Source organism: Actinomadura chokoriensis (assembly GCF_039529475.1).
GTDB lineage: Bacteria > Actinomycetota > Actinomycetes > Streptosporangiales > Streptosporangiaceae > Spirillospora > Spirillospora bangladeshensis.
The window spans coordinates 734,316-789,437 of the sequence record NZ_BAAAMW010000002.1; the positions used below are offsets into that span (position 1 = coordinate 734,316).

At 72.0% G+C, this 55,122-nt stretch carries 56 protein-coding genes (2 of these 56 running past the window's edge); 24 read left to right on the forward strand and 32 right to left on the reverse strand.

What is annotated here, in order from left to right; translation table 11 throughout:
- Positions 1-210 carry the 5' end (the start) of an ArsR/SmtB family transcription factor gene (locus ABFX46_RS07550; RefSeq protein WP_346040604.1) on the reverse strand. Its footprint begins 768 nt before the window's first position, so only the first 210 of its 978 coding nucleotides appear in the window; it begins with the start codon at positions 208-210; its stop codon lies beyond the left edge, outside the window.
- Positions 211-269: 59 nt separating this feature from the next.
- On the opposite strand from ABFX46_RS07550, the gene ABFX46_RS07555 reads away from it, so the two are divergent.
- Entirely contained in the window at positions 270-1,460 is a 1,191-nt protein-coding gene (locus ABFX46_RS07555) for an MFS transporter (protein ID WP_346040605.1), read from the forward strand.
- Positions 1,461-1,538: 78 nt separating this feature from the next.
- On the opposite strand, the gene ABFX46_RS07560 is transcribed toward ABFX46_RS07555, so the two are convergent.
- Positions 1,539-2,855: a KamA family radical SAM protein gene (locus tag ABFX46_RS07560; RefSeq protein ID WP_346040606.1), complete on the reverse strand. Its 1,317-nt coding sequence runs from the start codon at positions 2,853-2,855 to the stop codon at positions 1,539-1,541.
- A 406-nt stretch (positions 2,856-3,261) separates the two neighbouring features.
- On the opposite strand from ABFX46_RS07560, the gene ABFX46_RS07565 reads away from it, so the two are divergent.
- The 6 genes from ABFX46_RS07565 (at position 3,262) to argS (ending at position 8,874) form a co-directional block, all read left to right on the forward strand.
- Positions 3,262-3,987, forward strand: a complete 726-nt coding sequence (locus tag ABFX46_RS07565) for a DUF998 domain-containing protein (RefSeq protein ID WP_346040607.1) — start codon at positions 3,262-3,264, stop codon at positions 3,985-3,987.
- Positions 3,984-4,886 carry an alpha/beta fold hydrolase gene (locus tag ABFX46_RS07570; protein WP_346040608.1) on the forward strand — a complete coding sequence of 301 codons (903 nt, stop codon included), beginning with the start codon at positions 3,984-3,986 and terminating at the stop codon, positions 4,884-4,886. The genes ABFX46_RS07565 and ABFX46_RS07570 overlap by 4 nt, the downstream gene beginning before the upstream one ends.
- Complete coding sequence (locus tag ABFX46_RS07575; RefSeq protein ID WP_346040609.1) at positions 4,883-5,254, forward strand: hypothetical protein; 372 nt, start codon at positions 4,883-4,885, stop codon at positions 5,252-5,254. The genes ABFX46_RS07570 and ABFX46_RS07575 overlap by 4 nt, the downstream gene beginning before the upstream one ends.
- A gap of 87 nt (positions 5,255-5,341) precedes the next feature.
- Positions 5,342-5,752 (forward strand): hypothetical protein, encoded by a 411-nt coding sequence (locus ABFX46_RS07580; RefSeq protein ID WP_346040610.1) that lies wholly within the window; start codon positions 5,342-5,344, stop codon positions 5,750-5,752.
- A 113-nt stretch (positions 5,753-5,865) separates the two neighbouring features.
- Positions 5,866-7,077, forward strand: a complete 1,212-nt coding sequence (gene plsX / locus ABFX46_RS07585; RefSeq protein WP_428831217.1) for a phosphate acyltransferase PlsX — start codon at positions 5,866-5,868, stop codon at positions 7,075-7,077.
- Positions 7,078-7,128: 51 nt separating this feature from the next.
- Complete coding sequence (gene argS, locus ABFX46_RS07590; protein ID WP_346040611.1) at positions 7,129-8,874, forward strand: arginine--tRNA ligase; 1,746 nt, start codon at positions 7,129-7,131, stop codon at positions 8,872-8,874.
- Between the two features lie 115 nt (positions 8,875-8,989).
- On the opposite strand, the gene ABFX46_RS07595 is transcribed toward argS, so the two are convergent.
- On the reverse strand, positions 8,990-9,937 hold the full coding sequence (locus ABFX46_RS07595; RefSeq protein WP_346040612.1) for an LLM class flavin-dependent oxidoreductase: 948 nt from the start codon (positions 9,935-9,937) through the stop codon (positions 8,990-8,992).
- Positions 9,934-10,182, reverse strand: coding sequence for a DUF2630 family protein (locus ABFX46_RS07600; RefSeq protein WP_346040613.1), 249 nt, complete (start codon positions 10,180-10,182; stop codon positions 9,934-9,936). The genes ABFX46_RS07595 and ABFX46_RS07600 overlap by 4 nt, the downstream gene beginning before the upstream one ends.
- A 31-nt stretch (positions 10,183-10,213) precedes the next feature.
- Here ABFX46_RS07600 and ABFX46_RS07605 point away from each other — a divergent pair, with 31 nt between their 5' ends.
- Positions 10,214-10,891, forward strand: coding sequence for a hypothetical protein (locus ABFX46_RS07605; protein ID WP_346040614.1), 678 nt, complete (start codon positions 10,214-10,216; stop codon positions 10,889-10,891).
- A 372-nt stretch (positions 10,892-11,263) separates the two neighbouring features.
- On the opposite strand, the gene ABFX46_RS07610 is transcribed toward ABFX46_RS07605, so the two are convergent.
- The 5 genes from ABFX46_RS07610 to ABFX46_RS07630 are packed head-to-tail and all read right to left on the reverse strand — an operon-like array spanning position 11,264 to position 16,082.
- The gene (locus ABFX46_RS07610) at positions 11,264-12,118 is read right to left on the reverse strand and encodes an aldehyde dehydrogenase family protein (RefSeq protein ID WP_346040615.1); all 855 of its coding nucleotides are present in this window, start codon (positions 12,116-12,118) and stop codon (positions 11,264-11,266) included.
- The gene (locus ABFX46_RS07615) at positions 12,111-13,541 is read right to left on the reverse strand and encodes an aldehyde dehydrogenase family protein (RefSeq protein ID WP_346040616.1); all 1,431 of its coding nucleotides are present in this window, start codon (positions 13,539-13,541) and stop codon (positions 12,111-12,113) included. The genes ABFX46_RS07610 and ABFX46_RS07615 overlap by 8 nt, the downstream gene beginning before the upstream one ends.
- A gap of 5 nt (positions 13,542-13,546) precedes the next feature.
- The gene (deoC, locus tag ABFX46_RS07620; protein ID WP_346040617.1) at positions 13,547-14,476 is read right to left on the reverse strand and encodes a deoxyribose-phosphate aldolase; all 930 of its coding nucleotides are present in this window, start codon (positions 14,474-14,476) and stop codon (positions 13,547-13,549) included.
- Between the two features lie 44 nt (positions 14,477-14,520).
- On the reverse strand, positions 14,521-15,579 hold the full coding sequence (locus ABFX46_RS07625) for a hypothetical protein (RefSeq protein ID WP_346040618.1): 1,059 nt from the start codon (positions 15,577-15,579) through the stop codon (positions 14,521-14,523).
- Positions 15,576-16,082, reverse strand: a complete 507-nt coding sequence (locus tag ABFX46_RS07630; RefSeq protein WP_346040619.1) for a SigE family RNA polymerase sigma factor — start codon at positions 16,080-16,082, stop codon at positions 15,576-15,578. Before ABFX46_RS07630 ends, ABFX46_RS07625 begins: the two co-directional genes overlap by 4 nt.
- Positions 16,083-16,209: 127 nt before the next feature.
- Here ABFX46_RS07630 and ABFX46_RS07635 point away from each other — a divergent pair, with 127 nt between their 5' ends.
- Positions 16,210-18,114 carry a TerD family protein gene (locus ABFX46_RS07635; RefSeq protein ID WP_346040620.1) on the forward strand — a complete coding sequence of 635 codons (1,905 nt, stop codon included), beginning with the start codon at positions 16,210-16,212 and terminating at the stop codon, positions 18,112-18,114.
- A gap of 17 nt (positions 18,115-18,131) precedes the next feature.
- On the opposite strand, the gene ABFX46_RS07640 is transcribed toward ABFX46_RS07635, so the two are convergent.
- A complete protein-coding gene (locus ABFX46_RS07640; RefSeq protein WP_346040621.1) occupies positions 18,132-18,512 on the reverse strand; it encodes a hypothetical protein in 381 nt (126 codons plus the stop codon).
- Between ABFX46_RS07640 and ABFX46_RS07645 the strand changes: the two genes are divergently transcribed.
- Both ABFX46_RS07645 and ABFX46_RS07650 read left to right on the forward strand, forming a co-directional pair.
- On the forward strand, positions 18,444-19,124 hold the full coding sequence (locus ABFX46_RS07645) for a Scr1 family TA system antitoxin-like transcriptional regulator (protein WP_487046961.1): 681 nt from the start codon (positions 18,444-18,446) through the stop codon (positions 19,122-19,124). The two genes, ABFX46_RS07640 and ABFX46_RS07645, sit on opposite strands and share 69 nt — an antisense overlap.
- A gap of 127 nt (positions 19,125-19,251) precedes the next feature.
- Complete coding sequence (locus ABFX46_RS07650; protein ID WP_346040623.1) at positions 19,252-20,457, forward strand: alpha/beta hydrolase; 1,206 nt, start codon at positions 19,252-19,254, stop codon at positions 20,455-20,457.
- Positions 20,458-20,553: 96 nt separating this feature from the next.
- On the opposite strand, the gene ABFX46_RS07655 is transcribed toward ABFX46_RS07650, so the two are convergent.
- Both ABFX46_RS07655 and ABFX46_RS07660 read right to left on the reverse strand, forming a co-directional pair.
- Positions 20,554-20,925, reverse strand: coding sequence for a DUF2255 family protein (locus ABFX46_RS07655; RefSeq protein ID WP_346040624.1), 372 nt, complete (start codon positions 20,923-20,925; stop codon positions 20,554-20,556).
- A 90-nt stretch (positions 20,926-21,015) separates the two neighbouring features.
- Entirely contained in the window at positions 21,016-21,555 is a 540-nt protein-coding gene (locus ABFX46_RS07660; RefSeq protein WP_346040625.1) for a hypothetical protein, read from the reverse strand.
- A 35-nt stretch (positions 21,556-21,590) separates the two neighbouring features.
- On the opposite strand from ABFX46_RS07660, the gene ABFX46_RS07665 reads away from it, so the two are divergent.
- Positions 21,591-21,800, forward strand: coding sequence for a DUF4287 domain-containing protein (locus tag ABFX46_RS07665; RefSeq protein WP_346040626.1), 210 nt, complete (start codon positions 21,591-21,593; stop codon positions 21,798-21,800).
- Positions 21,801-21,803: 3 nt separating this feature from the next.
- Here ABFX46_RS07665 and ABFX46_RS07670 read toward each other — a convergent pair whose 3' ends face one another.
- Positions 21,804-22,562 (reverse strand): IclR family transcriptional regulator, encoded by a 759-nt coding sequence (locus ABFX46_RS07670; RefSeq protein WP_346040627.1) that lies wholly within the window; start codon positions 22,560-22,562, stop codon positions 21,804-21,806.
- 178 nt (positions 22,563-22,740) lie between these two features.
- Here ABFX46_RS07670 and ABFX46_RS07675 point away from each other — a divergent pair, with 178 nt between their 5' ends.
- Positions 22,741-24,675: an acyl-CoA dehydrogenase family protein gene (locus tag ABFX46_RS07675; RefSeq protein ID WP_346040628.1), complete on the forward strand. Its 1,935-nt coding sequence runs from the start codon at positions 22,741-22,743 to the stop codon at positions 24,673-24,675.
- Between the two features lie 197 nt (positions 24,676-24,872).
- Positions 24,873-25,694, forward strand: coding sequence for a class I SAM-dependent methyltransferase (locus ABFX46_RS07680; protein ID WP_346040629.1), 822 nt, complete (start codon positions 24,873-24,875; stop codon positions 25,692-25,694).
- A gap of 267 nt (positions 25,695-25,961) precedes the next feature.
- Here ABFX46_RS07680 and ABFX46_RS07685 read toward each other — a convergent pair whose 3' ends face one another.
- Positions 25,962-28,841: a helix-turn-helix transcriptional regulator gene (locus tag ABFX46_RS07685; RefSeq protein WP_346040630.1), complete on the reverse strand. Its 2,880-nt coding sequence runs from the start codon at positions 28,839-28,841 to the stop codon at positions 25,962-25,964.
- Between the two features lie 57 nt (positions 28,842-28,898).
- A complete protein-coding gene (locus tag ABFX46_RS07690; RefSeq protein ID WP_346040631.1) occupies positions 28,899-29,930 on the reverse strand; it encodes a CaiB/BaiF CoA transferase family protein in 1,032 nt (343 codons plus the stop codon).
- A gap of 163 nt (positions 29,931-30,093) precedes the next feature.
- Here ABFX46_RS07690 and ABFX46_RS07695 point away from each other — a divergent pair, with 163 nt between their 5' ends.
- Together ABFX46_RS07695 and ABFX46_RS07700 are read left to right on the forward strand one after the other, a co-directional pair.
- A complete protein-coding gene (locus ABFX46_RS07695; protein ID WP_346040632.1) occupies positions 30,094-31,779 on the forward strand; it encodes an LLM class flavin-dependent oxidoreductase in 1,686 nt (561 codons plus the stop codon).
- Between the two features lie 130 nt (positions 31,780-31,909).
- On the forward strand, positions 31,910-32,866 hold the full coding sequence (locus tag ABFX46_RS07700; protein ID WP_346040633.1) for a DUF1152 domain-containing protein: 957 nt from the start codon (positions 31,910-31,912) through the stop codon (positions 32,864-32,866).
- Here the strand turns inward: ABFX46_RS07700 and ABFX46_RS07705 are convergent.
- Positions 32,808-33,596: a hypothetical protein gene (locus ABFX46_RS07705; protein WP_346040634.1), complete on the reverse strand. Its 789-nt coding sequence runs from the start codon at positions 33,594-33,596 to the stop codon at positions 32,808-32,810. The genes ABFX46_RS07700 and ABFX46_RS07705 overlap by 59 nt on opposite strands.
- Before the next feature lie 30 nt (positions 33,597-33,626).
- Positions 33,627-34,082 carry an ATP-binding protein gene (locus ABFX46_RS07710; protein ID WP_346040635.1) on the reverse strand — a complete coding sequence of 152 codons (456 nt, stop codon included), beginning with the start codon at positions 34,080-34,082 and terminating at the stop codon, positions 33,627-33,629.
- A 168-nt stretch (positions 34,083-34,250) separates the two neighbouring features.
- Between ABFX46_RS07710 and ABFX46_RS07715 the strand changes: the two genes are divergently transcribed.
- The 5 genes from ABFX46_RS07715 to ABFX46_RS07735 all read left to right on the forward strand — a co-directional run bounded on the left by ABFX46_RS07715 (position 34,251) and on the right by ABFX46_RS07735 (position 36,358).
- Positions 34,251-35,060, forward strand: a complete 810-nt coding sequence (locus ABFX46_RS07715; protein ID WP_346040636.1) for a helix-turn-helix domain-containing protein — start codon at positions 34,251-34,253, stop codon at positions 35,058-35,060.
- Positions 35,057-35,257 carry a DUF397 domain-containing protein gene (locus ABFX46_RS07720; RefSeq protein ID WP_346040637.1) on the forward strand — a complete coding sequence of 67 codons (201 nt, stop codon included), beginning with the start codon at positions 35,057-35,059 and terminating at the stop codon, positions 35,255-35,257. The genes ABFX46_RS07715 and ABFX46_RS07720 overlap by 4 nt, the downstream gene beginning before the upstream one ends.
- A 144-nt stretch (positions 35,258-35,401) precedes the next feature.
- On the forward strand, positions 35,402-35,602 hold the full coding sequence (locus ABFX46_RS07725; RefSeq protein ID WP_346040638.1) for a DUF397 domain-containing protein: 201 nt from the start codon (positions 35,402-35,404) through the stop codon (positions 35,600-35,602).
- A 49-nt stretch (positions 35,603-35,651) separates the two neighbouring features.
- Complete coding sequence (locus ABFX46_RS07730; RefSeq protein ID WP_346040639.1) at positions 35,652-35,852, forward strand: DUF397 domain-containing protein; 201 nt, start codon at positions 35,652-35,654, stop codon at positions 35,850-35,852.
- Positions 35,853-35,881: 29 nt separating this feature from the next.
- Positions 35,882-36,358, forward strand: coding sequence for an HAD domain-containing protein (locus tag ABFX46_RS07735; protein WP_346040640.1), 477 nt, complete (start codon positions 35,882-35,884; stop codon positions 36,356-36,358).
- Between the two features lie 191 nt (positions 36,359-36,549).
- Here the strand turns inward: ABFX46_RS07735 and ABFX46_RS07740 are convergent, their stop codons facing one another.
- The 7 genes from ABFX46_RS07740 to ABFX46_RS07770 form a co-directional block, all read right to left on the reverse strand.
- On the reverse strand, positions 36,550-36,849 hold the full coding sequence (locus tag ABFX46_RS07740) for a helix-turn-helix domain-containing protein (protein ID WP_346040641.1): 300 nt from the start codon (positions 36,847-36,849) through the stop codon (positions 36,550-36,552).
- Positions 36,849-37,217 carry a type II toxin-antitoxin system RelE/ParE family toxin gene (locus ABFX46_RS07745; RefSeq protein ID WP_346040642.1) on the reverse strand — a complete coding sequence of 123 codons (369 nt, stop codon included), beginning with the start codon at positions 37,215-37,217 and terminating at the stop codon, positions 36,849-36,851. Before ABFX46_RS07745 ends, ABFX46_RS07740 begins: the two co-directional genes overlap by 1 nt.
- Positions 37,218-37,322: 105 nt before the next feature.
- On the reverse strand, positions 37,323-38,432 hold the full coding sequence (locus tag ABFX46_RS07750) for an ABC transporter substrate-binding protein (protein ID WP_346040643.1): 1,110 nt from the start codon (positions 38,430-38,432) through the stop codon (positions 37,323-37,325).
- Positions 38,433-38,737: 305 nt separating this feature from the next.
- Entirely contained in the window at positions 38,738-40,909 is a 2,172-nt protein-coding gene (locus ABFX46_RS07755) for a hypothetical protein (protein ID WP_346040644.1), read from the reverse strand.
- A gap of 10 nt (positions 40,910-40,919) precedes the next feature.
- On the reverse strand, positions 40,920-41,786 hold the full coding sequence (locus tag ABFX46_RS07760; protein WP_346040645.1) for a glutamate ABC transporter substrate-binding protein: 867 nt from the start codon (positions 41,784-41,786) through the stop codon (positions 40,920-40,922).
- A gap of 22 nt (positions 41,787-41,808) precedes the next feature.
- Positions 41,809-43,221, reverse strand: a complete 1,413-nt coding sequence (locus tag ABFX46_RS07765; protein WP_346040646.1) for a hypothetical protein — start codon at positions 43,219-43,221, stop codon at positions 41,809-41,811.
- A 100-nt stretch (positions 43,222-43,321) separates the two neighbouring features.
- Positions 43,322-44,116 carry an SDR family NAD(P)-dependent oxidoreductase gene (locus ABFX46_RS07770; protein ID WP_346040647.1) on the reverse strand — a complete coding sequence of 265 codons (795 nt, stop codon included), beginning with the start codon at positions 44,114-44,116 and terminating at the stop codon, positions 43,322-43,324.
- 109 nt (positions 44,117-44,225) lie between these two features.
- Between ABFX46_RS07770 and ABFX46_RS07775 the strand changes: the two genes are divergently transcribed.
- Positions 44,226-44,696, forward strand: coding sequence for a YcxB family protein (locus ABFX46_RS07775; protein ID WP_346040648.1), 471 nt, complete (start codon positions 44,226-44,228; stop codon positions 44,694-44,696).
- Here ABFX46_RS07775 and ABFX46_RS43430 read toward each other — a convergent pair.
- The 5 genes from ABFX46_RS43430 to ABFX46_RS07795 all read right to left on the reverse strand — a co-directional run bounded on the left by ABFX46_RS43430 (position 44,688) and on the right by ABFX46_RS07795 (position 49,545).
- Positions 44,688-44,762: a hypothetical protein gene (locus ABFX46_RS43430; protein WP_428831226.1), complete on the reverse strand. Its 75-nt coding sequence runs from the start codon at positions 44,760-44,762 to the stop codon at positions 44,688-44,690. The two genes, ABFX46_RS07775 and ABFX46_RS43430, sit on opposite strands and share 9 nt — an antisense overlap.
- Before the next feature lie 117 nt (positions 44,763-44,879).
- On the reverse strand, positions 44,880-45,674 hold the full coding sequence (locus ABFX46_RS07780) for an enoyl-CoA hydratase-related protein (RefSeq protein ID WP_346040649.1): 795 nt from the start codon (positions 45,672-45,674) through the stop codon (positions 44,880-44,882).
- A gap of 68 nt (positions 45,675-45,742) precedes the next feature.
- Positions 45,743-46,876, reverse strand: coding sequence for an acetyl-CoA C-acetyltransferase (locus ABFX46_RS07785; protein WP_346040650.1), 1,134 nt, complete (start codon positions 46,874-46,876; stop codon positions 45,743-45,745).
- 110 nt (positions 46,877-46,986) lie between these two features.
- Entirely contained in the window at positions 46,987-49,029 is a 2,043-nt protein-coding gene (locus ABFX46_RS07790) for a DHA2 family efflux MFS transporter permease subunit (RefSeq protein ID WP_346040651.1), read from the reverse strand.
- A 117-nt stretch (positions 49,030-49,146) separates the two neighbouring features.
- The gene (locus tag ABFX46_RS07795) at positions 49,147-49,545 is read right to left on the reverse strand and encodes a hypothetical protein (protein WP_338070964.1); all 399 of its coding nucleotides are present in this window, start codon (positions 49,543-49,545) and stop codon (positions 49,147-49,149) included.
- A gap of 108 nt (positions 49,546-49,653) precedes the next feature.
- On the opposite strand from ABFX46_RS07795, the gene ABFX46_RS07800 reads away from it, so the two are divergent.
- Complete coding sequence (locus tag ABFX46_RS07800) at positions 49,654-49,815, forward strand: hypothetical protein (RefSeq protein WP_165965296.1); 162 nt, start codon at positions 49,654-49,656, stop codon at positions 49,813-49,815.
- A gap of 161 nt (positions 49,816-49,976) precedes the next feature.
- Entirely contained in the window at positions 49,977-50,822 is an 846-nt protein-coding gene (locus ABFX46_RS07805; RefSeq protein ID WP_346040652.1) for a class I SAM-dependent methyltransferase, read from the forward strand.
- A gap of 107 nt (positions 50,823-50,929) precedes the next feature.
- On the opposite strand, the gene ABFX46_RS07810 is transcribed toward ABFX46_RS07805, so the two are convergent.
- The 3 genes from ABFX46_RS07810 to ABFX46_RS07820 form a co-directional block, all read right to left on the reverse strand.
- Positions 50,930-51,925, reverse strand: coding sequence for a zinc-dependent alcohol dehydrogenase family protein (locus tag ABFX46_RS07810; protein WP_346040653.1), 996 nt, complete (start codon positions 51,923-51,925; stop codon positions 50,930-50,932).
- A 2-nt stretch (positions 51,926-51,927) separates the two neighbouring features.
- On the reverse strand, positions 51,928-54,273 hold the full coding sequence (locus ABFX46_RS07815) for an ATP-binding SpoIIE family protein phosphatase (protein ID WP_346040654.1): 2,346 nt from the start codon (positions 54,271-54,273) through the stop codon (positions 51,928-51,930).
- Positions 54,274-54,480: 207 nt separating this feature from the next.
- Positions 54,481-55,122: the 3' portion of an iron-dependent transcriptional repressor DtxR gene (locus tag ABFX46_RS07820; RefSeq protein WP_131939910.1), read on the reverse strand. 60 nt of this gene lie beyond the right edge of the window; 642 of the gene's 702 nt are visible here — the last part of the coding sequence; the start codon falls outside the window, past its right edge; its stop codon occupies positions 54,481-54,483.

Here is a 55,122-nt window from a genome sequence, read left to right on the forward strand (position 1 = left end):
GTGCGGGCGGCGCAGGTGGGCCAGCGCGCGGACGGCGGGGTCGCCCGCGATCGCGCGGTAGGCGGGCCGGGCGCGGGCGACCCACGGGCCGAGCGGCCCGGCCGGCATCCGGCCGGAGACCAGGCCGAGCGCGCTGGCCACCTCGATCAGGGGCGCGATGCCGAACCGGCTCGCCGCGAGGTCGCCCGGTCCCACCACGATGCGGTACATGTTTCGTTCCTCCGCGAAACATTGTCCCGGACGGAGGGCGCCGCCGCACAGTCGGCGTCATGACAGCATCACTCGCAACGCCCGCGCGCTACCGCGACGCCTTCGGCGTCCCCGAGTTCCGGACGCTGTTCTCCCTGCAGACGCTGCAGGTGGGCGGGGACTCCGTCCGGACGATCGCACTCTCGGTCCAGACGTACCGGCTGACGGGGTCGTCCATGGCGGCGGCGCTCGTCTTCGCCGCCGGGATGCTCCCGTACGTGATCGGCGGCGCCCTGCTGCTGTCGCTCGCCGACCGGCTGCCGGCCCGGCGGCTGCTGACCGGCTACCACCTGCTGCGCTTCGCGGTCACGGCGGTGCTGGCCGCGGGCGGGCTGCCGCTGCCGGCGGTGCTGGGGCTGCTCGTCGCGGTGGGGCTGTTCGCGCCGGTCGGCGGCGCCACCGTCCAGGCGCGGCTGCCCGTCCTGCTGCCCGGGGACGGCTACGTGCTCGGGCGCTCCCTGTTCACGATGACCACCGCGGGCGCCCAGATCGCCGGGCAGGCGGCGGGCGGGCTGCTGCTGGCGGCGCTCAGCCCGGCCGGGGCGCTGTGGCTGGCGGCGGCGGGGGCGGCGCTGGCCGCGGTGCTGGCGCACGTCCGCCTGCCGGACGTCCCGCCGGCGGTGCACGCGTCGTCCGGGGTGGCGCGCGAAACGCTGCGGATCAACCGGCTGCTGCTGGGCCGCCGCACGACGCGCGGCCTGCTGCTCGCCGCGTGGCTGCCGATCTCGCTGTCGGTCGGCGCCGAGGGGCTGGCCGTCCCCTACGCGGCCGCCTCGGGGAGTCCGAACGCGGCGGGGGTGCTGCTGTCCGCCGCGGCGGCCGGGATGTTCGCGGGCAACGTCGCGGCGGGCCGCTGGATCCCGCCGGCGGCGCGGGAGCGGCTCACGCTGCCGCTGGCCATGCTGACCGGCGCTCCCCTGCTGCTGTTCGCGTTCGAGCCGGGACTGCCGGCGGCCTGCGCGCTCATGGCGGCGGGGACGTCCGGGCTGGGGTACGAGCTGACCGTCCAGCGGCGGCTGGTGGACGCGGTGCCGGCGGAGATCCGCGGGCAGGCGCTCGGCCTGTCCAACAGCGGGCTCATGACGGGCCAGGCCGCCGGCATCGGCGCCGCCGGCGCGCTGGGCGAGTTCCTCGCGCCCGGCCGCGTCATGGCGCTGTGCGGTGCCGCGACGCTCGCGGCGTGCCTCTTCCTGGTCCGCCACCTGCGGTGACGTGCGGCGTGTCCGCGGGAAGGCCCGGCGGACACGCCGCGACGACGCCCGTCACGGGGCGGTGCCCGTCTCAGATGCTCACTTCTGCCAGGGGAAGCGGTCGGCGAAGGCGGGCTTCAGGTCGTCCAGCCAGACCGCGTTCGGGTCGTACTGGGCGAAGAACGGCTTGCCGACCAGGTCGGCGTCGCGGCACTGGATGAAGTGCAGCGCGAAGACCTTCTGGTCGAGCAGGTCGACGACGCCGTCCACGCAGACCTTGCCGGGGGTCGCCGACATGGACGGGCCCCGGACGGTCCGGGAGAGGCCGGAGACGCTCTTGTAGGCGTCCCGGAAGACCTCGTACGCCTTGGCCAGCGGGACCGCGAAGTAGTCCTGCGGCCCGGTGTCCCGCTCGATGAACATGTAGTACGGGACGAGGCCCATCCGCGTCTGGACACGCCACATGGCCTCCCATGTCGCGGCGTCGTCGTTGATCGTGCGGATCAGCGGGGCCTGGGTGCGGATGATCGCGCCGGTGTCGCGGATGCGCCGGCACGCCTCGGTGACCATCAGCGGCTCGAGCTCGCGCGGGTGCGAGAAGTGCGCCATGAACGCGAGGTTCTTGCCCGACTCCACGACCTGCTCGAACAGGCGGAGCATGTCGTCGGCGTCCGGGTCGGTGACGAACTTCTGCGGCCAGTAGGCCAGCGACTTGGTCCCGATCCGGATGGACTCGAGCTGCTCCAGGTCGAGCAGCGGCTCGACGTAGCGGCGCAGCACCGGCTCGCCCATGATCATGGCGTCGCCGCCGGTGAACAGGACGCTGGTCACCTCCGGGTGGGCGAGGATGTAGTCGCGCAGCTGGGTGACGTCGTCGCCGGCCATCTTCAGGTCGGCCTCGCCGACGAACTGGGCCCAGCGGAAGCAGTACGTGCAGTACGCGTGGCAGGTCTGCCCCTGCTTGGGGAAGTACAGCACGGTCTCGTCGTACTTGTGCTGCATCCCGGGGATCTTCCCGTCGCCGAAGGACGGGATGTTGAGCTCCATCTGGCCGGCGGGGTGCGGGTTCAGCTTCATCCGCACGTGGTGGGCGGCAGCCTCGACCTCGGCCTTCGGGGCGTCGCGGCGGAGCAGGTCCGACAGGTGGGCGACGTCCTCGGCGGGGAGCATGTCCTCCTGGGGGAAGACGAGCCGGTAGATCGGGTCGTCGGGCGCGGCCGTCCAGTCGATGAGCTCCTCGATGACGTAGGCGTTCGTCCGGAACGGCAGGACCGTCGCCACCGCCCTGGTCGCGAGCCGCTGGTCGGGCGACAGCCCGGCGCGAGCGGTGAGCTCGTCCAGGTGCTTCGCCGTGAAGGCGCGGAACTTGCGACCGGTGGATCGCATCGCGGGAGCCGCGTCGTTCACCAGTGTCACGTGTTGGTACTCCTTGCTGTCAGCGGGGAAGCGCCCCCGGCGCGTCGTCACGGACGGTGATCAGAAGTTCCAGGGACACCCCCATTCAACCCTTTGGGACGGGTTCATGCCGAATTGATACCCCGCACCCGGCGCGGGCAAATGCTGGTCAACGACGATCCAGACAAATCGCCTCGACATCATCGTTGACGGCCCGTCCCTTGTACAACGACTACGGGACGTCAACTTCTCCGTCAGCGCGCGGTGAAGTCCGCCTCACCGACGCTGCCAGCGGTTTCACGGGAACCCGCGCCCCCGGGCCCCGGATTCGGCGATCTTGGTCGATACTGGGCGGGGCGGGCAGGACCGAGCGGCGTGACCGGCGCGCGACAGGGCGCGGCGCGATCAGGCGGCGTGAGGGGGGCCGGTGGACTCAGACGGACGGGACGGGCCTGGCGCCGTCCCCTTGCGCATGGTCGTCCTGGCGGTGATCGCGGCGATCACCTACGCGACGTTCCTGCTGGAGAACGTCCTCAGCCCCAAGCTCGACTTCTTCAACGGCTACGTCAGCGAGCTGTCGGCGTCCGACCAGCCGTTCCACCTCGTCTACAGCGGCGGCGACTTCGTCACCGGGGTGCTGTCGATCATGGTGGCCGCCGGGACGCTCCGCAAGCTGACCCGCAAGCCCCTCGCCACGGCCGGCTGGACGTTCCTCGGGCTGTTCGGGGTGTGCGCGATCGGCGACGCGTCCTTCCCGCTGGACTGCGCCCCCAGCCTGGAGACGTGGTGCGCGCTGCGGGAGCGCTCCGAGCACGTGTCGTTCTCCCACGAGTTCCACTCGGTGACCAGCAGCGCCGTGATCGTCTGCGGGGTCGGCGCGCTGCTGTTCCTGTCGCTCGCCGCCCGCCGGTACGGGTGGTGGCCGGCGCTCGCCCGCTGGGGCTGGCTGCTGGCGCTCGCCGAGTCGGTGTCCGCGCTGAGCACCCTGGTCGCGATGTACCTCGGGCAGTGGCTCGGGGTCGTCCAGCGCGTGCAGATCAGCATCCTGTGCCTGGGGCTGCTCGTCATCGCCTGGGCCCTGTACGCCGACCGGCGGGACGCGGCCCGCGCCGCGCGGGGCGCCGCGGCGGCGAAGGAGGGGGCGGCCCTGTGACCCGGAGGCTGGAGGACGGTGGCGGCGCCGGTGGCGGCGGCGAGATCGTCAACGCCGGTCGCGAGCAGGTGCACGTGGTCGAGTCCGGCCCGCCGGACGGGCCGCCGCTGCTGCTGAGCTCCGGGCTCGGCGGCGCCTGGTTCGACTGGGCGCCGACCGTCGCGCTGCTGCGCGGCGCGCACCGGGTCACGGTGTTCGACCGTCCCGGCCTCGGGCTCAGCCCGGCCGGCGTCGCGCCGCCGTCGCTGCGCCGCGACACCGCGATCCTGCGGGCGCTGGCGGCGCGGGCGCGGCGGCCGGTGACCGTCCTCGCGCACTCGATGGCCGCGTTCCACGCCGAGGCGCTGGCCAGGGTGAGCCCCGGCCTCGTCCGCGGCCTGGTGCTGGTCGACCCGAGCTTCGAGCACGACGCCCGCGTGCGGGTGCGGGCCGCCGCCGCGCTCACCCCGCTCGCCACCGCGTTCGGCGCGTTCCTCGGCGCGACCCGGCTGGCGAAGACCGCCGGGCCCTTCGGCCGGCGGACGGTCCTCCGGCACACGAGCCGCCGCGACGAGGCCGTCCCGGACGGCGTCGTCCGCTCGGTGTACGGGCGCGGAACGGTCATCGGCACCGTGATCGCGGAGGACCTGGCCTACCGGGAGATGGCCGCCGACCTGGCGCGGCTGCGCGAGCGGCGCCCGTTCCCGGCCGTCCCGCTGGTCGTCCTGACCGCGCTCGGCGACATGGCGGACCCCGCCCGGCGCCGCGCCTGGGCGCGGGGCCACGAGCGCCTCGCCGCGATGAGCCCGCACGGGAGCCGGATCGAGCTGCCGGACGCGCTGCACATGGTCCCGCTCGACCGCCCCGACGCGGTGGCCGACGCGGTCGCGGACGCGCACCGGATGGAGGAGTCCGCATGAGGAGGATCCCGGTTCTGGCGCTGGCCGTCCTGCTGGCCCTGACCATGTCGGGCTGCAAGGTGATGCAGCGGATCTCCGAGGGCGCGTACCGCAACGCCGTCACCGACGGGGTCGTGGACGAGCTGAAGGTCCGCGGCATCGAGCTGCGGGAGCGGCCCCTCTGCAAGAGCCCGGCGGCCACCGCGGAGTCCGTGGTCAGGGTGGACTGCACGGCCCGGACGCGGTCCGGGGAGCCGGTCACCGTGGAGGGCGTCGCGTTCGACGCCGACACCGACCGCCCCCGGGAGACCTACGTCGTCACCGTCGGCGGCCGGGAGGTCCTCCGCAAGGACTGCCTCGGCCTCGGCTGCGAGCACCGGAACGCCTAGCCCGGCAACGAATCCGCCTACGGAACGGAAAAACACACCACCCAGTGCATATGACTCCGTACTGTCGGTGACGTAGCGGGTGTGAAGATGAGTCGCAAGAAGGCCCTGATCCTCGGATCGGCCGCGCTGCTCGTGCTCGTCGTGGCCGGCGGCGCCGCGTTCCTCGCGCTGTCGGGCGGCAAGGAGCTCAAGTACAAGACGCAGGCGGCCCTGCGCAAGGCGCTGCCGGTGACCGCCGCCGCCGAGCTGCACCAGCGCGGCGTCCAGCTCTCGGCGCCGCTGAAGTGCGCGGACATGCCCGGCTGGACGAAGGAGCGGCTGCGCGTCTCCTGCACCGGCACCACCTCCGACAACAAGCCGGTCGAGGTGCTCGGCAGCGGCGAGACGAAGACGGCCACGGCCGCCTACACGATCCTCGTGAGCGGCCGACCGGTCGTGGAGAACGCCTCCTGCCTGGGCGCCGACTGCCGCTCGCAGGAGGCCGGCGGCCGGGGGTGATGATCGCCACTCCGGGCGGGCACCGTCCAGGCAGGTGAAGGGACGCCATACGATGCGATGAGCTGCACTTCTCGCGGCGCACCGCATTCTCCCTTCATCCTCCTGGAGCTGCCATGACCGGCACGGGCGAGCCGTCGCGTGCCGTCGCGCCCCGCCGCGTGCCGCCGCGTCCGCTCCCGGTCGCGGTGGACACGATGGGCGGCGACCACGCCCCGGAGGAGATCGTCGCGGGCGCGGTGGACGCCGTCCGCGAGCACGACGTCCGGCTCGTCCTGGTCGGAAAGGCCGCCCGGATCCGGCGGGAGCTGGACCGCTACGGCTATGTCGGCAAGATCCCGATCGTGCACGCCGACGAGGCGCTCGACATGGGCGAGGGCGCGCTCGCGAGCTGGCGCAAGCCCCGCTCGTCCATCGCGATCGCCTGCCATCTGATCAAGCAGGGGCGGGCGTCGGCGCTGGTGTCGGCGGGCAGCACCGCCGGGGTGGTGGCGACGTCGCGGCTGCGGCTGAAGGGCCAGCAGGGCGTGATGCGGCCCGCGATCGCGGTGACGCTGCCGACGCGCCCGCGCCCCACGATCCTGCTGGACGCGGGCGCCACCGCCGACGTCAAGGCGGAGACGCTCGTCCAGTTCGCGGCGCTCGGCACCGCGTACGCGCAGATCCTGCTCGGCCCGGACCGCCCCACCGTGGGGCTGCTCAACATCGGCGCCGAGGCCGGCAAGGGCAACAAGCTCGCCAAGCGGGCCCACGAGCTGCTCGCGGGCGGCAACCACGGCATCGAGTTCGCCGGGAACGTCGAGGGCCACGACCTGCTGAGCGGGCGGGTCGACGTCATCGTCACCGACGGGTTCACCGGCAACATCGCGCTGAAGACGATGGAGGGGACGATCGGCGCCGCGTTCACCGAGATCCGCGACGCGATGACGGCGAGCCCGGCCGCCCGGATGGGCGCGCTCCTGCAGCGCCGCCGCCTCCAGGACCTCCGCGACCGCCTCGACCCCGACACCTACGGCGGCGGCGTCCTGCTCGGGCTGAACGGGACCGTGGTCATCGCGCACGGCGCGTCCCACGCCCGCGCGATCAGCTCGGCGTGCGAGCTGGCGCACCGGCTGGCGGCGGGACGGATCGTCGAGCGGATCCGCGAGCAGGTCGCGGCGACCCGCACGTCCCGGTTCGGCCGCTGGACGCACGGGGAGCGCGACGGCCGGGAGAGCCCCGAACGGGCCGAGGGCGCGGCGAAGCCGCCCGCGGAGACCCCGCCGCCGCCGAGGGAGCCCGCCGGCGACACCGTCCCCGACCGCAAAGAGCCGCCCGCCGTGCCGTAGGGCGCGGAAAACCGGGTCCGGGCGCGGGCGCGGCGCCGATAACCTTGGGACATGCCCGATCCGCAACTCGTACTCGCCGCCCGGGTCCAGGCCGCCCTCAGCGCCGCCTTCGGACCGTCGTACGCGGACGCCGACCCGGTCATCCGGCCGTCGCAGTTCGCCGACCTTCAGGCCAACGTGGCGCTGCCGCTGGCCAAGAAGCTGGGCCGCAAGCCGCGAGACGTGGCCGACGAGATCGTCAAGAACCTCGACACCGCCGACGTCGTGTCGGACGTCCAGGTCAGCGGGCCGGGCTTCATCAACCTGACGCTCAGCGACGCGTGGATCGCCGCCGAGGCGCAGCGCGCCCTGGAGGACGAGCGGCTCGCCGTCCCCGCGGCGGAGCGGCCGCAGAAGGTCGTCGTCGAGTACTCCTCGCCGAACGTGGCGAAGGAGATGCACGTCGGCCACCTGCGGACCACGATCGTCGGCGACGCGATCGCCCGGATCCTCGCGTTCCTCGGGCACGACGTCGTCCGCGACAACCACGTCGGCGACTGGGGCACCCCGTTCGGCATGCTGATCGAGCACCTGCTCGACCTCGGCGAGGACGCCGCCGCGCGGGACGACTCGTCCGTCAGCGACCTGACCGCGTTCTACCAGGCCGCGCGGGAGAAGTTCGACGGCGACGAGGAGTTCGCCGACCGGTCCCGGCGGCGGGTCGTCGCCCTCCAGGCGGGCGACGCCGAGACGCTGCGGCTGTGGAACGTCCTCGTGGACGTGTCCAAGCGGTACTTCAACGCCGTCTACGGGCGGCTCGGCGTCACGCTCACCGACGACGACATCAAGGGCGAGAGCTTCTACAACGACCTGCTCGCCCCGACCGTCCGGGAACTCGAGGACAAGGGCATCGCGGTGATCAGCGACGGGGCGCTGTGCGCGTTCCCGCCCGGTTTCAAGGGCCGCGAGGGCGAGCCCCTACCGGTGATCATCCGCAAGAGCGACGGCGGCTACAACTACTCCACCACCGACCTCGCCACGATCCGGTACCGGGTCGACACCGAGCACGTCGACCGGATGATCTACGTGGTCGGCGCCCCGCAGTCACTGCACTTCCAGATGGTCTTCGCCGTCGCCCGGATGGCGGGCTGGCTGAACGACGAGGTGCAGGCCGACCACGCCCAGATCGGCAACGTCCTCGGCACCGACGGCAAGATCCTCCGCACCCGCGCAGGCGGCACCGTCAAACTCGCCGAACTCCTCGACGAGGCCGTCGAACGCGCCGGGACGGTCTTCGACGAGATCCAGCACGACGAGCCGTTCGACGACGAGACGCGGGCCGCGATCGTCCGGGACGTGGGCATGGGCGCGGTGAAGTACGCCGACCTGTCCGTCGCCAGGGACAGCGAGTACGTCTTCGACTTCGACCGGATGATCTCGTTCCACGGCAAGACCGGCCCCTACCTGCAGTACGCGGCGGCCCGGATCCGGTCGATCTTCCGCAAGGGCGGCGTCTCGGTCGAGGACGCGACCGGCCCGATCACGCTGGGCCACCCGGCCGAGCGTGCCCTCGCACTGGAACTGCTCGGTTTCGGTGCGGTCCTCAAGCAGGCCGGCGACACCGCCGAACCGCACCGGTTGGCGTCCTACATCTACGCGGTCGCCGACGCCTACACCACGTTCTACGAGAACTGCCCGGTCCTGAAGGCCCCCGACGAGCAGACGAAGGCGTCCCGCCTGGCGCTCTGCGCCGCAACGCTGCGCACCCTCGAAACCGGCCTGCACCTCCTCGGCGTCCCCACCCCCGAACGCATGTGAGGTCTGAACCCCAGCCACGGGAGCACGGGCAGGCACGCGGAGGGCGCTCTAGCGCCCGGAGCGGGCATGCCCGCCGAGCCGGGCGACCGCAGCGACACGCCACAAACCCGCACGGTCACAGCACACCAGAACCGTGGCGTGAGGATCGACCGGCTCGCAACGGGGGTTCCAGGGGGTCGCCCCCCTGGGCAGACACAGACTCGCGGACCGCGGGGACCACCTCCAGGGCGAAGACCGGAAGGTTCTCCGGGTCGCCGGCGTAGAGGAACGTGTCGACGCCGTGGCCGATCGCGAGTTCGGTGAGTTCGTAGACCCACTGGCGGGGCGGGCCGTGCAGGAAGCCGTGCGAGTCCGTCCCGTCCAGTTCGCCTTCGAGGATGTAGACGCGGCGGATGTCGGCGGGGTCGCGGCCGGCGCGTGCCGCGGCGTCGTCGAGGCGGCGGCGGCCGTCGGCGAGGCGCTTCGGCGGGACGCGCGAGGACGGTGCGATCCAGCCGTCGGCGACGCGGCCGGCGAGGTCGAGGCCGAGCGGGCCGGTGACGCCGAGCCAGATGCCGATCTGCCGGGTCGGCGGCGGGCCGGCCTGCGCGGCGGCGAACCGGTAGTGCTCGCCCTGGAAGCGGAGCCCGGTCTGGTCGCTCCAGTGCAGCCGGATGATCTGCACGGCCTCTTCGAGGGCGCGGCGGGCCGCGGCGGGGCCGAGGCGGGCGCCGCCGTAGGCTTCGATGCCGTCCGGGACGGCGCCCGCGCCGAGGCCGAGTTCGACGCGGCCGCCGCTCAGCCGGTCCATGGTCGCGATCGCCTTGGCGAGCGCGGCGGGCGGGCGCAGTGGCAGGCACGCCACGGCGGGCAGCGCCCGGATCCGGGACGTGCCGGCCAGCACCGCCGCCAGCACGGTGAGCGCGTCGGCGGTGTCGCGCCGGTACGGCTCGTCGCGGACGCCGAGGAGGTCGAGCCCGAACCGGTCCGCGTCCTGCGCGGTGCGCATCAGCGGGACGGACGAGTCCGGGGCGAGGCAGGCGCCGAACCGCAGCGGTCCGCGCGCCCGGGGCGCCGGGGTCACTGCAGGTAGCCTTCGACCTCGTCCGGCGGCCGGACGCCCGCGACCTGCCCCGGGTCCTCGCCGGCCTCCCGCCGGGCGCGGCGGCGGCGCAGCAGGTCCCAGCACTGGTCGAGGGCCGTCTCGAGTTCGGCCAGCCGCCGGTGCTCCTCCTCGCGCCCGAGCTCGTCGCGCTGGAACCGCTCGCGGAGCCGCTGCTCCTCGCCGACGTACTCGTCGATGCGCGCCAGGATGTCCTTCTCGTCCATCGGCCTTCAGCGCTCGCGGCCGGGGCCCGATGTGAGCCCGCTCAGGAACCCGCCCTCGGTGCCGGTGGAGTGCTGGAACGGCCTCGTCTTCGGCTCGACCATCGGGGGCGCGGGCGGCGGTGCCGCCGCGGCCGTCCTCGCCGGCTCCGCGGTCCGCCGGGCGGGTGCCCGCCGGGTCGCGGTGGACCGGGTGGACGTCCCCGATCTGGCGCTCGCGGTCGTGCGGGACGGCGTCGTCTTGCGGGCGGCCGTGGTCCGCGACTTGGGCGCGGTCGACTTCTTGGCCGCGCTGGACGGCTTCGACTTCGAGGCCGTGCCCGACGACCGGGTGGTCCGCGCCGTCGCCGTCGGCTTCGAGCGGCTCGACGCCGCGGAGGTCGACTTGCGGGACGACGTGCCCGCCTTCGACGTGCCCGCCTTCGAGGTGCCCGACTTGGACGAACTCGACTTCGACGTGCTCTTCGAGGTGCTCGCCTTCGACGAGGAGCTCTTGCTCGCGGGCGTGCTCTTCTTCGCGGTGCCGCTCTTCGCCGCCGACGACTTGGCGGTCGTGGTGATGACCTTGGCCGCGGCGTCCATCGCCTTCGCGGCGTCGGACATCGCCTTGGTGGCGCTGGTCATCGCCTTCGTCATCGCGGTCATGGCCTTGGCCGACGAGGACGCCTTGGTCGCCACCGACTTCATCTGGGTCGCGGCGGTCTTGGCCTGACTCGCGGCCTTGGTGACCCGGGACGCGGCGGCCGACGACGTCTTGCTCGACGCCGTCGACTTCTTCGCCGTGCTGCTCTTCGTCCCGGTCGACCTGCTCGTGGTCGATCGTGAGGACGAGCTCGCCGCCGACGTGCGCTTGGCCGCGGGCTTCCTGCCCGCGGCCGACCTGCTCGCCGTCGCCTTGCCCGTGGTGGACTTGCCCGTGGTGGACTTGGACGCTGATGTGCTCTTCGTACGACCGGCCGTACCTCGGCTCGTCGTCGTACGCGATGCGGTCTTGGTAGGCACTGATCTCCCCCCAGTGATGATCAGTTACGGGGAGATCTATTCCACACTTCGTGACCCTCTACACACGTTACGTCATATTGGCTTAGACGCCCACGGGGTGCCAGACGGTCTTCGTCTCCAGGAAAGCCGTCATTCGGGCGGTTCCGGGCTCGGCGTTCCAGTCGGCGTCCTGCGGGCGGAGGACGCGCTTCAGGTTCTCCGCGGCCTTCTCCTCCAGGCCGCGGACCTGGTCGTCCGGGACGCCGGCGAGGTCGACGGCGTTGACGTCCATGTGGGCGGCCAGCCACGGCGCGATCTCCGCGCGGAGCCCGGTGAGGACGTTCACCACCCCGCCCGGCAGGTCGGACGTCGCCAGCACCTCGGCGAGCGTGATCGACGCCAGCGGCGCCGGCTCGGACGCGACCACCACGGCCGTGTTGCCGGACACGATCGCGGGCGCCACGACCGACACCAGCCCCAGCAGCGGCGAGTCGGGCGCGACGACCGCGACGACACCGGTCGGCTCGGGCGTGGAGAAGTTGAAGAACGGCCCGGACACCGGGTTGGCGGCGCCCGCGACGGCGCTCAGCTTGTCGGCCCACCCCGCGTACCAGACCCACCGGTCGACGGCGGCGTCCACCTCGGCGCCCGCCGCGCTCTTGGATGCGCCGGTCTGCCGCAGCTCGTCCACGAACTGGTCGCGGCGGCCCTCCAGCATCTCTGCGACCCGGTACAGGATCTGGCCGCGGTTGTAGGCGGTGCGGCCGGACCAGCCGGGGAACGCCTTGCGCGCGGCCACGACGGCGTCGCGGGCGTCCTTGCGGGACGCCTGCGAGGCGTTGGCCAGGAAGCGGCCCTTGGCATCGGTGACCACGTACGACCTGCCGGACTCCGAGCGCGGGAAGGCGCCGCCGATGAACAGTTTGTAGGTCTTGCGGACCGTGAGACGGTCAGGCATTGAGGTAGGCCTCCAGTCCGTGGCGTCCGCCCTCGCGGCCGAACCCCGATTCCTTGTAGCCGCCGAACGGGGAGGCCGGATCGAACTTGTTGAACGTGTTGGCCCACACGACCCCGGCGCGCAGCTTCTGCGCCGTCCAGAGGATCTGCGAGCCCTTCTCCGTCCAGATGCCGGCGGACAGCCCGTAGGGAGTGTTGTTGGCCTTGGTGACGGCCTCGTCCGGGGTGCGGAACGTCAGCACCGACAGGACGGGCCCGAAGATCTCCTCGCGCGCGATCCGGTGCGACTGCGCCACCCCGGTGAAGATCGTCGGCGCGAACCAGAAGCCCTGGGACGGCAGGTCGCACGGCGCCGACCAGCGCTCGGCGCCCTCGCTCTCCCCGATCTCCGACAGCTCCTCGATCTTGGCGAGCTGCGCGGCGGAGTTGATCGCGCCGACGTCGGTGTTCTTGTCGAGCGGGTCGCCGACCCGCAGCGTCGCCATCCGGGCCTTCAGCCGCTCCAGCACCTCGTCCGCGACCGACTCCTGGACGAGGAGCCGCGAGCCCGCGCAGCACACGTGGCCCTGGTTGAAGAAGATCCCGTTGACGATGCCCTCGACGGCCTGGTCGAGCGCGGCGTCCGCGTAGACGATGTTGGCGGCCTTGCCGCCGAGTTCGAGGGTGAGCTTCGTGTCCGTCCCGGCGAGGGTGCGGGCGATCTGCCGTCCCACCTCGGTGGAGCCGGTGAAGGCGACCTTGTCGATCCCCTCGTGCGCGACGAGCGCCCGGCCGGTCTCACCGGCACCGGTGATGATGTTGACGACGCCGGGCGGCAGCTCGGCCTGCCGGCAGATGTCGGCGAACAGCAGCGCGGTCAGCGGCGTCGTCTCGGCGGGCTTGAGGACGACCGTGTTGCCGCAGGCCAGCGCCGGGGCGATCTTCCAGGCGAGCATCAGCAGCGGGAAGTTCCACGGGATCACCTGGCCGACCACGCCGACCGGCTTCGGGTCGGGCCCGAACCCGGCGTGGGGCAGCTTGTCGGCCCATCCCGCGTAGTAGAAGAACCAGGCGGCGACCAGCGGCACGTCGACGTCCCGCGACTCGCGGATCGGCTTGCCGTTGTCGATCGACTCCAGCACCGCCAGTTCCCGCGCCCGCTCCTGGATGATCCGGGCGATGCGGTACAGGTACTTGGCGCGCTCGCGGCCGGGCATCGGCCCCCACACCTTGTCGAACGCGGTGCGGGCGGCCTTCACGGCCCGGTCGACATCGCCCTCGTCGGCGCAGGCGATGTCGGCGAGGACGCTCTCGTCCGCCGGGTTGACCGACTTGAACGGCTCGCCGTGCCCGTCGGTGAACTCGCCGTTCACGAACAGCCCGTAGGAGGCGCGAATGTCGACGACCGCCCGCGACTCGGGCGCCGGCGCGTACTCGAAAACCATGATCCTCAGTCCAGCGTGAAGTAGTCGGGACCGGAGTAGACGCCGGTGGCCAGCTTGCGGCGCTGCATCAGCAGATCGTTCAGCACGCTGGACGCGCCGAGCCGGAACCACCGCGGCGTCAGCCAGTCGGGGCCGGCGGTCTCGTTGACCAGCACCAGGTACTTGATCGCGTCCTTGGTCGTCCGGATGCCGCCGGCCGGCTTCACGCCGACCTGCCGCCCGGTGGCCGCGCGGTAGTCGCGGACGGCCTCCAGCATCACCAGCGTGACCGGCAGCGTCGCCGCCGGCGACACCTTGCCGGTGGAGGTCTTGATGAAGTCGGCCCCGGCCCGCATCGCCAGCCAGGAGGCCCGCCGGACGTTGTCGTAGGTCGCCAGCTCGCCGGTCTCCAGGATCACCTTGAGGTGGGCGTCCCCGCAGGCGTCCTTGACCGCGGTGATCTCGTCGAACACCTTGGCGTAGTCGCCGGACAGGAACGCGCCCCGGTCGATCACCATGTCGATCTCGGCGGCGCCCGCCGCGACCGCCGCCCTCGTGTCGGCGAGCTTGGCCTCCATCGGGGCGCGTCCGGCCGGGAACGCCGTCGCGACGCTCGCGACTCCGATGCCCGTCCCGGCGAGGGCCTTGACGGCGACCTCGACCATGTCCGAGTAGACGCACACCGCCGCGACCTTGGGCACCGACGCGTCGGCCGGATCGGGCTGCGCGGCCTTGGCGCACAGGGCCCGCACCTTCCCCGGCGTGTCCGCGCCTTCCAGGGTGGTCAGGTCCACCATCGAGATCGCGAGGTCGATCGCCTCGGCCTTCGCGGTCGTCTTGATCGACCGGGTGGCCAGCCGCGCGGCCCGCTCCTCGGCCCCCACCCGGTCGACGCCCGGCAGGCCGTGCAGGAAGGCGCGCAGCTCGGCGGCACCGTTCAGAGTCTCCGTTGACACTCCCACAGCATCGCCGAACTACGTCCCCGGTACAAAACAGACACCTAACGAAGCGGTGTCGTCGTCCAATTCTTCGGGTCGGCGCCGAGCGGCGTGACCCGCCTGAACAGCCCGGTCAGCCCGCCACCGGCCTCAAGCCGCCGCAGCGGCTCGCCCCTCGCATCGATGCCGATGTCGAACCCGCGCACCCCGAAGACGCGCAGAATCCGCGCCTTCGACGGCGGCACCCGGCCGATCGCGGGCCCGGAATGCGGGAGTCCGGTGTCGAACGCGGGATGCCCGTCGATCGTCGTGTTCGGTTTCGAACGGTTCCTGACCAGCTCGCCGGCCGGGCTCACCGAGATCATCAGCTCGTCGTCCTTCCCGGGGCCACCGAGCGCGAACATGGCCTCCGGCCCGGCGCCGGCCCACACCCGTCCGACCTCCAGACCGCCCGGGACCCCGGTGACCCGCACCGGGAACGCCAGCGGCACGCCGCCGCCGAACCGCACCCCCGCCGCGATGCGCCGGACGGTCGCCGCGTTCGCGATACCGCGGTCGTCGACCGCCAGCAGCGCCCACGTCCTCGGCCGGTACTCCCACCGGAACTCCGCCCCCACCTGGTCCGATCCCGGCCCGCCCGGCTTGATCGACCAGTAGGCGGGGCGCCCGTTCACCGGCGCCGCCTTCGTCAGGTGCCCCTTCCGGGCCCCTGGCAGCAGCGGTAGGCCCGGCTTCACTCCGGGAGGGAGCAGGGTCAGCTCGATCGACAGGTTCCCCGGCCCCCGCCCGGCGTTCACCGTGTAGGCGGGACGGCTCCCGCCGTCCTGCGTGACCCGCGTCCGGACGAATCCGGCGGGCAGCCACCCGAACACCGCCTTCTCCGTCAGCAGGTTCGGGTACTTCGACGGCTCCACGACCTTGTCGGGACGCTCGTCCTGGGACGGCTGCAGGACCACGCCCCCCGCCACCACCGCCACGGCCCCGGCGGCCATTAGGGCGACCACTGCCCTCCGCCTGCGCCTGACGCGGCGCCCCTTGGCCACGGCCGCCGCGATGTCCACGGCCGGCGCCGGGCCCGGGCTCGCGGCGAGACGCTCCAACCCGTCCTTGAGGTCGTTCATACCGGCTTCTCCCCCTCCGCGAACTCGGGCTCCAGCACACGCCGCAGCGCGTCGAGGCCACGCGCGGTCTGGCTCTTGACCGTCCCGGCGGAGCACCCCAGCACATCGGCGCTCTGCTCCACCGACAGGTCGCAGTAGAACCTCAGCACCACGGCGGCCCGCTGCCGCGGCGGCAAGGCCGCGAGCGCCGTCCGCAGGTCCACGCCGCCCGCGTGGTCCATGGGCTCGGCGACCGCGTCGGGCGTCCGCTCGACGACCCGGACCCGCTGCCACCACCCGCCCCGCTGCTCGGCCAGGAACACCCGGACCAGCACCGTCCGCGCATACCCGTCGACGTTGTCGGCCGCCGCCGCCCGTCGCCAGTGCACGTACAACCGCGTGATCGCGGACTGCACCAGGTCGTCCGCCCGATGCCAGTCCTGGCACAGCAGGTAGGCGACCCGCCGTAACCACCCCATCCGCGCCGTCACATAAGCGGTGAACTCCTCGTCCCGCCCCGCCATCCGCACACCCCTCACCTGGCCCACACATCCCTGATGCGGCGAACCGGGCAAAAGGTTGCACGCATCGGCCACCGAGTACACCGGGCCGGGCCGTCGGGCGTCCCACCAGCGACGACGGAGGTGGGCGATGGGGTTCGGGTTCCGCGTGGGCGTGCCGGGGATGAGCGTGCGGGTGTCGAGCCGGGGCGTGCGGACGTCCGTCGGTCCCCGCGCCGCACGCGTCCATGTCGGCGGCGGGCGCAGGACGACCGTCTCCAGCGGCATGGGCCCGTTCTTCGCCTCGACCTCCGTGGGCGGCTCGCGGCGCCGTTCCACGGCGAAACGCCCCTCCCGTCCCCGCAACGTCGGCCCGACCCCCGCCCAACTCGAACGGGCCCGCCGCCAGGCCGAACGCGCCGAGCAGGAGGCGCAGCGGGACGCGGCGATCGCGCACCTTGAGGAACTTCGCCGCCAGACGACCAGCGTCCACCTCCAGACGTTTCCGCAGGCCCAACCGCCTTTCGTGCCGCCTCCGCCGCAACTGGCACTCCCCTGGGCCATGGCGGAGGCCCAGGCGTTCCACCTCGCGGGCATCGGCCGCTTCGCCCGCGCCGACCGCGCCGCCGCCCGCCACGCCGCCGAGCAGGACGCGCCCGCCTACCTGGCCGCCGAGCAGGCCCGCCTCAACGAGATCCACCGGCAGTTGCGCGCGGCCGCCGACGAGTGGTGGCGGGCCCTCAACGGCAACGACGAGGACACCGTCTGCGAAGCGGTCAACACGGCCTTCTCCGACAATCCGGCCGCCGGCAGCGCGGTCGGTCTCGCCGGGACGGTCCTGTCGATCGTGATGCGCCAACCCGATCTGGACGCGCTCCCGACCCAGGCACCGGGCGTGACCTCTTCCGGCCGTCCCACCTTGAAGACGATGACGAAGCGCGATCGCCTGCTGTGGTGGCTCACGTCCATGGGCTCCAACATCATCGCCACCCTCAACGAGGCGTTCGCGACCGCGCCCGGCATCACTGCGATCGACCTCGCCGTCCTGACCCGTATGCCCGACACGCAGCGCCTGGGAATCGTCGCCTACGGCCACTGGACGCGCGAGGCCGTCGCCTCCGTCCCGTGGCGCCGCCCAGAAGACGCACTGCGCTTCCTGGACATTGCCGACGACGTCGACTGCTCCGTGCGCACGACGGCGTCCGGCAACCTCTCAACCGCCATCAAGCCCCTGGACACCGCCAAGATCCCGGGCTTGGAGGCCCTCCTCGCCCAGATCGAGGACGTCCCGGAAGCACCATCGGAACCCACCGCACCGCCCCTGGCCGACCAGTACGCCGTCCGCCCGTTCGCCGAGTGGAAGCAGACGATCGCATCCGCGCCCCCGCTCCAAGCTCCACCGCCACCCTGGTCCCAACCCGCGCCCGCCTTCCCGCCGCCGCAGCAACCCGCGGCACCGTACCCAGGCGCACCTCAACCGGGCATGGCACAAGGGCCGAACATGCAGGTCGCCCCACCCATTGAACTCGCGCAAGGGCAGACGCTCGTGTTGCCCGAGGAGGCGCTGCAAGGGCTGCTGATCACGTTCGCGTTCGCCGGGGCGGACGCCGACCTGACGCTCCTCCTGCTCAACGCGTCCGGCAAGGTACGAGCCGACGAGGACTTCGTCTTCTACCACCAGCCCGCCGCGGCCGGTGGCGCAGCACGCCTGCTGGGAAAGCAGCCCGAGGGCCAAGGCATGACCGAGCGCGCCGGCCTGCACCTGTCCGCGCTGCCACCGGACGTCCACCGCGTGGCAATCTCAATCAACATGGACGTCGACACGGGCCTGACCTGCGCCGCCCTCACCCACGCGGCACTGGACCTACGCTGCATCACCGGCACGACCTGGACGTTCCGCCCACCGCAAGACCCAGCCATTCGCGCCATGCTGATGGCCGAGTTCTACCGCCACACCATCAACGGACAACCCGTCTGGAAGCTACGCGCCCTCGGCCAAGGCTGGTCAGACGGCCTAGGCGGCCTAGCCCGCGACCACGGCGTCAACGTGACCTGACCCGCGCCCCCAGGACGTCAGCCCCACTCCCGGTGCGCGAACAGGCGGTGTTTGAGGACGAGGTCCAGCGATTCGGCAGCCGCCTTGGCATCGCCGCAGGGACGGACGAACCCGTCCCGCCCGTTGCCGGCCTCGAAGTAACCCCACGCCTCGCCCGGCAACGCCCGCACCGTGACAACGGCGCCGATGTCATGGACGTGCCCGCTGGCGTACACCCACAACAACGGCACCGGAAACCGGAACTCGCGCCGGTCATACAGCCCGACGCACCGCCACCCCAGCGGCAGCAGCGCGACTCGCAGGACCTCCAACCGCCGCACCGCCGCCTCATGGCCGACCAGCGTCCGCGCCTCCAGCACCAGCCGCCACCGGCCGGCCGCCCGCACCAACCCGCGCACCGCGCCCTCCGTCAGATCATCGAGGACGTGGAGGCCACCGTCGACGCCCGCATGGCCCGGCAGCAGGTACCGAGCTGGGACAGGCCACCCGAACTGCGGGCGCTGATCAATGAGTCGGCACTCGATCAGCCTGTCGGCGGACCGGAGGTCATGAAAGAACAGCTCGCGCACCTCATCGCACTCAGCCACCGGCGCAACGTCATCCTGCGCGTCGTGCGCCGCAGCGTCGGCGCGCACATCGGCCTCGACGGCCGATTCACGATCCTCGACGGGGCGAGGGGTTCAGCGGCCTACATGGAAGCCAATGCCGGTGGCAGACTGACCCACGACCCGACTGGGCTGGACGACTTCGAGCGGCGCTTCGACCTCATCGGCTCCGAGGGCGTCGTCCGCGTCCACCTCACGTGCTCACATCGCACAGATCATGGAGGCCATGCAGTGATCGAGTGGCGCAAGTCCAGCCGGAGCAACGCGTCCGGCAGCGAGTGCGTCGAGGTCGCGGCGCTCGCCGACGGGTGCGGCATCAGAGACAGCAAGGCACCCGACGCCGGGCACTTGACCCTCACCACCGCCGCCTTCACCCAGCTCCTCACTCGCATCAAGCAGGACTAGCCGAGCCCCGGTATCCGACGAAAGTAGGGGGTGGGGGCACTTCGGTTGTAGGGGCGGCAGTCTTCTGGGCGATGCCGGGTCCTTGCTGGCGGATCCATTCTTGAGGTCCGTTGAGTGAGGAGGACGCGTGCCTTACGGCTATCTGATCAGTACGGTGCTCGCCGCTGGTGTCACGGCGGTGGCGCTTGCGCCGCCGCGCAGGCCCCGGAGGCTGGTCGACATCGGGTTCCGGATCAGTACGGTGCCCAACGAGCTGCCGTTCCTGGTGTTCTTTCTGGTGCTCGCCTCGACGCTGCTCGCTGTGGGGCAGCGGGATCTCGGGTCGCCGGGTGCGTTGGCTGTGCTCGGGCTCGCCGTCCTGACCGCTGCTGGGCTGGCGGTCATCGTGCGGCGGCAGTTGGCGGCCGGGCCTGTTCTGGACGATGCCCTGCGCGACGGGCTCGGGGACGGGTGGCGCGCGGAGTTGGATTCTGGGCTGGCGAGCGGGTTGCGTCGGCGGCTTCCGTACGGTCGTGTCCTGCTCGGGGTGCACGTCCGGCGTCGGGACGTCGAGCGGATCGCCGACCTTCGGTACGGCGATGACCGTCGCCACCGGCTGGACGTCTACCGCCACCGTTCCGCGCCCAAGGGCGGGCCGGTGCTCGTCTACTTCCATGGCGGCGGCTACTTCAGCGGGCGCAAGAACCGCGAGGCCCGGCCGCTGCTCTATCGGCTGGCTAGCCAGGGGTGGGTGTGCGTCAGCGCGAACTACCGGCTGCGGCCCGATGCCGGGTTTCTCGACCACCTGACCGACGCCAAGAGGGTCCTCGCCTGGACGCGTGAGCACGGGCACGAATACGGCGCCGACACCGGCATGCTCGTGATGGCGGGCAGTTCCGCCGGGGCCCATCTGACCTCGCTGTGCGCGCTCACCCAGAACGACCCCGCCTACCAGCCGGGCTTCGAGTCGGCTGATACGTCCATCACCGCCGCCGTGTGCCTGTACGGGTACTTCGGCGACTACTACGGGCACGATGAAGCGGACGGTACTTCGCCGGTCGCTCACGTGCGAGCCGATGCGCCGCCTTTCCTCGTCGTGCACGGCGACGCCGACACGCTCGTCCCCGTGCGGGAGGCGCGCCACTTCGCCGATGCCCTGCGCGGCGCCTCGGAAGCCCCGGTCGTATACGCCGAACTGCCCGGCGGACAGCACGCGTTCGACCTGTTCCACTCGCTCCGCTTCGACCAGGTCGTGGACGCCGTCGAGTCGTTCACCGCCTGGGTCAGGTCCCGCCCCGCCGCCGACGCGCCCGCCGAGCAGCCGGGACGTTGTCTCCAACCGCCATCCGCATAGCCGATATCGCCACCGACCAGTCGGTCCGTCGCCTGGACGGGCCGGCGGTCGGCGCTGCGGGACGCGGTCACCGGGTCGTCAGCGGCGGACGGGCGGTCAGCGCGGGACGAGTCTGAGCGTGGTGTCCCTGGGGCCGGGGCGGGTCATCGGCTCGGCGTAGGGAGTGCTCCCGTACTTGGCCATGTAAGCGGCGTCGACCTGTTCGTTCACGGACGGGTCGGCCTCGTCGACGAACGCCACGTCCCTGGTCGCGCCGTCGGCCCGGATCTGGCCCCGGTGGGTGCCCTCGGCAGTCCGGTACCAGTGGCCGCCCGGGCCGTTGACCGAGCGCACGTACATCTCCTCGCCGCTGCGGACGATCCAGATCGTGGTCGGGTTCCGCAGCGTGCCGTCGCTCTCTTCAGGCGCGATCTGTATCTCGTCGGCGCCGCCGAGGCGGTCCAGGTCGTCCTTGCTCCATGTCGTCATGCCGGTGTCATGCCCCGCTGGACGACCTCATGCGTGACGCCCTCTGGGCCTCTGCGGCATCGGCCTCCACTGGACGCGCCGCCGCCTCTCCTAGGAGCCGTCCACCGCCACCGGCGCACCGTCCAGCGGACGCGCCGGTGCCTTCGGCTTCGCCCCGTCCCGGTCAGAAGCGGAAAGTTTCGACAAAATCGGAGAGGAACGCGGGGTCGCCTTCCACGCGGACACTCCCGTCGGCCAGCACCTCCTCGGGCCCTTGGCACCGGTCATGAGGGCGTGGACGCCCTGGTCGGTCAGCCGCTCGATGACCAGGTCCGGCGCGGGATGCGGCCCGACGCCGACCGTCAGCGTCCCATCGGTGATCTGCAGGCGGAGGGTGAAGTCACCCATGCGGACCTCGTAACCGACCGTGGTGCCCCGGGCGGCCTCCGGCCGGTAGGTGGTGCGGAAGGCCATGGCCACCGACTCGGCCGTGATGATCTCGCGCCGTCGGCATCGGAGCGCTTCGGGCGACGGCGTCCCCAGCCATCGGCCCGGGTGCTGGCCGAGCGGCTCGGCGTCGAGCCGCTGCCCTTCCCAGGCGACCACCAGGATCTGGCGCTCGACGCCGGCACCAGCGCCGAGAAGATCCACACGACCTCCGCATCAGTGGAACGGAGCATCAGCGCATGAGCACACCGGCCAAGGGCAGCCCCGCCGGCTTTTTCCCCACGATCGAGAAGAAGTACGGGCGTCCGGTCCAGGAGTGGATCGACCTCATCAACGCCTCTCCCCTGGCCAAGCACATGGACCGCGTCGGCCGGCTGAAGACCGGGCACGGCCTCGGGCACGGACACGCCAACGCACTGGTCTCCCACACTCTCGCCGCACGGAGGTAGGGGTCAGCCGGGGAGCGTCAGCGCACGCTGGATGCGGTCGGCGGTGGCATGGAGCCGGTGGGCCGACCGCTCGATCCGCGGGAGTCTGGCCGGGCGGCAGGAGATGGCCAGGGCCCCGACGGCGGACCCGGTCGCGTCCGTGACCGGGACGGCGGCGCAGCCGGTGCCGAGGGCGTACTCCTCGCGGTCGAACCGCAGGGCCGCGGACGTCGCGAGCGAGCGCAGCAGGCGTCCCGGTTCGGTGATGGTGTGCGGGGTCAGGTCGACGAGGGGATGCCGGGACAGGTAGTCGCGGCGGGTCTCCTCGTCGAACTGGCTCAGCACGCACTTGCCCAACGCGGTCGCGTGCGCGGCGTCCTCGAAGCCGACCCAGACGTCGACGCGGGGCGTGCGCGGGCCGTCGGCGATGTCGATGAGGCGGATCTCGTCGTCCACGTGCATGCCGAAATAGGAGGCGACGCCGAGTTCGTCCCGCAGTTCGACGAGGGTGGGACGGAGCCGGGCCAGGAGCTGCTGCGTCCGGCTCCGCCCGTGCAGGGCCTCGACGCGCTCGCCGAGCAGCCACGCGCCGTCCGGCAGCCGGGTCGCGTAGCCCTCGTGGGCCAGGGTGCGCAGCAGGTGGTAGGCGGTGGCGAGCGGCAGGCCGGCCTCGCGGGCGAGCTGCTTGGCGGGCGCGCCGCTCGGATGCGACGCCACCGCCTCCATGAGCCGCAGGGCGCGCTGCACCGAGGCGATGAGCGTCGGTCTGCGTGCCTCACCCATGACGCGCGGCGAACCCCTCCGGCCCGGGCCGGCCGGGCCTCGGTCGGCTCTGCGTCCATTGGACCACTCCCGGACGCCCGCCGAGCGCCGGTTTCCCGATCCGGCCACGCTCCCCCGCCCGGACGGGGTTTCCCTGCGGCCATGGTTTCCCGGCCCGACCTCGGGAAATGCGATCAGCATGAGCCAGCAGACCCAGACGCACGTCGACGAGCGGACGGCCAGGAAGGTCGCCGAAGAGGCACGCGAGACCGAGTGGCGGCTGCCGAGCTTCGGCAAGCAGCTCTTCCTCGGCGACTTCCGGCTCGACCTGATCCACCCGCATCCGCGGCCGGAGGGCGAGAACCGGCGCAAGGGCGAGGAGTTCCTCGCCCGGCTGACCGAGTTCTGCGCCACCCGCGTCGACGGGGCGCTGATCGAGCGCGAGGCGCGCATCCCGGACGAGGTCATCGCCGGGCTGCGCGACCTCGGCGCGCTCGGCATGAAGATCCCGGAGAAGTACGGCGGTCTCGGGCTCAGCCAGCTGTACTACGGCCGGGCGCTGATGGTCGTCGGGTCGGTGTCGCCGGCGCTCGGCGCGCTGCTGTCGGCGCACCAGTCCATCGGCGTCCCGCAGCCGGTGAAGCAGTTCGGCACGCCGGAGCAGAAGGACGAGTGGCTGCCGCGCTGCGCCCGGCAGGTCAGCGCGTTCCTGCTGACCGAGCCCGACGTCGGCTCCGACCCGGCGCGGCTGCGCGCCAGTGCCGTCCCGGACGGCGACGACTACGTCCTGAACGGCGTCAAGCTGTGGACGACGAACGGCGTCATCGCCGACCTCGTCGTGGTGATGGCGCGCGTCCCGAAGGCGGGCGGGCACCGCGGCGGCATCTCGGCGTTCGTCGTCGACATGAACACGCCCGGCATCACGGTCGAGAACCGCAACGCGTTCATGGGGCTGCGCGGCATCGAGAACGGCGTGACGCGGTTCCACGACGTCCGGGTGCCGAAGGCGAACCTGATCGGCGCGGAGGGCGCCGGCCTGAAGATCGCCCTCACCACGCTGAACACCGGGCGGCTGTCGCTGCCCGCGATGTGCGCGGCGAGCGGCAAGTGGGCCGCCAAGATCGCCCGCGAGTGGTCGCGGGAGCGGGTGCAGTGGGGCCGGCCGGTCGGCGAGCACGAGGCGGTGTCCCGCAAGATCGCGTTCATCGCGGCGACCGCGTACGCGATGGAGGCGATGCTCGACCTGTCCAGCCAGCTCGCGGATGACGAGCGCAACGACATCCGCATCGAGGCGGCCCTCGCGAAGCTGTGGGCGTCGGAGATGGCCTGCCGGGTCGGCGACGAGCTGATGCAGGTGCGCGGCGGCCGCGGCTACGAGACCGCCGAGTCGCTCGCGGCGCGCGGCGAGCGCGGCGTGCCGGTGGAGCAGCTGGTGCGCGACCTGCGCATCAACCGGATCTTCGAGGGCTCCACCGAGATCATGCACCTGCTGATCGCCCGCGAGGCCGTGGACGCGCACCTGTCGGTGGCCGGCGACATCATCGACCCGGACGCGTCCACCGGGCAGAAGGCGCGGGCCGCGGCGAAGGCGGGCGGGTTCTACGCGCGCTGGCTGCCGACGCTCGTCACCGGCGCCGGGCAGCGGCCGGGCTCCTACACCGAGTTCGGGCCGCTCGCCAAGCACCTGCGGTACGTCGAGCGGGCGTCCCGCAAGCTGGCCCGCTCGATCTTCTACGCGGCCGGGCGCTGGCAGGGCGGCCTGGAGCGCAAGCAGGGCTTCCTCGGCCGGATGGTCGACATCGGCGCCGAGCTGTACGCGATGAGCGCGGTCTGCGTCCGCGCCCACGCCGACGCCTCGGCCGCCGGCGGCGTCGCGGGCGGCGCGCCCGGAAAGTCGGCGCTGCTGCTCGCCGACGCGTTCTGCAAGCAGGCGCGCGTCCGCGTCGAGGAGCTGTTCGACGGGCTGTGGCGCAACACCGACGCGATGGACGTGAAGCTGGCGCGGGCCGTCCTCGCCGGCGACTTCTCCTGGGTGGAGGAGGGCGTCCTCGACCCGTCCATCCCGGGGCCGTGGATCGCGCCGTCCGAGCCGGGCGCGAGCGAGAAGGAGTCGGTGCACCGCACGATCGGCTGACCAGCCGACACGCGGCGGGGACGGGCGCTGCACGGCCCCTGCGCGGTCACTGCGCGGTCACTGGGGGCCGTGCGGCGTACACGCATGGATAGACTGACCCGACCTTCGTGCCTGAGATCGGACGCGCCCCGAGCGGGCCGGCTCTTCGATCCGGCGAACGAGAAGCCGAACGCAAACGCACCCAGCGAGCGGGAAGTATGCAGTCACCAGGTCAGAAGAAGTCCATCGCAGGCGCCCTCCTCAAGCTCCTCGGCAGCGGTCCGAAGAAGACCGCGCCGGCCCCCGGGCCCGCGCCCGACGGGGAGATCGTCCAGCCGGCCGCCGGGGAGGGCGCGCTGGAGAACCACCTGGGCGGGGACGAGGCCCGCAACTACCGCAAGTACGAGTACGACACGATCGCCCCGCACGTGGGCCGGTCCATGCTGGAGGTCGGCTCCGGCCTCGGGCACTTCTCCGAGCAGTTCGCCGGACGCCTCGACTACCTCGTCGTCAGCGACAACGACCCGTACTGCGTCGGCGAGCTGCGCAAGCGCTACGACGGCAACGACGACGTCGAGGTCATCGACCTGGCCCTGCCGGCCGACATCGACATCCGGCAGAAGGTCGACACGGTCGTGATGATGAACGTCCTGGAGCACATCAAGGACGACGTCCAGGCGCTGCGCGACCTCGCCGCCGTCACCGAGCCCGGCGGCCGCATCGTCATCTGGGTGCCGGGCTACATGCAGCTCTACGGCGACTTCGACCGCAAGGTCGGGCACGTCACCCGGTACACGCCGGCGACGCTGGAGGCGTCGGTCCGGGAGGCGGGGCTCGTCCCCGAGGTGCTGAAGCCGATCAACTTCCTCGGCGGCATCGCCTGGTGGTTCGCGGTCCGCCGCGGCGGCGCCGGCTACCCCGACCCGAAGCTCGTCAAGATCTACGACCGGACGGTCGTGCCGCTGACCCGCACCATCGAGCGCGTGGTCCGGCCCCCGTTCGGGCAGACCGTCATCTGCGTCGCGCGCGTCCCGCGCTGACCAGTGCTCGGACGACGGTGACGGGTCACGGAACACGGCCCGTCACCGTCGATTTTTTCTCTCGCCCGCAACGGTATGTCCCGCGCGCCTTCGCGGCCCCGCGCCCACGACACTGGGCAGTGGCCGGACGGGTCGCGGACCGCCTCTCCGGATGGAGAAGCACCGCCTGCTTCCGCGGGACGCTCCCCGGACGGCCGGCCACGTAGTTCCCGTGTGGTCCGACGGTTCGGGGCGGGGGACCCGGGAGGGGAGGTCCCCCGCCGCGAATCACGCCGGTGTCCTCGGGGCGGCGAAGAGCGCGAGGCGGTGGGCGGTGGCGGCCGCCTCGCCGCGGCTTGCCACGTCCAGCTTGCCGAGGATGTTCGACACGTGGACGCTGGCGGTTTTCACCGAGATGAACAGCGCCTCGGCGATGTCGCGGTTGCTGCGCCCCTCGGCGACCAGCCGGAGCACCTCGAACTCGCGGGGCGTCAGCCCGAGCGGCGCCGAGGCGTCGCCTCGGCGCGGCGCCCGGGTGCGGCGCCGCAGGTCGGCGGCCCGTTCGGCGAGCCGCCTCGCGCCGAGGCCCGCGGCCAGGTCGTCGGCGGTGCCCAGCGCGGACGCCGCCGCGTCGTGGTCGCCGCTCGCGAGCGCGGCCTCGGCGAACCGGAGCAGCGCCCCCGCCCGGTAGTAGGGGTTGCCGAGCCCCTCCCACGCGGTGGCGGCCTCGTCCCAGGCGGCCGGGTCGAGGACGCCGCGGGCGCGGGCCAGCTCGGCGGCGAACGTGAGGCGGTGCGCGCGCTGGAGGGGCCCGGTGGAGCGGAGCCCGGCGGCGCGCTCCTCGATCCGCCGCAGCTCACCGGCGGCGGCGCCGCCGACTTCCGCGCACGCCGCGGCGCCCGCAGTCAGGACGGGCCACGCGTAGCGGGCGTCGTCGGGCAGACCCGGATGGTCGAGGACGAGGCGCACCGCGTCCAGCGCGGCGTCGGGACGCCCCTCCGCCAGCGCGAGGTTCGCCTCCAGCCACAGCGTGCTGAAGTAGTCCTGCGTCTTCAGCCACGTGACCTTGAGCTTCTTGATCTCGCTGGACATGCCGAGCCGCTGCCGCGCGGTCGCCAGGTCGCCGCGGGCCAGCGCCACCCACCCGGTCAGGACGAGCAGGCAGGTCCGGGTGGTGATGGCCGGGTCCTGCTCCAGGGCTTGGTTCATCACGGCCATGGCCTCGTCCCACCGGCCGAGGGAGACCAGCGGTTCGGCCTGGTTGATGCACAGGAACGTGCCCTGGGTGCGGGCCACCCCGTACTCGCGGGCCAGTTCCTTGCCGTGCGCGGCGACGGCGGCGGCCTCGGCGTGCCGTCCGACGCCCTCCAGGAAATGCGACTTGATCACGTGGTAGCGGAGCAGCACCGGATGGTTGCCGGCCCGGTCGGCGGCGGCCTCGACCTCGGCGAGGCCCTCCTCCCACCCGTAGTCGAGGTCGGCGCAGAACAGGGTGATGAGCGCCTCGGCCTCGGCGACCGGGTCGCCGAGCTTGCGCGCGATCTCCAGGGACTCCTGCGCCGCGTCGCGCGCCTCGGCGATGCCGGAGGTGATGCGCACGTAGTTGGCGAGCGTCGACAGGGCCCTGGCGCGCAGCACGGTCGGCGGGTCGGCCGGCAGCACCCGCACCGCCTCGCGCAGGTCTTCGACGAAGCCGGGGCGCACCATCTGGTTCCGCATGCGCCCGCGCAGCACCAGCAGCATCGCCCGGCGGTCGTCGTCGCGCCCGCCGTCGGCCGGCTCGATCTCCTTGAGCGCGGCGGTGACGAGCTTGATGCCGCGGTCGTACTCGCCGGCCTGGTCGGCGGCGGTCGCGGCGTCCACGAGCACCTTGGCGTAGTCGGCGCCGATGCGCTCCACGGCGTCGGGGACGCGCTCCCAGAGCTGGAGGACGCGTTCGAGCATCGCGAGGCACTCGGCGTAGGCGAGCGCTTTGCGCGCCTCACCGGCGGCGCGCCAGGACGCGACGAGCGCCCACGTGCTGTTGTGGGCCTGCTTCCAGTGGTAGCTCAGCTCGACCCACAACCGCCCTGCGGGGACGAGCGACGGGTCGTTCTCCAGGGTCTCGGCGTAGCGCGTATGGAGCCGCGTGTGCTCGCCCGGCAGCAGGTCGTCGTGGACGGCCTCGCGGATCAGCGCATGCCGGAACGCGTAGCCGTCACCGTCGACGACGAGGACGTTGGCGGCGACGGCGGGACGCAGCACGCGGGTGAGCGCGGCGTCGTCGAGCCCGGACACGGCGGCGAGCAGCGCGTGCTCGATGCGCGTACTGCCGCCGCTGGCGTCGCGCAGGACGTCCTGCGTCTCCTCGGGGAGCCGCTGCACGCCGGCGAGCAGCAGGTCGCGCAGCGATTCGGGCAGCTCGCACGCCAGCTCGCCGTCGTCGTCGAGCAGCGTCTCGATGAACAGCGGGTTGCCCTCGCTGCGGGCCTCGATCCGCTCGACGAGCCCCGGCGGCGGGCTGTGGCCGAGCAGCTGGGCGACGAGCGCGGACACGTCCGCGCGGGTCAGCTTGCCGATCTCCACCCGGCGGACGCGTTCGAGCCGCTCCAGCCCGGCGAGCAGCTGCCGCAGCGGATGGGTGCGGTGCAGCTCGTCCGTCCGGTAGGTCAGGACGATCAGGACGGGCCCGCCGCCGAGGTTGCGCACCAGGAAGGCGAGCAGGTCGCGGGTGGAGCGGTCGGCCCAGTGCGCGTCCTCGATGGCCAGCACGACCGGGCCCTTCTCGGCCAGCCGCTCCAGCAGCGTCAGCACGACCTCGAACAGGCGGGCGCGCTCCTCCCCCGACGCGGCGTCCGACTCCGGCTCCCCGAACTCGGGCAGCAGCCGCGCGAGGCTGCCGGTGTCACCGCGCGGGACGAGCTCGGCGATCCCCTCGATGCCGATGTCGCGCACGAGGCCCCGCAGGACGGTCGTGAACGGCGCGAACGGCAGGCCGTCGGAGCCGAGCTCCAGGCAGCCTCCGACGAGGACGTTCGCCTGCCCCTCGACGGACCGGGCGAACTCCCTGATCAGGCGCGTTTTGCCGAGCCCCGCGTCGCCGCCGACGAGTACGGCCCCGGGTGCGGCGGCGAGTGCGTCCCGCAGCTCCCCCAGCTCCACCGCCCTGCCGACCAGAACCGGACTCATCGCACGCACGTTCACGTCACAAGCATGCCAAACGGGTACGGCAATCCCACCTGAATTTCACTGCGTGAGACGCCAGGACTGGCCCTTGTGCTCGTCCAACGCGGCGACGGCCCCCTCGGGGAGCGGCGGGTGGACGCTCATCCGCACGGGCCCCTCCTCCTGGATTCTGCGCTGCTTGAAGTGGTCGAGGCCGAGCATCTCGGCGTGCGACAGCAGGGGTGCCACGGGGGCGCCGGCGGCGGTCAGCCGCTCGATGGCCTCCGCCATCGTGAGCTTCGCCACTGCGGTGGCCACGGCCCCGTCCAGCTCGCCGATCCGCCCGAGCCGCTCCATGAACGGGACGCCGGCGTGCTCCTCGATGCCGAGCGCGCGGCAGGACGCCGCCCACAGCCGCTCCTCCGACACGACGCCGAGCGTGATCTTCCGGCCGTCCTTCGTCGGGTAGACGCCGTAGCCGGGGACGGGCCCCGCGCCCGACCGGTGCGTCGCCTCCGGGACGGTGCCGACCCAGTGCGCGAGGACGTCCGCCATGCCGAGGTCGATGCGGTCGCCGACCCCGGTCGCGCGGGCCTTGAGCACGGCGGCGGTGATCGCGAACGCGGCCATCGTGGCGGCCGACATGTCGGCGATCGGAAGCTCGTCGGCCTCCGGGGACACGGCGTCGGGCGCGAGCGAAGCGGCATATGCCCGGTAGTTGATGTCATGCCCGGGAACGTCGCGCAGCGGCCCCTCCGCCCCGTATCCGGAGATGGAGCAGTAGACGAGCCGCGGATTGAGTCCCCGCAGCACCTCGTGCCCGACGCCCAGCCGCTCGGCCACACCGGGCCTGAACCCTTCGACGAACACCTCGGCGCTCTCGGCCAGGCCCATGAGCGTCGCCCGCCCGTCCGACGACTTGAGGTCGAGCACCATGCTGCGCTTGTGCCGGTTGAGGACGTCGAAATGGTCGCCGAACATCCGCATCGGCTCCCCGCCGGGCGGCTCCACCTTGATCACATCGGCGCCGAGCTGCGCGAGCAGCTGCGTCGCGTACGGCCCGGGCCGCCACATCGTCAGATCGAGAACCCGCAGTCCGTCCAACGGCGCCATGGAACTCCCTCACTCGGCGAGCCGACGCCCACACCGTGCCGCCCACCCCCGCACCTCGTCAAGCGAGCGCTTGGTCACCACCCCGACGCGCGCGCACGGCCGGACTGTTGACTCGATGTCCAACGCGGGAGAGGCTGGCCGGGCAGCAGGGAGAGGTGACGCCATGCGCTTCGGACTCTTCTATGAGCACCAGCTTCCGCGGCCGTGGGACGCCGGGGAGGAGTTGAAGCTCTACCAGGACGCGCTCGATCAGGTGGAGATCGCCGACCGGGTGGGGTTCGACTACCTGTGGGCAGTGGAACATCACTTCCTGGAGGAGTACTCGCATTCGTCCGCGCCCGAGGTGTTCCTGGCCGCCGCGTCGCAGCGGACGAAGCGGATCCGGCTCGGGCACGGGATCGTCCAGTTGCCGTCGGCGGTCAACCATCCGGCGCGGATCGCCGAGCGCATCGCGACGCTGGACCTCGTGTCGAACGGGCGGGTCGACTTCGGGACGGGCGAGGCGAGTTCCAGCGCCGAACTCGGCGGGTTCGGGGTGCGGCGCTCCGAGAAGCGCGCCCAGTGGCAGGACGCCATCGACGCCATCACCAGGATGTTCGTCGAGGAGCCGTTCGCCGGATGGTCGTCCGAATACATCCAGATGCCGCCGCGGAACGTGCTGCCGAAGACCGTGCAGAGGCCGCATCCGCCGCTGTGGGTGGCGTGCTCGCGGCGGGAGACGATCCAGTTCGCGGCGCGCAACGGGATCGGCGCGCTGTCGTTCTCGTTCGTGGAACCCGAGGACGCCGGGAAATGGGTGGACGAGTACTACCGCATACTCGCCTCCGACGAATGTGTTCCGGCGGGCTTCGCGGTGAATCCGAACGTGTCGGTGGTACTGCCGATGATGCTGCACGAGGACGAGGCGACGGCCATCGACCGGGGCATCGACGGCGCGCATTTCTTCGCGTACGCGCTCGCGCATTACTACGGCCCCACGCCGCACGACCCCGGGCGCACGAACGTGTGGGACGAATTCGCGGAGCGCAGGGAGGCCCGCGGGTTCTCGCGCGAGCAGATCATCGCGAACGCCGGGACGCTGAACGTCAACGTCGGCTCGCTGCGCGGCGCCGTCGGGACGCCCGCGCAGGTCATCGACCTGATCTGGCGGTACGAGGCGGTCGGCGTCGACCAGATCTCGTTCGTCCTGCAGTCGGGGCCGAACGAGCACGAGCACATCTGCGAGTCGCTCGAACTGTTCGGGACGGCCGTCCTGCCGCATTTCACGGAAGGGCGCGAGGAGCGCGAGGCCGCCAAGGCGGAACGGCTCGCCCCCGCCATCGAGGCCGCCCTCGCCCGCCGCGATCCCGCCCGGACGGCGCCGCCCGATTACCGCATCGACGAGGAGGCGGAGGTCGCCCGCGCGAGCCGTTCGCGTCGCCCGTTGCGCGAGGAGGTCCGGGCCGCGAGCCGGAGACGGTTCCGGCAGGGCTTCTACAAACTCGTCCACGGCCGGACGGACGAGCAGATCGAGCGCCGTTTCGGCCCCAGCGCGCAGCGCCTGTTCTTCGCCGGAATGGCGCGCGCCTACGACCCGTCCGCCGCGGGCGGTTTCACGGGCGAGCTGGAGTTCCACCTGACCCGCACCACATGGACGCTCGTCCTCGGCAAGAACCGGGCCCGCGCCCATCCCGGACCGGCCGGCGACCCCGCCCTCACCCTCATCGTGAAAACGGCGGATTTCCTGCGGATCCTCGCCGGCGACGCCAACCCGGCCACCCTGCTCATGGACGGCCGCCTGGAACTGCGCGGCAGCTTCGACCTGGCGCCGCGGCTCAGCGAGATGTTCGGCGGCCCGTCCCCGTACTGAGGCTGGTGGTGGCCGTGGTCCCCCGATGACCACGGCCACCACATAGTCAGACGTCCACACCCCCCGCAAGAGTTCGCGCCCCGGCGAAAAACCTCGATCAGACCCACCGGCGATGCCGTACCGTCACGGAGTGTTCTCCCTCCAGGAACCCCCGCTGTTCACCCGTTTGAAGAAGGCCCAGCGCGTCCTCGTCGCGGGCGCGGGCGGCGGATTCGACGTCTACGCAGGTCTGCCCCTGGCCCTCTCCCTCATGGACGACGGCAAGGACGTCCACCTGGCGAACCTGTCGTTCAGCTCGCTCTACGGCCTGCCGTCCGACTCATGGCTGGAGACGGACGTCGCCGCGGTGACGCCGGACACCCCCAGCCGCGACGACTACTTCCCCGAGGGCGCGCTCGCCCGCTGGCTCGACGCCCACGGCCTCCCGTCCACCGTCTACGCGTTCCCCAAGCTGGGCGTGCAGCCGCTCCGCGAGGCGTACCAGTACCTGGCCGACCGCCTGGGCCTGGACGCGATCGTCCTCGTGGACGGCGGCACGGACATCCTGATGCGCGGCGACGAGTCCGGCCTGGGCACACCCGAGGAGGACATGGCGAGCCTCGCCGCCGTCCACGGCCTGGACGTCCCCGAGAAGATCGTCGTCTGCCTGGGTTTCGGCGTGGACGCCTACCACGGCGTGAACCACACCGACGTCCTGGAGAACCTCGCCGCCCTGGCCGACGACGGCTCCTACCTCGGCGCCCTCTCCATCCCGCGCGACAGCCGCGAGGCCCTCCTCTACCTGGACGCCGTCGAGCACGCGCGGGCGGCGACGCCGTCGTACCCGAGCATCGTGAACGGCTCGATCGCCGCCGCCGTCCGCGGCCAGTTCGGCGACGTCCACTTCACCAGCCGGACGCGCGGCAGTGAACTGTTCATCAACCCGCTGATGGCGATGTACTTCGCCGTCGACCTGGACGGCCTCGCCCGCCGCTCCCTCTACCTCGACCGGCTGGAGGGCACGCGGGTCATCCGCCAGATCAGCTCGGTCATCGCGTCCTTCCGCGACGGGATCCGTCCTCGTCCGCCCCGCCAGTACCCGCACTGATGGACGGCCGTCCGGCGATGACGTCGCTCAGCCGGTCGCCGAACCGCTGAACGGGCCGCCGGTACCGCCGCTCGCGCACCACCGCCCGCCGCTCCTTCCGCGACCCGGGCGGGTACCTCCGCCGCGCCCACGGCGAGTCGGGCCGGGCCAGCCGGACGGCCCCCACGATGGCGACCACACCGACGAACACGCCGATGAGCCCCGTCCAGAGCTTGCCCTTGAGCAGCGCGACGACGGCCACGCACAGGTCGAACACGATGACGGCGACGATCACCCACAGCCCGTCCCCCGCCACGTCGTTCACGCCCAGGGGCTTCAGGCCGAGCAGGAGGAGGCCGCACAGCGCGATCGTGATGAACACGACCTCCACCGACAGGCGGCCCTGTTCGCTCCAGTAGACGTCCTCCAGGTGCAGGACGAGGGCGAACTCGTCCAGCACCAGTGCCATTCCGACCCCGAACACGGCCGCCGCCGCCACCGCCAGCCCGGACGAGCCGTCCTGGACGACGAGCCCGCTCACCCCGCCGACGCACATGAACACCAGGCCGAACACCACGTGGTGGATGTGCTGCCCGCCCGGCGTGACGTTTCCCGGCCACCACCGCACCTGCCGCCGGATCATCCGCACGCTGAACCGGATGAACAGGAACCCCCCGATGAAAGCCACCAGGAAGCAGAACAGCCGGAGCCGCCCCGTGTCCGCGATCTCCCGCGTGAACCAGTCCCCCACACCGCCCCCCTTCCCGCGCCCGCGCGAACCTCACCCCGGCCGGCGGAACTCCGCTTTCAGCAGGGCCCACACGCTCTTCCCCTCGAACTCCGCCCTAACGCCGTGCTCCTCGGAGAGGAATTCGACAATGCCCAGCCCCCACCCACCGGGGTCGGGCACGTCGTCCGGCACCGGCATTTCCGGCATCGAAAGATCTGGCGCGGACGCCTTCGGACGCGCCGGCGAGGTGTCCCAGACCTCGACCCGAAGCCCGTCCCCGGCCAGCGCCAGCCGCAGCGACACCGGCCGCCCGGGCGTGGCCCGCACCGCGTTGGTGAGCAGCTCAGAGGCGACGAGCACGGCGTTCTGCACCGTCTCCTCGGCCAGCCCCCACTGCAACGCCTGCGACTCGACGATCAGCCGCCCCTGCTGGACGACCTCCGGCGCCGCCAGGAATCCGCGCCGCAACGCCCACGGCCCGACCGCCGTCTTTTCGACTCGAACCAAAGAGTCCGTTTTGTCGAACTTCCCGCCCCTGTGCTGCCGCCGCCCGGTCATTTCGCCCGCCACTCCCGTCGCTCGATGCATGTGATTGAGCACACATCGTGTGACGTGTCGACTACTGTCGGAAGTGGGACCGGCTTTACCCAACTCGATACTTCCGGAGGTCAACTCATGGTGAATCGGAAGCGCCTCGACCCGACCGAGTCGGCAGCCGCACTATTCGGGGCAAAGCTCCGGAAGCTTCGGGACAAAGCCGGACTTTCCCAGGCCCAACTCGCGGACGCGGTCAGCTACTCGCACGACACCATCTCCAAGGTCGAGACCGCCGCCCAGGCCCCGTCCCCCCAGCTCGCCGAACTCCTCGACGCCCACTTCGGCACGGACGAACAGTTCCAGGAGCTCCAGCCCCTAGCCGCCAAGGAGGGCATCCCCGTCTTCTTCCGCCCCTACGCCGAACTGGAAAGCACCGCCAACGCCGTCCGCGTCTACGAGCCCATCGCCGTGACCGGCCTCTTCGAGACAGAGGACTATGCACGCGCCGTACTCCGTCCAGGCCAGCGTTCAGGCGCCCTTGACCAGGCGGTTGCCACACGCATGAGGCGTCAGGAAGTACTGGAAAGAGAGAAGCCGCCCTGGATAGTGGTTCTGATGCAGGAATCAACGATCCGAAAAATCGTCGGCAGCAGAGAGACAACAAAAGTCCAGCTCGCTCGGCTTCTGGAGCTCTTGCGGGAACCCAACATCACCATGCAGGTGGTCCCTCATGACGCTCAGGTCTACCCTTCGAGTGGTTTCACACTGTTCTCTCGCCCCGACGAGCCAGAGATCGGATTCGTCGAAGGTGCAGGCGGCACCAGCCGCGTGATCGAACTAAGCTCCCAAGTGGAACAACTCCGGCAGCTATGGGACCTCATCAGCAGCGTGGCCATGACAGATGTGGCATCCGAGGCTCTGATCCGAGAGGTGATGGAGGGCTTGTGAAGGACTTGAGAGACGCCGCCTGGCGCAAGAGCAGCTACACCGGCCAGGAGGGCGGAACCTGCGTCGAACTCGCCAACCTGAACGCCACAGTCGGGGTCCGCGACAGCACCGACCCTGATGGTCCGGTCCTCCAGTTCGGAAGGGATGCCGTGGCCGGACTCCTCAGGCGCGTCAAGTCTGGCGAACTCGACCGATAGTCGTCCCCCGGCAACCAAGGCCCCCTCTCCGGAGGGGGCTTTTCCCGTTTTTCGGCCGCTCAGCGACGCACTACACCCTCGCCATCCGCCCTCCAAAGGCCGAACATCGTCGTACAGCCCAGCACGTCCAACACCGGAGAGCCCATGAAGGACGGACCACACCCCCGCTGGCGCAAGAGCAGCTACAGCACCCAGGAGGGCGGACAGTGCGTCGAGTTGGCCACCCTTGACAGGTCCGTCGGCATCCGCGACAGCACCGACCCCCTCGGGCCCATGCTGCGGTTCGGACGAGATGTCCTGGCTGAGCTCCTCAACCGCATCAAGACCGGCGATATCGACAGATAGCAGCCGAACATCGTCTTATAGCCCACCAGCGTCTAATTGCGGAGAGCCCATGGAGGACGAACCACGCGCCACCTGGCGCAAGAGCAGCCGCAGCAGCCAGGAGGGGGACACTTGCGTCGAAGTCGCCGACCTGCACGCCACCGTGGGGGTGCGTGACAGCACCGAACCTGAGGGCCCAGTCCTCCACGTGGGGCGGGACGTACTGACCAGACTGCTCGAGCGCATCAAGACCGGTCAGCTCGACCGATAGCCCAGCCCAAGCTCCTCGGGGAAACTTGGATGGTGATGCGGCCGCTGCTCCTTCTCGACGTCGACGGAGTGCTCAACCCTTACGGCTTCACGCGCCGTCCGGAGGGGTTCACCGAGCATCACCTGTTCCCGGAAGACGACGAGCCCGTTCTGGTCAACCACGCCCATGGCATCTGGATTACAGAACTCGCCGGCGTCTTCGACGTCACGTGGGCGACCGCTTGGAATGACGACGCAAACCGTCTCTTGGCCCCCTTGCTCGGCATCGCTCCGCTGGCCGTCCTCACCATGCCACCCGCCCCGTTCCACCCCAGAGACAAGGTCAAGCTCATCGCCCAGCTTGCTCATAACCGGCCCGCTGCCTGGATCGACGACCTCCACACCCCCGAAGCCCGTACCTGGGCCGACAACCGTCCCGAGCCCACCTTGCTCATCCCGGTCACCCCCTCGACCGGCCTCACCCTTCAATCGATCGACCGTGCTCTAATTTGGGCCACGAACCTCTGAGCATCGGTCCCCAACCGACAGCCCTACGTCCCGCCGGACGCATGGCACCCTGGCCGGACTCGTGGCCCACATCAAGGCCGGCGATCTCTAACGCCGGTCATTCCCCGCAGGGCATCTGCCGAGGTCGGACGAAGGTGGGAATGCGGCAGTGGCTGCCCGGCCGACTTGCCACAGGGCCGAGGCCGCTGAGGTCAGGCTGCTTCGTGCTCACCAACGGTGATCGTGAACGTTGTGTGCATGGCCTTGGCGATCCGGTCCAGCATCGCCAGCGTTGGCACTCCTCCACCGCCTTCGATGCGCGATAGCGCGGGCTGCGTGATTCCTGCGAGGGCGGCCACTTCTGCCTGGGTGAGCCCCAGCTCCACACGGCGCTCGCGGACCATGTCGCCCAGCCGAAGGTCGAGTCCGGCCAGTTCATACTCGGGGTGGCTGGACAGCCCCTCACGCAACCGCCGCTCGCGGTCGAGCTTCCACTTGCTGTGCCCGGCCATCACTCACTCCTCTCGTAGACATGGTCTGCTGGTCCTGTGTGGGACGACTCGCAGACCCGTCGTGCGTTCACCGCCCGCTCCACGTCCCGTGGTTGCGCATCGTTGCGAACTTTCTGAAACACCGTCAATAGCACGATCAAGCGGCCAGGCCCAGTCGGTAGCCAGTACGTGATTCGCCAGGCCGTGTCCTCCAGATGTAGACGCAATTCACGGACGCCGTCGCGTAATGCTTTGGTGTGGTCTCCATCGAGCATGTCACCTCGGTCGACCAAGTAGTCGTCCACATTGCGCATGACGCGCTGGTACTGGGCGAATGTCAGCGTGTCCAGCCACGTGACGACCTCAGGCTCCATCTCGATCTCGAACATACGATGAATGATATATACCATCGACGGTAAGCCCCAAACGCGCGCCTGTCCAGCCCTGATCAGCGCGAGGCCGCGAGCGATCGGGCCGGTGGGCTTCGTGGTCGGTCAGGTGGTGTGGAGCGTTCGGAGGTGGGCGGGGTTCGCCGGGTCTCGGTCGGCGACTTGGATTGGTGACCAGGTCCATTGGCGGACGGTGATGCCGGGCGTGCGGGAGAACTCGATCCGGCCGCGAGTGCCTTCGGCTGCGACGTGCTGCCAGGATTCGGCGATGCCCGTCCGGTCAGTGCCGTGCGACCGCAGTATGTCGGCGAGGACGGCGATTGCGTCGTAGCCCTCGAAGGCGACGAACGACGGCGCTTCGGCCAGCCGCTGGCGGAGGGCCGCCTCGACTCGGACGCCAAGCGGGGTGAGGCGGTCGGGCAGGTAGCGCAAGAACGGGATCGCGGCGCCGTCGCCGCCGAGCAGCGTCGCCCATTCGGCGAACTCCGGTTGCCCGGCCGGGGCACCGATCATGACACCGGCAAGGCGCCGGTCGCGGCGGACGGCCCTGACGATCGACACCGCCGGTTCCGGATGGCCGACCAGAAGCAGGAGGGCCGTGGCGCGGCTTTCGGCGAGTTCGGCGCACATGGCCGCGGGGGTGAGCGCACCCATGTCCAGTTCGATGATGGTGCCGCCGCGTGGAGCGAGATGGTCCCGAAGGATGCGGGTCCCCGATGCCCAGTAGACGCTCGGCTGGGCTGCCACGGCGATTCTTCTGTGGCCCGCATCGAGGAGGAAGTCGGCGTACACCCGCCAGCCGCGGGACTGCGCCGGGGCGAGGCGCGCGACCCATTCCGTCGGCTGCTCGGTGAGCGCGTCGAGAACCGCCGACGAGCAGAGGAACGGCAGGCCGAGCGCGTCGGCCTGCGCGGCGGCGGCGCGGGCGACGACGCTGTGGTACTCCCCCGCCAAGGCGGCCACGCCCAGGCCGGCCAGTTCCTCCACGGCCGCCGCGGCCCTCTGCGGATCGGCCGCCGTGTCCCTGACCACCAGTTCGAGTGACCTTCCGGCGACCCCGCCGGCGTCGTTGACGTCGCGGACGGCCTGTTCGAGTCCGGCGAGCAGGTGCCGGCCCGCCGCGACCCAGCCGGGACGGGTCAGGGGAACGAGCGCGCCGATCTGGACGGACGCCCCGTCAGACCGCTCCACCTCCGGTTGCAGTGGAGTGTTCATGCTGTTGGCGCCTCCCGTCCGACCTTCGCCCGATGTAGGGCGGCTTCTCGGGGCCACGGGCCGGTGGACTCGTCCCTTGCGGGGGCGTCACTCGGCGAAGGAGCGTGTGGCCGGCGACCGCTCGCCCGCCGGGCCCGGCCCGCCGGGTGCAGCCCTCCGCTTACCCCGATCACCCCGATACGCATACGCACATGATCGCCCACGCACTGTCGGGGGCGGACACTCGCAGGTGTCCCACGGTCGAACGCCTGCACGGCCGGACGTCGTGTACGGACGAGTGGCGCGCGGCAACCGCCTCACGGTCGCTAGTTGCGTTTGAGGATGCCGGTCAGGCCGGCCACCACCGCTGTGCTCAGGATCCAGCCGGCCGCTATGAAGGCCCACGACCAGTACTGGGCGGCGCCGTCGGGTCGCCATGCCTTCTGCTGGCCGAGATCGCCGATGGGGAGCAGGACGTCCAGGGTGTAGCCGAGAGCGTTGAAGGGCGGGGCCGTGGTCGCGGCCTTCGTCATCTGGTCGGGGGCGAAGAGCTGGGTGCCGAGGGCGGCGAGGGCCGCCAGCCACAGGGCGGCGAGCCAGGTCCGGTAGCCGTAGCCGACGGTCAGGTAGAGCAGCCAGTTGACCAGCTTGCCGGGCGGGCTGAGCACCGTGCGGCGCCGCCACTGCTTGGCGATGGCGACCCGCCGGGCGGTCACCTCGTGTCCGGCGCGGAGGTAGGCGGCGGCGAGCTGGTCGTAGATCTGCGGGGTGTAGCCGCCGCGGTGGCGGGACGCCCAGCGGAGCCGCGCCCGGACGTCCGCCTCGCCGGTCAGGGCGCCGTAGGTGAAGCCGCGCAGCAGGATCGTCGCGGGCCAGGTTCGATGGTCGTCCTCGTAGGCTCCGACCTGCGTGTCGGTGAGGTCGACGATGCCTTCGGGGACCTGCCGGGGACGCAGGATGAGCGCCTGCGCGGCCGCCGCCGTCAGGTCGAGCGCCTGGTGGCGGGCCCCGGCGAGGACGGCGTCGGTCAGGTCGATCTGCCCGGCCACGCGAGCACCCGACAACTGGAGTCCGCCTTCGGCGGTGAACCCTCTGCGGCACATCAGGTCACCGCCGACGCTGAGCCGCACCGCGTACAGCGCGCGCCGTTCCGGGGCGGCGAGCCGGGCTCCGCTGAAGTCGGCCACTCCGCCGATCGCGGCCCCGATGAGGCGGGCCTCCCCCTCGGCCGACAAGCGGCGGCAGTACGCGGACTGCCCGATCGTGAGCGAGTCGGCGGTCAGCGCCCGGCCGCCGGGGGCGGCGAGGACGGCGTCGTCGAGGTTCAGCGCGCCGCCGATCCGGGCACGGACGAGCCGGACCTCGCCCTCGGCGCGGAAGCCGCCGGTCGCGTCCAGGTCCTGGTCGACGGTGAGCCCTTCGGCGTTCAGCGCCCGTGCACCCGGGGCGGACAGGCGGGCCCCCGCCAGGACCAGCGTCCCGCCGATACGGGCGCCGGTGAGGCGGGTCTCCCCATCGGACGTCAAGCCCTCGGCCAGCACACCGTCGCCAACGGCGAGGCGGTCGGCTGTGAGCACGGCGGCGCCCGGAGCGGTCAGGTGCGCGCGGGTCAGATCGAGTCGGCCGCCGATGCGCGCACCCGGGAGCCTCACTTCCCCGTGTGCCGACAGGCCGCGGCAAAAGGCGTCGTGGCCGACCGTGAGGCGCGCGGCGGCCAGCGCGTCGGCGCCGGGGGCGTCCAGGCGGGCTCCGTCCAGGGCCAGGGTGCCGTTGATGACGGCTCCGCGCAGGTGCACCTCGCCGTGGGCGGTGAAACCGTCCCGGCAGTGCATCGACTGCTCGACGGTGAACCCGTCGGCGGTGAGTGCGCGTCCGCCGGGGTTGGCGAGGGTCGCGCCGTCGAAGGTCAGGACGCCGCGCACGTGAGCGCCCGGCAGGCGGATCTCACCGTGGGCGGTGAGGTTCCGGCACACCATGTCCTGGGCGACGGTGAGGCCGTCCGCGACGAGTGCGGTCGAGCCCGGGGCGCGCAGCACGGCATCACTGAGATCCGCGGTTCCACCGATGTCGGCGCCCACGAGGTGGATCCGCGCGGCCGTGAACCCCCGGTCCAGTTCCAGGTTCCCGGTGGTCCGCAGCTGGTCGGCGATGAGCGCGGGGGCGCGGCAGCCGGGCAGGCGCACGGACGGGGCGCTCGCCTCGCTGAGCACGATCGCCGTATCGAAGCCGCAGCCGTCCAGGAGCAGCGGGCAGGCCAGTTCGGCGGCCTCCAGGTCGAGCGCGCCGGCGATGCGCGCGCCGCGCAGCTTCACCGCCCTCGGCCGCCGCCCCTCCGGCGCCCGCTCGCCCGTCAGCAGCTCGGCCAGCAGGTCGGCGCGAACGACGCGGTCGGCCTGCGCGCCGGCTCGGACGTCGGCCCAGGCGCCGGTGGCGGCGGCTTCGACGAGCCGGCGTTCGGCCTCGCCGAGTTCACCGAACCGGGGGTCGGGATCGGGCATCGCGGCGTCCTCAGGAACAGCCCTCGAACTGGGGGACGGTGATGGTCATGTCGAGGCCCGACGTGGTGAACCACTGGCCGAGGAGGGTTTCGGCGGCCCCGTTCTGGTACATGCCGGTCAGGATGCGGTTGATGGCGCGGCAGCCCTCCAGGTCGCCCTCGGGGAGGCCGATGCCGTACCGCTCGTCCGAGAACGGCGCGTTGACGACGGCGACGCGCGAGCCGGTGGTCGCGGCGAACCCGGCGAGGATCAGGTCGTCGGTGGACACGGCGTCCAGGCGTCCGGCGGCGAGCGCCTCGACGCAGGCGGCGTAGGAACCGGCCGGGACGAGCGTGGCGGCGACCTTGCGCTCCTCGGTCACGCGGCGCCATGAGTTGGACCCCGCGACCTGGCAGAGCTTCTTGCCGCGCAGGTCGCGCACGGTCCGGATCGCGCGCTCCCCCTGCCGGACGAGGATGTCCTGGTGCGCGACGTAGTACGGCCCGGCGAACGTGACCTGGTCCTTGCGTTCGGGCGTGATCGAGTAGGTCGCGACCACCATGTCGACCGTGCCGCGGCGCAGGGCGCTCTCGCGCTCGTCCGAGGAGAGCGGACGGAACGTCAGGTCCTCCGGCGCGACGCCGAGGCGGCCTGCCACGTAGGTCGCGACGTCGACGTCGAAGCCCGCGAACGAGCCGTCGCGCGTGCGCTGCGACAGGCCCGGCTGGTCGTCCTTGACCCCGATCACCAGGCGGTCGCGGTCGGTGATCGACGGCGGCGCGCCGGCGCCGTCCACCAGCGGCGCCGTCACCACGGTCACCACCAGGACCAGCACGGCCAGCCCGGCGAGGACGGCCGTCGCGGCGAGGGTGAGCGTGCTGCGGGCGGCGTGCTGCACGTGCGGCTCCCGTCTCTCGGTCTCAGCGGTACTCCGACAGGCGCGGCCACACCCCGGCCACGACGAGGGCGGCGATGGCCAGCGCCGCGACGGGCGGCAGCCAGGTCCACGGCCCGAGGGCGCGGTCGCCGTCGGCCACGCCGCGCGCGCGGAGGAAGTCGTGATGGCTGATCCGGGCGTCCAGCTCCTGGTCGTGCGCGCGGAATGCGGGGTGCGGGAGGGGCGCCCAGTCCGGGTCCAGATGGGCGCGGACGGCGGCGAGCCGGTCACCGCCCTCCGCCAGGGTCCGGACGGCCCGGTCGTGGTCCTGGTACCGGCGGTAGTCGGCGAGCAGGCCGCCGGCGTCGTCGGTGCGGCGTGCGCGGGTGCCGTAGAACCCGCCGAAGTCCACGGTTCCGCCGTCCCGGGTCGCGCGGGCCACCCGCTGGTCGAGTTCGCGGTAGTAGGCCGCCAGGCTCGTCGCGCCCCTGATGTAGAGGATCGTCTGCGACTTCTCCAGGTACATCTGGTCGTAGCGGTCGGCCTGGGCGGGGTCGAGGAGCTGGCGGGCCCGGTCTGTGTCCAGGCCCTTGCCGATCGCGCGGGCCCGGGTGAGGGTGAGCGTCGGGTCGAAGCCCCGGGTCTTCGCCACCCGCATGTGGTCGGCCTCGGTGGCCAGCAGCGACGCCCCCGCCACCGTCAGCACCAGCGCACCGGCGAGCGCGGCCGCCAGCGGGACGCTCAGCAGGCGCCGGAAGCGGCGGGCCAGGTACACCTGCAGGCTCGCGAGCGCGGCCAGCAGCGCGACCCCGGCGCCCAGCACCCGGAGCCGGCCCGCTCGGACGGCCGCGTGCTCGTCCCGGTACGCGGTGTCGACGTCGGCCGCGCCGTCCAGGGTCAGGTTGTACGCCTTCGGCAGCAGGTTCCGCGTCATCAGGTCGGTCGCGGCCCGGTACCGCCGGACGCCCTCCGGCGGCAGCGTCCCGACGGGGCCGTCCCGCCGCCGCCCGGACTCCATCGCCGCCTGGACGTTCTGGTCATAGGCGTGCAACCCGTCCAGCACCGCCTGGACGGTCCGCAGCCGCTCCGGGTCGTCGCGGGCGAGTAGCGCGGCCTGCAGCGCGGCCCGCTGGGCGTCCTCGCGGCGGATGTCGTAGGCGTACCGCTCGCCGCTGCGCTCGCAGCCCTGTTCCGGGTCGCACAGCCAGCCGTCCTCGCCGCCGGTGAGCAGCACGTTCGTGACCTGCGCGTCCATGTCGCCGAGCGCGAGGTACATGTCGCTGGTGGCGACCACCATGGGGCCTTCCCGGTGGCCCAGCGCGCGCAGCCCGTCCCGCGCGTCCCCGACTCCCGTGAGCGTCACGGTGAGCAGCACGGCGAGCGCCACCAGCACCAGAGCGGCCAGGGCCCGGACACGGCCTGCGACGGTCCGGAGACCTAAGAGCTTGGAGGGCACGGCTCGGTTCTTCTCCTTCGCCGGGGGGCTCCGGGGGCAGACGTTCAGTCTTAGGGGAATCCGCCGGCCCAGGCAAGATCGTCCACCGGCCTCCTCTCGCTCACGCGACGGACGTGATGCCGCCGTCCACGCGCAGATCGATTCCGTTGATGTAGCCGGCCAGGGGGCTCGCGAGGAAGGCCGCCGCGGCGGCGATGTCGTCCTCGGTGCCGAGGCGTCCGCTCGGGTTCGGTGCGTACTCCGCCAGGATCTGCGGCTCCAGCTCGTCCCACGATGCGGGGCGGCCCTCAGCGGCGGCGCGGTCCTCGAACATGCGGCGCATGCCCGCGGTGACGATCACGCCGGGACTGACGGTGTTCGCCGTGACACCCGACCCGGCGAGGTGCCGGGCCAGACCGGTGGTCAGGTTGACCACGGCGGCCTTCGCGGCCGAGTAGTCGACCATGTTCGGGAGCGGCGTGGTCGCGGCGCGGCTCCCCACGTTGATGATCCGCCCCCAGCCGCGCTCGCGCATCGGCGGCGCGAGGACGCGGATCAACCGCACCGCCGAGACGACGTTGCCGTTCATCGCGTCCAGCCAGTCCGACGGCTCGGCCGTATCCCAGTCGTGCTCGACGAACGGGCCGGCGTTGTTGACGAGCACGTCCACCCGCCATTCACTGGCCCGCTCAGCGACCTCGGCGGCGGCCTCGTCGCCGGTGAGGTCGCCCAGCACGACCTCGGCCTCGCCGCCCGAGGCGCGGATGCCGTCCGCGACCGCCGTCGCACGCGGCCCGTCACGCCCGTGCACCAATACCGCGCAGCCTTCGGCGGCCAGGCGACCCGCGACCGCCGCGCCGATGCCGCCGCTGCTCGCCGTGACCAGTGCCCTCCGTCCCGCAAGCCCGAGGTCCATGGAGCGCACACTAGACACCGCCACCGACACTCTTCGCGGACGGCGCCCGGAGGTTGCGGGGGCGGGCGGGCCTGAGGATGATGATCGGCATTCGGACGAAGGCAGCGTTGTGGACATCACGATCAGATACGAACCCGCCCCGGACGAGGTGGCACGGGCCTTCCAGCGCGGCCTGAGGAGCCAGCTCAACACCATCTACGCGGTCGTGGCGTCAGTCCTGGTCGTGGGTGCGGCGGTCTGCTTCGCCGTCGGCGATGCGGGTCTGGCCATCGCCCTGCTGGTGGGATCGGTCTTGGGGCCGCTCGCGGGGTCCTTCTGGTTGCGCAGGCGGGTCCGGCACCAGTTCGCGTTCCTCTGCGTCCCCACGACAGTGCGGATAACGGACGACGGCTACGAATGCCACACGGACACGTCCACGACCATGATGCGCTGGTCGATGTTCTCCAAGGTCATGACGACCGAAGAATTCTGGCTCCTCTACCAGAGCAAATACCCCGCCGCGTTCCTCCCCAAGGGCGCCTTCGACGCCGCTCAGCAGGCGGAGATCGACGGGCTTCTCAGTGCCCGGCTGTCAGTCTGAGTCCGTGATGGCCAGGATGACGACCGTCCGCCGGTCGTGCCGCAGACCGGCGATGCCCACGTCCATGGACGGGGCGACGTGCAGGTACCAGCCCGAGGTATAGGAAAGCCACTCACACCTCCACGTCCGCCAGTGTCACGCGCCGCGTCACGGCCGAGTTCGGGCTCCGGGGCGGGTGAGGGGTCAGCGGCCCTGGAAGTTCGGGGGGCGGTTCTCCAGGAAGGCCGTTATGCCCTCCTTGGCGTCTTCGGTGGTGCTCAGGGTCACCAGTTCGCCGAGGAGGTGGGCGACCTGGTCTTCCAGGGGGCGGCCCTCGATGGCGAAGAAGGCGTCGCGGCCCCGGCTCAGGCCCACGGGGCTCTTGGACGCGATCACGCGGGCCAGGTCGTCCACGCGGGCGTCCAGGTCGGCGCGCGGGACGACCTCGGTGACCAGGCCGATGTCGCGGCCCTCGGCGGCCGTGATGCGGGAGCCCGTGTAGTAGAGCTTGAAGGCGTGCTTCGGGGCGACGTTCCGGTTGATGATCGCCATGATCATCATGGGCCAGAGGCCGACGTCGACCTCGGGGGTGGCGAGCTTGACGTCGTCGGCGGCGATCACGAGGTCGCAGGCGGCGGCGAGGCCGAGGCCGCCGGCGACGGCGTGGCCGGCCAGGCGGGCGATGATCGGCTTGCCCAGCCGGGGAAAGGCCGTGAACAGGCGGAACGGGGCGCTCTCGCGGATGGCGGAGGCGTCGGCCAGGGGGCGGCCGTCTGCCTGGGCCCTGCCCAGGCCGCCCAGGTCGGCACCCGCGCAGAAGGCCCTGTCGCCCGCGCCGGTCAGGACGATGACGCGAACCTCGGGGTCGCCCTTGGCCCGGTCGAAGGCGTCCAGGAGTTCACCGATCATCTGGTCGCTGAGCGAGTTGCGCGCTTCGGGGCGGTTCAGCGTGATGCGGGCGATCCGCTCGTCCACCGCGTAGATGATCGTCTCGTACATGCCTCTTCCCGGTCTCGAACCGCGTCCGCCCCTGGAGCGCGCGGCTCCAGGGGCAGACTACGGGGTCGTCAGAGACGCTCGATGATCGTGGCGTTGGCCTGGCCGCCGCCCTCGCACATCGTCTGCAGGCCGTAGCGGCCGCCGGTGCGCTCCAGCTCGTGCAGGAGCTTGGTCATGAGGACGCCGCCGGTCGCGCCGAGCGGGTGGCCGAGCGCGATGGCGCCGCCGTTCGGGTTGGTCTTCTCCAGCGAGGCGCCGGTGTCGGCCGCCCACGCCATCGGGACCGGGGCGAACGCCTCGTTGACCTCGAAGACGTCGATGTCGTCGATCTTGAGGCCGGACTTGGCCAGCGCCTTCTCGGTCGCCGGGATCGGGCCGGTCAGCATGTAGACCGGGTCCGAGCCGCACACCGCGAGGGTGTGGATGCGGGCGCGCGGGGTGAGGTTGTGCCGCTTGACGGCCTCCTCGGACGCGATGAGCAGCGCCGACGCGCCGACGGAGATCTGCGAGGCGACGGCAGCGGTGATGACGCCGCCCTCGCGCAGGACCTTCAGGCCCGCCATCTTCTCCAGCGTGGTGTCGGGGCGGGCGCCCTCGTCCTTGGAGAGCCCGGCGAGCGGGGCGATCTCGCGGTCGAAGTAGCCGGCCTCGATGGCCTTGGCGGCGCGCTGGTGGCTCTCCAGCGCGAACTTCTCCAGGTCCTCGCGGGTGAAGCCCCACTTCTCGGCCATCAGCTCGGCGCCGCGGAACTGGGAGATCTCCTGCATGCCGTACCGCTCGGCCCAGCCCTCGCCGAAGGGGAAGTCCAGCCCCTTGACGATGCTGGAGCCCATCGGCACCTTGGCCATCTGCTCGACGCCGGACGCGACGACGAGGTCCTGCGTGCCGGACAGGACGCCCTGCGCGGCGAAGTGGATCGCCTGCTGGGACGACCCGCACTGCCGGTCGATGGTCACGCCGGGCACGGTGTCCGGCAGCCCCGCCGACAGCCACGCGGTGCGCGCGATGTCGAGGGCCTGCGGGCCGACCTGCATGACGCAGCCCATGATGTTGTCCTCGACCGCGGAAGGGTCGACGCCGGTACGGTTCACGAGCTCCTTGAGCACGTGGGCCCCGAGGTCGGCGGGGTGGACGTCCTTCAGGGCGCCCTTCTTGGTACCGACGGGGGTACGGACCGCGCCGACGATGTACGCCTCGGCCACTACGCCTCCAATGGGTGGGGTTGGTTCCGTCCCGAAACCGAGTGAGATTCGGTTAGTCAGTATGAGATTACATCCATCATGGCGCAACGCCATGTGAGCTGAGTCTCCGGCTACGCCCTACGGGTGGCGCCCGCGGGCTCCGTCCGGAGGAGGCCGCCGTCCTCGTCGTCCCCGAGGGACGCCTCGGCGAGCCGCGTCAGGACGTCCGCCAGTTCGGGATGCTCCTCAGGCTCCCAGCCGTCCACGTGCCGGCACAGTCCCTCGCGGCGGGCGGCGAAGAGCCTCTCGGCGACGCCCCTGCCGGACGCGGTGATGGCGAGCGTCCCGTCCCGCCGCTTCACGTATCCGGCGGTGACCAGCCGGTCGACGTACGGGCGGCCCTCCCCGACCGTGACGCCGGCGCGGTCGGCGAGGTCGCGCCCGGCGACCGTGCCGTCCTTGGCGATCCGGCACAGCGCCCACACGCTGCCCGCCGGCAGCGCCACCCCGCAGAGGCGGGCCAGGCGGTCGTAGAGTTCGCGCGCCTTCGGGTCGCGGCGCATGAGTTCGCTGAGCACCCGCTCCATCTCGTGCCTGGACGAGCGGACGGTCGGCGCCGCGCCGAAGCCCTCGCCGTAGTCGGGCGTCTGCGAACTGGCCCGCAGCGGCACCTCCCGCAGGAACCACGTCAGCACGAACGCGACCGCCGCCACCGGCACCGCCCACAGGAACACCGAGTCGATCGACTGCGCATAGGCGTGCAGGACGCTGTTCTTGACCTCGGCGGGGAACCTGTCGAGCAGCTTGGGGTTCCCCTGCACAGCCGCGGGATCGAACCCCGGCGGCAGCACCCGCGCCAAGCCCTCGATGTGCGACGCGAGTTGGTTGCTGAAGATGGAGCCGAACACGGCGACCCCGAACGATCCGCCGATCTGCCGGAAGAACGTGACCCCGGACGTGGCCGACCCGAGGTCCTCGTAGGACACGGCGTTCTGGACGGCGATGACGAGCACCTGCATGACCAGCCCCAGCCCGAACCCCAGCAGCGCGAACCGCAGGCTCATCTCCAGCGTGGAGGACGTCTCGTCCAGCCCCGACAGCAGGTACAGCGCCAGCGCGATCATCGGCGTGCCGAGCACCGGGAAGATCTTGTACCGGCCGAAGTGCGTGATCAGCTGCCCGGACCCGATCGAGCTGGCCAGCATCCCGAGCATCATCGGCAGCAGGTAGACCCCGGACAGCGTCGGCGACACCCCGTGCACGATCTGCAGGAAGATCGGCAGGAACGTCAGCGCGCCGAACATCGCGAAGCCGACCGCGAAGCTGATCGCCGCGCCCAGCGCGAACACCCGGTTCACCAGCAGCGCCGGCGGCATGACCGGCTCGGCGGCGCGCCGCTCGACCAGCAGCCACACCGCGATCAGCAGCACCGACCCCGCGGCGAGGCCGATGATCGGCGCGGACGACCAGGCGTACTGCGTCCCGCCCCAGGTCGTCATCAGCACGAGCCCGACCGCCCAGCCGACGATCAGCAGCGTGCCGAGGTAGTCGATGCGGTGCCGCTCGCGGTCGCGGGTCGCGGGCAGGACGGCGGCGATCACGATCAGCGCCAGCACGCCGATCGGCAGGTTGATGTAGAAGACCCAGCGCCACGACAGGTTGTCCACGAACCAGCCGCCGAGCAGCGGGCCGCACACGCTGGACACGCCGAAGACCGCGCCGAACAGCCCCTGGTAGCGGCCGCGCTCGCGGGGCGGCACCACGTCCCCGACGATCGCGACGACGAGCACCATCAGCCCGCCGCCGCCGAGGCCCTGCAGGGCGCGGAACACGATCAGCTCGAACATGTCCTGCGACAGCCCGCACAGCGCCGACCCGATCAGGAAGACCACGATCGACGTCTGGAACAGCCGCTTGCGCCCGTACTGGTCGCCGAGCTTGCCCCACAGCGGCGTGGACGCCGTCGAGGCGAGCAGGTAGGCCGTCACGACCCACGACAGGTGGTTCAGCCCGCCGAGGTCGCTGACGATCGTGGGCAGCGCCGTCGACACGATCGTCTGGTCGAGCGCGGCCAGCAGCATGGCGAGCATGAGCGCGCCGAGGATGACGTAGAGGTCGCGGCCCTTCGGCATCGTCCGCTCGTCCCGCGCCGCCGCGTCCTTCGCCGTCGTCATGCCCTGGCCCCCGCCCGAGATGGTCCGCGTCCGTGCGGGGATCTACCCAGGGGCCGGACGACATCACCCGGCCCCGGCGGGCACGCGATGCGGGGTCAGCGCGGGGTCAGCGCGGGGTCAGCGCAGGATGTCGGAGGCGACCTTCGCCGCGCCGATCCCGGCGGCGCCGCCGGCGATGCCCACGGCCCCCGCGGTCACCCACAGCGGCAGGGACCCGCGGGTCTTCAGCCCGTTCAGCACGTCGAGCGAGTCGACGGCGAGGCCGAGCCGCGCCCACAGCCTGCGCGCGTCGCCGTCGCTGAGCAGGTAGCCGGCGCCGAGGGCGATCTCCCGGGCGGCGAACATCCGGGCGACGTAGTCGCGGCCCGGGTCGGCGGCGCCGCCGAGCCCCATCAGCTTCACGGTCAGCTTCGGCGCGGCGAACGCCGCGAGCCCGAGGGCGACCCGCCCGCGCGCCAGGTTGGTCATCATTCCGTCGACCTTGTCCCGGCCGTCTACTTCCTTCGCATCTGCCACAAGGGTGAGGTTAGCGGTCCGGGCGCGGTGCCGAACCGCCGGGTAACCCGTTCCTTACACGTCTATCGTGCAGGGAGGCGGCACTCCCCCCGCATGGAAGGCGGACCCATGGAAGGCATCCTCGCCCTCGTCGTCGTGTCGCTCCTCGCCGCGTTCTGCGTGCGCTGGGCCGCGGTGCGGCTCCGGGTGCCCATGCCCACCCGCGTCGCGGTGATCACCGTGTTCGTGCTCGTGGTGCTCGCGATGTACGGCCAGCACCTGCGGGGATGAACGGCGTGCGGAGCAGCGGGCGGATTTCTCTTCCGACCGCGTGAACTTACTCCCCCGGCAGTGAGTCATAACTGACGAAACCCGGCTTCACGCCCCGCCCGGCGACGTCCGACCCCGCCCGCCGATCCGTGGAGCCGGCCCGAGCCGAGGGAGTGCAACCAGTGCCGCAACCGGCGCCCGCCGTCCCGCGCAGCGGCGGCACGATCGCCCCGCACCTGAGGCGCCTGCTGGAGTTCGTCGAGCCCGGCCGCGACGACGTCTGCCTGGACGTCGCGCGGGGCCGCGGCCCGATGCCCGCCGCGCTCGCGCCCCGCGTCCGCCACATGACCGCGGTCGACGCCGCGCCCGAACCGCCCGCCCGCGCCGGCACGTCCGGACGCATGGCGACGGTCGAGTTCGGCACGGGCCCGGTCCGCATCACCGGCGACGGCGGGCCGGGCGGCGGGCCCGACGGCGACCGGCTCCCGGCCGCCGCGACGCGCGAGGACCGCGTGCCGCACCCGATCGGCCCCGACCGCCCGACGATCAAGGCCGACGCCACCGCGCTGCCCTACCGAGACAACGCGTTCTCCCTCGTCACGGCCCGGTTCTCGCTCTACACCCTGGGCGACCCGGACGGCGTGCTGCGCGAGCTGCTGCGGGTCTGCCGCCCGGACGGCCGGGTGGTCATCGCCGACCTCGTCCGCGGCAACCTCGCCGGCCCCGAGCGCGACCGGATCGAGCGGCTCCGCGACCCCGACCACCCCGGCACCCCGTCCATCGCCCGGCTCACCGAGATGATCACCTCGGCGGGCGGCAGCATCCGCCGGCTGGACGTGTTCACCGTCGAGCGCCCCATCGAGCCGTGGCTCGCGACCTGCGACGACGCGGCCGCCGACCGCATCCGCGAAGCCCTGATCGACGAGGTGGACGGCGGCCCCAAGACGGGCGCGAAGCCCCGCATCATCGGCGGCGAACTCTGGTTCACCCAAACCTGGGCCCACGTAGCCGCCGAACCCATCCCCTAATCGTTGATCTGCGGCGTGTTGTTGTTATCCGCCGCCGCATAACAACAACACGCCGCAGATCAACGCGGCTCGGGGGGCGGCTGGGGGGCGGTGGGGGGCGCGCGCGGTTAGGGGAGGAGGACGGCGGCGCCTGTGAAGCGGTCTGCGGCTAGGTCGGACAGGGCTCGGTCCGCTTCGTCCAGGCCGTAGGTGTGCGTTGTTACGGCTACGTCCAGTCGTGCGGCCAGGGTCAGGAACTCCTCGCCGTCCGCGCGCGTGTTCGCCGTCACCGACCGGACCTGCCGCTCCTGGAACAGGTACCGCTGGTAGTCCATGGACGGGACGTCGCTCAGATGGATGCCGGCGATCGCGCACGTCCCGCCCCGGTCGAGCCGCTCCAGCGCGGCGGGCACCAGCTCCCCCGCCGGCGCGAAGACGATCGCCGAGTCCAGCGGCGCGGGCGCGGCGTCGAAGGAGTCGCCCGCCCACGACGCGCCGAGTGAGCGGGCCAGCTCGCGGGCGGCCGGGCTGCGGGTGAAGACGTGCACGTCGGCGCCCTCGGCGATCGCGATCTGCGCCGCGAGGTGCGCGGAGCCGCCGAACCCCCAGATGCCGAGGCGCCCGCCCGGCGGCAGTGCGGCGCGGCGCAGCGCCCGGTAGCCGATGATCCCCGCGCACAGCAGCGGAGCGGCCCGGACGTCGTCCAGCTCGGGCGGCAGCGCGTAGGTGTAGGCGTCGATGCCCAGCGCGTACTCGGCGTACCCGCCGTGCGCGTCCCAGCCGGTGTAGACCGACAGCGGGCACAGGTTCTCGGCGCCGCGGCGGCAGAACCGGCACGCGCCGCACGTCCCGCGCAGCCACGCGACCCCGACCCGGTCACCGGCGGCGTGCAGGCACCCCGGGCCGGCCGAGACGACCTCGCCGACGATCTCGTGGCCGGGCGTCACCCCCGGCAGATGGACGGGCAGGTCGCCCTCGGCGACGTGCAGGTCCGTCCGGCAGACGCCGCAGGCCAGCACCCGCACCAGAAGTTCGCCGGGCCCCGGCGACGGCACCTCGCGGTCGGCGCGGCGCAGCGGCCCCGACGCGACCGGGGACGGCTCCTCCACCACCCACGCGCGCATCGCTACGGCGTCAGCGGCAGCTCGAACCAGACGCCCTTGCCGTCGGCCGTCGGGCGGGCGCCCCACCGGGTGGCGAGCTGGTCGACCAGGTACAGGCCGCGCCCGCCCTCGTCGGTCTCGCCCGCGCTGCGGATGCGCGGCAGCCGCATGTCGGAGTCGAACACCTCGACCCACACCATGTCGCGGCCGCGCCGCAGGCGGAGCCGGAACTCCTTGGTCGGCGGCTCGCGGCGGCCGAGGTCGGCGCCGAGGTTCCAGTCGTCCTCGTCGAAGTCGTCGCCGCCGAACGCGGTGCCCTCGAACGGGTCGGCGGCGTCGAGGCCGGCGCCGAACTCGGTGTTGAACTGGACGGGCGGCGGCGCGCCGAGCGGCTCGCCGCCCCGGCCGGGCGGCCCGGCGGGCACCGGGACGACCATCTCCCGGCGCGGCGCCGACGTCGCGGTGGCGTGCAGGACGACGTTCGTGACGACCTCGGAGACCAGCAGGCACGCGAGTTCGGCCTGCTCGTCGAGCATCCCCCAGGTGGCGAACGCGTCGGCGGCCATCCGGCGGGCCTCCGACACCATGATCGGCTCGGCGGTGAAGGTGCGCTCCTCGACGGCCAGCTCGTCGCCCGCGGTGCGGATCACCACGATCGCGACGTCGTCGTCGATGTCGCCGGGCACCGCGTCGTAGGCGGCGTTCGCGACCGCCTCGACGCCGCCGCCCGCGGCCTTCGCGACCGCGGTGCGGACCATCTCCCGCGACTCCTCGCGGGTGTAGTAGTCGCCGTCGTCGCGGGGCCGCCGGTCGATGAGGCCGTCGGTGTAGAGGACGAGGGTGGAGCCCGGCTTCAGCTCGGTCGTCTCCTCGTTGAAGAGGATCTCGCCGCCCATGCCGGGGGCGCGCAGGCCGAGCATGCCGCCCTCGCTCTCGAACTCCAGCTCGCGGACCTCGCCGTCCATGATGAGGAGCGGCGGGTCGTGCCCGGCATTGGCGAACTCCAGGACCCGCGACCACGCGTCGTACACGAAGTAGGTGCAGGACACGAGCGGCGGCCGGACGAGGTCGTCGCTGTTCCACCCGGACCGCATCCGCTCGGGGCGCGTCATCGTCCGGACCCACTCGTCCAGCTTGCGCAGTATGTCGGCGGGCGGTTTGTCGTCCTGCGCGAACGCGCGCAGCGCGGCCCGCAGCTGCCCCATGACGGCGGCGGCGCGCGCGCCGCGCCCCTCGACGTCGCCGATGACGAGGCCGACCCGGCCCGCCGACAGCGGGATCACGTCGTACCAGTCGCCGCCGACCTGCGTCTGTATGCCGTGCCCGTGCGACTCCAGCGGACGGGCCGGCTCGTACCGCCAGGCGATCTGCAGGCCGTCCAGCGGGGGCGGCTTGTCGCCGGGCAGCAGGTGCTTCTGGAAGGCGAGCGCGGTGTCGCGCTCCTCCTCGAACAGGAGTGCGTTGTCGACGGCGAGCGCGACCCGGCTGGCGATGGCGCCGAGCAGGTCGCGGTCGAACCCGTCGTAGTGCGGGTCGGGCCGCTTGGTCAGGTTCGACAGCGCCAGGCTCATCACGCCGAGCAGCTCGCCGCGCACCAGCAGCGGCGCGGAGATCACCGAGGTGATGCCCATCTCGACGCCGAGCCGCCGGGACGACTCGTTCGGCGCCTGGAACCGGTGCTGGATCATGTCCTCGACGAGGACGGCGTCGCGGCGGTCCATCGCCTTGGCGCTGAAGTGGCCGGGCGGGTAGGAGACGGGCTCGCCGACCTCCGCCCAGGTGCCGGGCGGCGGCTCCCAGTCGGCGGCGTGCCGCGACACCCGCCGGTACAGCCGGTCGCCGCTGTAGAGGTCGATGAAGCAGTGGTCGGCGAACTGCGGTACGAGGGTGTCGGCGACGCGGCGGAGGGTGTCCTCCAGCTCCAGGGACCCGGCGAGCCGCTCGCCGATCCGCTCCATCAGCCCGTAGCGCTCCTGCTCGCGCTGGTTGGAGCGCAGCGCCTCCCGCGCGAAGATGACGACGCCGTCGACCGCGCCGGACGGGTGCCGCAGCGGGACGGCGTGCGCCCGCGTGTAGACGGTGGTGCCGTCCGCGCGCAGGTTGCAGAACGTGCCCTCCCAGACGCCGCCCTTGAGGACGTGCTTGGCCAGCTCCGTCGCCTGCTCGTGGTCCTCCTCAGCGATGCCCAGGGAGAGGATCGAGTGGCCGATGATCTCGTCGCCGCCGAACCCGAACAGCTGCCGCGCGAACGCGTTGCCGTAGATGACGTTGCTGAAGCGGTCGCAGACGATGACCGCCATCTCCATCTGGTTGAGGACGGTCTCGGGCGGCAGGCGCGCCTCGTCAGGCGCTTCCCCCCAGTGGTTCATCTCCCCATCCCGATCCTGATGACGGTCGCCGCGCCCGGCCCGGCGATCACCGGCCCGATGATCACTGGGCGTCGCGGCGCGGCCCTCGAACGTGTTCGTCTCGTCGTATTGAACGACGAACCCGCCGCCGGGATACGCCCGAAAGGCGCGAAGGTATGGAGATCTTCGGTATAGACCGCCGGAACCGGTGCGCCCACGCCGGACGTGTCAGCGCCTGCTGACGAAGACGTGTTCGGCGATGTCGCGGGGAAGCTCCGTCGCGGGCCCCTCGTCCTCGTCGTCACTGATCACCCGTACCCCGTCGTCGGTCGCCCGGAGAATCACCTCTCGTCCCGGTTGTATCCCTATCTGCTTGAGTCTAAGCATCAGGTCGCTGTCGCTCTGCACCTGCTCGCTGATCCGCCTGATCACCGCGCCGGCGCCGCCGGGGCTCGCCACGGCGGTCATCACCGACAGGGGCGCGTGGTCGCCGTCGTCGCCGTGCCCGCCGAGTTCGGCCAGGCCGGGGATCGGGTTGCCGTGCGGGCAGGTGGTGGGGTTGTCCAGCAGCGCGACCAGGCGGCGCTCGACGTCCTCCGACATGACGTGCTCCCAGCGGCACGCCTCGATGTGGACGTCCTCCCAGGGCAGGCCGATGACGTTGACCAGCAGGCATTCGGCGAGGCGGTGCTTGCGCATGACCCGGGTGGCGAGACCGCGGCCGCTCTCGGTCAGTGTGAGGTGCCGATCGCCCTCGACCCGGAGCAGGCCGTCGCGCTCCATCCGCGCGACCGTCTGGCTCACCGTCGGGCCGCTCTGGGAGAGCCGCTCGGCGATGCGCGCGCGGAGGGGGATGATCCCCTCCTCTTC

Excerpts from the sequence above, each read along its gene's own strand:
- ABFX46_RS07675 (WP_346040628.1), top strand. The coding sequence starts at position 22,741 with ATGAGCCAGCAGACCCAGACGCACGTCGACGAGCGGACGGCCAGGAAG.
- ABFX46_RS07730 (WP_346040639.1), top strand. The coding sequence starts at position 35,652 with ATGGAGGACGAACCACGCGCCACCTGGCGCAAGAGCAGCCGCAGCAGC.
- ABFX46_RS07625 (WP_346040618.1), bottom strand. The coding sequence starts at position 15,579 with ATGAACGACCTCAAGGACGGGTTGGAGCGTCTCGCCGCGAGCCCGGGC.
- plsX (WP_428831217.1), top strand. The coding sequence starts at position 5,866 with ATGACCGGCACGGGCGAGCCGTCGCGTGCCGTCGCGCCCCGCCGCGTG.
- ABFX46_RS07680 (WP_346040629.1), top strand. The coding sequence starts at position 24,873 with ATGCAGTCACCAGGTCAGAAGAAGTCCATCGCAGGCGCCCTCCTCAAG.
- ABFX46_RS07575 (WP_346040609.1), top strand. The coding sequence starts at position 4,883 with ATGAGGAGGATCCCGGTTCTGGCGCTGGCCGTCCTGCTGGCCCTGACC.
- ABFX46_RS07740 (WP_346040641.1), bottom strand. The coding sequence starts at position 36,849 with ATGGCCGGGCACAGCAAGTGGAAGCTCGACCGCGAGCGGCGGTTGCGT.
- ABFX46_RS07580 (WP_346040610.1), top strand. The coding sequence starts at position 5,342 with ATGAGTCGCAAGAAGGCCCTGATCCTCGGATCGGCCGCGCTGCTCGTG.
- ABFX46_RS07715 (WP_346040636.1), top strand. The coding sequence starts at position 34,251 with ATGGTGAATCGGAAGCGCCTCGACCCGACCGAGTCGGCAGCCGCACTA.
- ABFX46_RS07645 (WP_487046961.1), top strand. The coding sequence starts at position 18,444 with ATGGCCGACCAGCGTCCGCGCCTCCAGCACCAGCCGCCACCGGCCGGC.
- ABFX46_RS07655 (WP_346040624.1), bottom strand. The coding sequence starts at position 20,925 with ATGACGACATGGAGCAAGGACGACCTGGACCGCCTCGGCGGCGCCGAC.
- ABFX46_RS07780 (WP_346040649.1), bottom strand. The coding sequence starts at position 45,674 with ATGTACGAGACGATCATCTACGCGGTGGACGAGCGGATCGCCCGCATC.
- ABFX46_RS07600 (WP_346040613.1), bottom strand. The coding sequence starts at position 10,182 with ATGGACGAGAAGGACATCCTGGCGCGCATCGACGAGTACGTCGGCGAG.
- ABFX46_RS07770 (WP_346040647.1), bottom strand. The coding sequence starts at position 44,116 with ATGGACCTCGGGCTTGCGGGACGGAGGGCACTGGTCACGGCGAGCAGC.
- ABFX46_RS07690 (WP_346040631.1), bottom strand. The coding sequence starts at position 29,930 with ATGGCGCCGTTGGACGGACTGCGGGTTCTCGATCTGACGATGTGGCGG.
- ABFX46_RS07800 (WP_165965296.1), top strand. The coding sequence starts at position 49,654 with ATGGAAGGCATCCTCGCCCTCGTCGTCGTGTCGCTCCTCGCCGCGTTC.
- ABFX46_RS07725 (WP_346040638.1), top strand. The coding sequence starts at position 35,402 with ATGAAGGACGGACCACACCCCCGCTGGCGCAAGAGCAGCTACAGCACC.
- ABFX46_RS07815 (WP_346040654.1), bottom strand. The coding sequence starts at position 54,273 with ATGAACCACTGGGGGGAAGCGCCTGACGAGGCGCGCCTGCCGCCCGAG.
- ABFX46_RS07615 (WP_346040616.1), bottom strand. The coding sequence starts at position 13,541 with ATGGTTTTCGAGTACGCGCCGGCGCCCGAGTCGCGGGCGGTCGTCGAC.
- ABFX46_RS07685 (WP_346040630.1), bottom strand. The coding sequence starts at position 28,841 with ATGAGTCCGGTTCTGGTCGGCAGGGCGGTGGAGCTGGGGGAGCTGCGG.
- ABFX46_RS07790 (WP_346040651.1), bottom strand. The coding sequence starts at position 49,029 with ATGACGACGGCGAAGGACGCGGCGGCGCGGGACGAGCGGACGATGCCG.
- ABFX46_RS07750 (WP_346040643.1), bottom strand. The coding sequence starts at position 38,432 with ATGAACACTCCACTGCAACCGGAGGTGGAGCGGTCTGACGGGGCGTCC.
- ABFX46_RS07610 (WP_346040615.1), bottom strand. The coding sequence starts at position 12,118 with ATGCCTGACCGTCTCACGGTCCGCAAGACCTACAAACTGTTCATCGGC.
- ABFX46_RS07665 (WP_346040626.1), top strand. The coding sequence starts at position 21,591 with ATGAGCACACCGGCCAAGGGCAGCCCCGCCGGCTTTTTCCCCACGATC.
- ABFX46_RS07670 (WP_346040627.1), bottom strand. The coding sequence starts at position 22,562 with ATGGGTGAGGCACGCAGACCGACGCTCATCGCCTCGGTGCAGCGCGCC.
- ABFX46_RS07695 (WP_346040632.1), top strand. The coding sequence starts at position 30,094 with ATGCGCTTCGGACTCTTCTATGAGCACCAGCTTCCGCGGCCGTGGGAC.
- ABFX46_RS07735 (WP_346040640.1), top strand. The coding sequence starts at position 35,882 with ATGGTGATGCGGCCGCTGCTCCTTCTCGACGTCGACGGAGTGCTCAAC.
- argS (WP_346040611.1), top strand. The coding sequence starts at position 7,129 with ATGCCCGATCCGCAACTCGTACTCGCCGCCCGGGTCCAGGCCGCCCTC.
- ABFX46_RS07755 (WP_346040644.1), bottom strand. The coding sequence starts at position 40,909 with ATGCCCGATCCCGACCCCCGGTTCGGTGAACTCGGCGAGGCCGAACGC.
- ABFX46_RS07745 (WP_346040642.1), bottom strand. The coding sequence starts at position 37,217 with ATGTTCGAGATCGAGATGGAGCCTGAGGTCGTCACGTGGCTGGACACG.
- ABFX46_RS07635 (WP_346040620.1), top strand. The coding sequence starts at position 16,210 with ATGGGGTTCGGGTTCCGCGTGGGCGTGCCGGGGATGAGCGTGCGGGTG.
- ABFX46_RS07555 (WP_346040605.1), top strand. The coding sequence starts at position 270 with ATGACAGCATCACTCGCAACGCCCGCGCGCTACCGCGACGCCTTCGGC.
- ABFX46_RS07810 (WP_346040653.1), bottom strand. The coding sequence starts at position 51,925 with ATGCGCGCGTGGGTGGTGGAGGAGCCGTCCCCGGTCGCGTCGGGGCCG.
- ABFX46_RS07630 (WP_346040619.1), bottom strand. The coding sequence starts at position 16,082 with ATGGCGGGGCGGGACGAGGAGTTCACCGCTTATGTGACGGCGCGGATG.